The organism is Nocardia gipuzkoensis (assembly GCF_021183645.1).
GTDB lineage: Bacteria > Actinomycetota > Actinomycetes > Mycobacteriales > Mycobacteriaceae > Nocardia > Nocardia abscessus.
In genome coordinates, this window is sequence record NZ_CP089225.1 from 1092237 (window position 1) to 1149086 (window position 56850).

The 56850-nt window shown below is 68.0% G+C and carries 52 protein-coding genes and 4 tRNA genes (2 of these 56 running past the window's edge); 28 read left to right on the forward strand and 28 right to left on the reverse strand.

The features are described from left to right. The 6 genes from LTT66_RS05010 to LTT66_RS05030 form a co-directional block, all read right to left on the reverse strand. On the reverse strand, positions 1-706 hold the 5' portion of the coding sequence (locus tag LTT66_RS05010; protein ID WP_233064471.1) for an NAD-glutamate dehydrogenase. 4235 nt of this gene lie to the left of the window's left edge; the window shows 706 of its 4941 coding nt (coding positions 1-706); its start codon is at positions 704-706; its stop codon lies off the left edge, out of view. Positions 707-898: 192 nt separating this feature from the next. Beyond that, positions 899-1021, reverse strand: a complete 123-nt coding sequence (locus LTT66_RS37040) for a hypothetical protein (protein ID WP_267465347.1) — start codon at positions 1019-1021, stop codon at positions 899-901. A gap of 335 nt (positions 1022-1356) precedes the next feature. Further along, positions 1357-3033, reverse strand: coding sequence for an energy-dependent translational throttle protein EttA (gene ettA / locus LTT66_RS05015; protein WP_181723905.1), 1677 nt, complete (start codon positions 3031-3033; stop codon positions 1357-1359). 80 nt (positions 3034-3113) lie between these two features. Continuing rightward, positions 3114-3611, reverse strand: a complete 498-nt coding sequence (locus LTT66_RS05020; RefSeq protein WP_233064480.1) for a single-stranded DNA-binding protein — start codon at positions 3609-3611, stop codon at positions 3114-3116. A 161-nt stretch (positions 3612-3772) separates the two neighbouring features. Continuing rightward, on the reverse strand, positions 3773-4741 hold the full coding sequence (locus tag LTT66_RS05025; protein WP_233064482.1) for a serine/threonine dehydratase: 969 nt from the start codon (positions 4739-4741) through the stop codon (positions 3773-3775). After that, entirely contained in the window at positions 4738-6771 is a 2034-nt protein-coding gene (locus LTT66_RS05030; protein WP_233064484.1) for a cytochrome c oxidase assembly protein, read from the reverse strand. The genes LTT66_RS05025 and LTT66_RS05030 overlap by 4 nt, the downstream gene beginning before the upstream one ends. 202 nt (positions 6772-6973) lie before the next feature. On the opposite strand from LTT66_RS05030, the gene LTT66_RS05035 reads away from it, so the two are divergent. Then, positions 6974-7047 (forward strand) — tRNA-Arg (locus LTT66_RS05035). Positions 7048-7314: 267 nt separating this feature from the next. Here LTT66_RS05035 and ectB read toward each other — a convergent pair. Beyond that, positions 7315-8571, reverse strand: a complete 1257-nt coding sequence (ectB, locus tag LTT66_RS05040; protein WP_233064486.1) for a diaminobutyrate--2-oxoglutarate transaminase — start codon at positions 8569-8571, stop codon at positions 7315-7317. Between the two features lie 227 nt (positions 8572-8798). Between ectB and LTT66_RS05045 the strand changes: the two genes are divergently transcribed. From LTT66_RS05045 to LTT66_RS05055, 3 genes are read left to right on the forward strand one after another with little or no spacing between them, the layout of a single operon-like run. After that, positions 8799-9572 (forward strand): ABC transporter permease, encoded by a 774-nt coding sequence (locus LTT66_RS05045; RefSeq protein WP_233064488.1) that lies wholly within the window; start codon positions 8799-8801, stop codon positions 9570-9572. Further along, a complete protein-coding gene (locus LTT66_RS05050) occupies positions 9565-10392 on the forward strand; it encodes an ABC transporter permease (protein WP_233064491.1) in 828 nt (275 codons plus the stop codon). Before LTT66_RS05045 ends, LTT66_RS05050 begins: the two co-directional genes overlap by 8 nt. Next, the gene (locus LTT66_RS05055) at positions 10389-11375 is read left to right on the forward strand and encodes an ABC transporter ATP-binding protein (protein ID WP_181723899.1); all 987 of its coding nucleotides are present in this window, start codon (positions 10389-10391) and stop codon (positions 11373-11375) included. Before LTT66_RS05050 ends, LTT66_RS05055 begins: the two co-directional genes overlap by 4 nt. A gap of 37 nt (positions 11376-11412) precedes the next feature. On the opposite strand, the gene LTT66_RS05060 is transcribed toward LTT66_RS05055, so the two are convergent. Both LTT66_RS05060 and LTT66_RS05065 read right to left on the reverse strand, forming a co-directional pair. Further along, a complete protein-coding gene (locus LTT66_RS05060) occupies positions 11413-12084 on the reverse strand; it encodes a DUF4389 domain-containing protein (protein ID WP_233064499.1) in 672 nt (223 codons plus the stop codon). Positions 12085-12369: 285 nt separating this feature from the next. Next, a complete protein-coding gene (locus LTT66_RS05065; protein WP_233064508.1) occupies positions 12370-12648 on the reverse strand; it encodes a hypothetical protein in 279 nt (92 codons plus the stop codon). 430 nt (positions 12649-13078) lie between these two features. Here LTT66_RS05065 and LTT66_RS05070 point away from each other — a divergent pair, with 430 nt between their 5' ends. Continuing rightward, positions 13079-13609 carry a DUF4254 domain-containing protein gene (locus tag LTT66_RS05070; protein WP_233064517.1) on the forward strand — a complete coding sequence of 177 codons (531 nt, stop codon included), beginning with the start codon at positions 13079-13081 and terminating at the stop codon, positions 13607-13609. On the opposite strand, the gene LTT66_RS05075 is transcribed toward LTT66_RS05070, so the two are convergent. The 3 genes from LTT66_RS05075 to LTT66_RS05085 are packed head-to-tail and all read right to left on the reverse strand — an operon-like array spanning position 13610 to position 16216. After that, complete coding sequence (locus LTT66_RS05075) at positions 13610-13927, reverse strand: hypothetical protein (protein ID WP_233064526.1); 318 nt, start codon at positions 13925-13927, stop codon at positions 13610-13612. Continuing rightward, the gene (locus LTT66_RS05080) at positions 13928-15076 is read right to left on the reverse strand and encodes a fatty acid desaturase family protein (RefSeq protein ID WP_233064528.1); all 1149 of its coding nucleotides are present in this window, start codon (positions 15074-15076) and stop codon (positions 13928-13930) included. It abuts the gene before it with no gap. Positions 15077-15094: 18 nt separating this feature from the next. Next, on the reverse strand, positions 15095-16216 hold the full coding sequence (locus LTT66_RS05085) for a ferredoxin reductase (RefSeq protein ID WP_233064530.1): 1122 nt from the start codon (positions 16214-16216) through the stop codon (positions 15095-15097). Positions 16217-16387: 171 nt separating this feature from the next. Here LTT66_RS05085 and LTT66_RS05090 point away from each other — a divergent pair, with 171 nt between their 5' ends. Beyond that, positions 16388-17008 carry a TetR family transcriptional regulator gene (locus tag LTT66_RS05090; protein ID WP_228781671.1) on the forward strand — a complete coding sequence of 207 codons (621 nt, stop codon included), beginning with the start codon at positions 16388-16390 and terminating at the stop codon, positions 17006-17008. Positions 17009-17029: 21 nt separating this feature from the next. Here LTT66_RS05090 and LTT66_RS05095 read toward each other — a convergent pair whose 3' ends face one another. Then, the gene (locus LTT66_RS05095; protein WP_233064532.1) at positions 17030-18394 is read right to left on the reverse strand and encodes an MFS transporter; all 1365 of its coding nucleotides are present in this window, start codon (positions 18392-18394) and stop codon (positions 17030-17032) included. A gap of 119 nt (positions 18395-18513) precedes the next feature. On the opposite strand from LTT66_RS05095, the gene LTT66_RS05100 reads away from it, so the two are divergent. From LTT66_RS05100 to lysA, 4 genes are all read left to right on the forward strand, one after another. Further along, a complete protein-coding gene (locus tag LTT66_RS05100; RefSeq protein ID WP_195103944.1) occupies positions 18514-19071 on the forward strand; it encodes a PadR family transcriptional regulator in 558 nt (185 codons plus the stop codon). Positions 19072-19092: 21 nt separating this feature from the next. Continuing rightward, a complete protein-coding gene (locus tag LTT66_RS05105; protein WP_233064541.1) occupies positions 19093-21123 on the forward strand; it encodes an NADPH-dependent 2,4-dienoyl-CoA reductase in 2031 nt (676 codons plus the stop codon). Between the two features lie 62 nt (positions 21124-21185). Further along, positions 21186-21989, forward strand: coding sequence for a mycolate reductase (gene cmrA, locus LTT66_RS05110; RefSeq protein ID WP_181723888.1), 804 nt, complete (start codon positions 21186-21188; stop codon positions 21987-21989). A gap of 142 nt (positions 21990-22131) precedes the next feature. After that, a complete protein-coding gene (gene lysA, locus LTT66_RS05115; protein WP_233064543.1) occupies positions 22132-23469 on the forward strand; it encodes a diaminopimelate decarboxylase in 1338 nt (445 codons plus the stop codon). Between the two features lie 21 nt (positions 23470-23490). Here lysA and LTT66_RS05120 read toward each other — a convergent pair whose 3' ends face one another. Beyond that, a complete protein-coding gene (locus tag LTT66_RS05120) occupies positions 23491-25173 on the reverse strand; it encodes a helicase HerA-like domain-containing protein (RefSeq protein ID WP_233064546.1) in 1683 nt (560 codons plus the stop codon). 201 nt (positions 25174-25374) lie between these two features. Between LTT66_RS05120 and orn the strand changes: the two genes are divergently transcribed. The 3 genes from orn to LTT66_RS05135 all read left to right on the forward strand — a co-directional run bounded on the left by orn (position 25375) and on the right by LTT66_RS05135 (position 26592). Further along, entirely contained in the window at positions 25375-26013 is a 639-nt protein-coding gene (orn, locus tag LTT66_RS05125) for an oligoribonuclease (protein ID WP_408638822.1), read from the forward strand. 55 nt (positions 26014-26068) lie between these two features. Next, positions 26069-26144: transfer RNA gene (locus tag LTT66_RS05130), tRNA-His, on the forward strand. A gap of 196 nt (positions 26145-26340) precedes the next feature. Next, a complete protein-coding gene (locus tag LTT66_RS05135; RefSeq protein WP_195031552.1) occupies positions 26341-26592 on the forward strand; it encodes a hypothetical protein in 252 nt (83 codons plus the stop codon). 67 nt (positions 26593-26659) lie between these two features. Here LTT66_RS05135 and LTT66_RS05140 read toward each other — a convergent pair whose 3' ends face one another. Next, on the reverse strand, positions 26660-27892 hold the full coding sequence (locus LTT66_RS05140) for a L,D-transpeptidase (protein ID WP_195103932.1): 1233 nt from the start codon (positions 27890-27892) through the stop codon (positions 26660-26662). Positions 27893-28198: 306 nt separating this feature from the next. Between LTT66_RS05140 and LTT66_RS05145 the strand changes: the two genes are divergently transcribed. The 4 genes from LTT66_RS05145 to LTT66_RS05160 all read left to right on the forward strand — a co-directional run bounded on the left by LTT66_RS05145 (position 28199) and on the right by LTT66_RS05160 (position 30675). Further along, a tRNA-Lys gene (locus tag LTT66_RS05145) sits at positions 28199-28271 on the forward strand. Between the two features lie 709 nt (positions 28272-28980). After that, a complete protein-coding gene (locus LTT66_RS05150; RefSeq protein ID WP_233064550.1) occupies positions 28981-29601 on the forward strand; it encodes a transglycosylase SLT domain-containing protein in 621 nt (206 codons plus the stop codon). Positions 29602-29735: 134 nt separating this feature from the next. After that, a complete protein-coding gene (locus LTT66_RS05155; RefSeq protein WP_195065525.1) occupies positions 29736-30050 on the forward strand; it encodes a hypothetical protein in 315 nt (104 codons plus the stop codon). 94 nt (positions 30051-30144) lie between these two features. Beyond that, positions 30145-30675, forward strand: coding sequence for a DnaJ family domain-containing protein (locus LTT66_RS05160; RefSeq protein ID WP_233064552.1), 531 nt, complete (start codon positions 30145-30147; stop codon positions 30673-30675). A 31-nt stretch (positions 30676-30706) separates the two neighbouring features. Here the strand turns inward: LTT66_RS05160 and LTT66_RS05165 are convergent, their stop codons facing one another. Beyond that, a complete protein-coding gene (locus LTT66_RS05165) occupies positions 30707-31171 on the reverse strand; it encodes a MarR family winged helix-turn-helix transcriptional regulator (protein ID WP_233064554.1) in 465 nt (154 codons plus the stop codon). 58 nt (positions 31172-31229) lie between these two features. On the opposite strand from LTT66_RS05165, the gene LTT66_RS05170 reads away from it, so the two are divergent. Beyond that, the gene (locus tag LTT66_RS05170; protein ID WP_233064556.1) at positions 31230-32207 is read left to right on the forward strand and encodes a pirin family protein; all 978 of its coding nucleotides are present in this window, start codon (positions 31230-31232) and stop codon (positions 32205-32207) included. 135 nt (positions 32208-32342) lie between these two features. Then, positions 32343-32639 carry an excalibur calcium-binding domain-containing protein gene (locus LTT66_RS05175; protein ID WP_043688643.1) on the forward strand — a complete coding sequence of 99 codons (297 nt, stop codon included), beginning with the start codon at positions 32343-32345 and terminating at the stop codon, positions 32637-32639. A gap of 66 nt (positions 32640-32705) precedes the next feature. Here LTT66_RS05175 and LTT66_RS05180 read toward each other — a convergent pair whose 3' ends face one another. After that, positions 32706-32927, reverse strand: a complete 222-nt coding sequence (locus tag LTT66_RS05180; RefSeq protein ID WP_181719869.1) for a DUF3618 domain-containing protein — start codon at positions 32925-32927, stop codon at positions 32706-32708. 167 nt (positions 32928-33094) lie between these two features. Between LTT66_RS05180 and bcp the strand changes: the two genes are divergently transcribed. Further along, the gene (bcp, locus tag LTT66_RS05185) at positions 33095-33568 is read left to right on the forward strand and encodes a thioredoxin-dependent thiol peroxidase (protein WP_233064558.1); all 474 of its coding nucleotides are present in this window, start codon (positions 33095-33097) and stop codon (positions 33566-33568) included. 69 nt (positions 33569-33637) lie between these two features. Here bcp and LTT66_RS05190 read toward each other — a convergent pair whose 3' ends face one another. After that, entirely contained in the window at positions 33638-34861 is a 1224-nt protein-coding gene (locus LTT66_RS05190) for a hypothetical protein (RefSeq protein WP_233064561.1), read from the reverse strand. Positions 34862-35158: 297 nt separating this feature from the next. Here LTT66_RS05190 and LTT66_RS05195 point away from each other — a divergent pair, with 297 nt between their 5' ends. Continuing rightward, the gene (locus tag LTT66_RS05195; RefSeq protein WP_233069009.1) at positions 35159-35779 is read left to right on the forward strand and encodes a TetR/AcrR family transcriptional regulator; all 621 of its coding nucleotides are present in this window, start codon (positions 35159-35161) and stop codon (positions 35777-35779) included. Positions 35780-35816: 37 nt separating this feature from the next. On the opposite strand, the gene acpS is transcribed toward LTT66_RS05195, so the two are convergent. Then, positions 35817-36254 (reverse strand): holo-ACP synthase AcpS, encoded by a 438-nt coding sequence (acpS, locus tag LTT66_RS05200; protein ID WP_043721202.1) that lies wholly within the window; start codon positions 36252-36254, stop codon positions 35817-35819. Positions 36255-36330: 76 nt separating this feature from the next. After that, complete coding sequence (locus LTT66_RS05205; RefSeq protein ID WP_233064570.1) at positions 36331-45651, reverse strand: type I polyketide synthase; 9321 nt, start codon at positions 45649-45651, stop codon at positions 36331-36333. 386 nt (positions 45652-46037) lie between these two features. On the opposite strand from LTT66_RS05205, the gene LTT66_RS05210 reads away from it, so the two are divergent. The 4 genes from LTT66_RS05210 to LTT66_RS05225 all read left to right on the forward strand — a co-directional run bounded on the left by LTT66_RS05210 (position 46038) and on the right by LTT66_RS05225 (position 48301). Next, a tRNA-Leu gene (locus LTT66_RS05210) sits at positions 46038-46119 on the forward strand. Positions 46120-46362: 243 nt separating this feature from the next. Continuing rightward, on the forward strand, positions 46363-46722 hold the full coding sequence (locus LTT66_RS05215; protein ID WP_233064571.1) for a hypothetical protein: 360 nt from the start codon (positions 46363-46365) through the stop codon (positions 46720-46722). Beyond that, a complete protein-coding gene (locus tag LTT66_RS05220) occupies positions 46722-47024 on the forward strand; it encodes a hypothetical protein (RefSeq protein ID WP_233064573.1) in 303 nt (100 codons plus the stop codon). The genes LTT66_RS05215 and LTT66_RS05220 overlap by 1 nt, the downstream gene beginning before the upstream one ends. A gap of 218 nt (positions 47025-47242) precedes the next feature. Next, positions 47243-48301, forward strand: a complete 1059-nt coding sequence (locus LTT66_RS05225) for an IS110 family RNA-guided transposase (protein ID WP_233064575.1) — start codon at positions 47243-47245, stop codon at positions 48299-48301. A gap of 38 nt (positions 48302-48339) precedes the next feature. Here the strand turns inward: LTT66_RS05225 and LTT66_RS05230 are convergent, their stop codons facing one another. Both LTT66_RS05230 and LTT66_RS05235 read right to left on the reverse strand, forming a co-directional pair. Then, on the reverse strand, positions 48340-48576 hold the full coding sequence (locus LTT66_RS05230; RefSeq protein ID WP_233064577.1) for an IS3 family transposase: 237 nt from the start codon (positions 48574-48576) through the stop codon (positions 48340-48342). A 167-nt stretch (positions 48577-48743) separates the two neighbouring features. Continuing rightward, on the reverse strand, positions 48744-49790 hold the full coding sequence (locus LTT66_RS05235; RefSeq protein WP_233064579.1) for a GGDEF domain-containing protein: 1047 nt from the start codon (positions 49788-49790) through the stop codon (positions 48744-48746). A 127-nt stretch (positions 49791-49917) separates the two neighbouring features. Here LTT66_RS05235 and LTT66_RS37045 point away from each other — a divergent pair, with 127 nt between their 5' ends. Next, positions 49918-50049, forward strand: coding sequence for a hypothetical protein (locus tag LTT66_RS37045; RefSeq protein ID WP_269821996.1), 132 nt, complete (start codon positions 49918-49920; stop codon positions 50047-50049). 512 nt (positions 50050-50561) lie between these two features. On the opposite strand, the gene LTT66_RS05240 is transcribed toward LTT66_RS37045, so the two are convergent. The 6 genes from LTT66_RS05240 to LTT66_RS05265 form a co-directional block, all read right to left on the reverse strand. After that, entirely contained in the window at positions 50562-50915 is a 354-nt protein-coding gene (locus tag LTT66_RS05240) for a hypothetical protein (protein ID WP_233064582.1), read from the reverse strand. Beyond that, the gene (locus LTT66_RS05245) at positions 50912-52228 is read right to left on the reverse strand and encodes a hypothetical protein (protein WP_233064584.1); all 1317 of its coding nucleotides are present in this window, start codon (positions 52226-52228) and stop codon (positions 50912-50914) included. The genes LTT66_RS05240 and LTT66_RS05245 overlap by 4 nt, the downstream gene beginning before the upstream one ends. A gap of 1 nt (position 52229) precedes the next feature. Then, on the reverse strand, positions 52230-52532 hold the full coding sequence (locus LTT66_RS05250) for a WXG100 family type VII secretion target (protein ID WP_233064587.1): 303 nt from the start codon (positions 52530-52532) through the stop codon (positions 52230-52232). Continuing rightward, positions 52529-52867 (reverse strand): WXG100 family type VII secretion target, encoded by a 339-nt coding sequence (locus tag LTT66_RS05255; protein ID WP_233064589.1) that lies wholly within the window; start codon positions 52865-52867, stop codon positions 52529-52531. Before LTT66_RS05255 ends, LTT66_RS05250 begins: the two co-directional genes overlap by 4 nt. Before the next feature lie 843 nt (positions 52868-53710). Continuing rightward, positions 53711-53923 carry a hypothetical protein gene (locus LTT66_RS05260; protein WP_233064598.1) on the reverse strand — a complete coding sequence of 71 codons (213 nt, stop codon included), beginning with the start codon at positions 53921-53923 and terminating at the stop codon, positions 53711-53713. Between the two features lie 145 nt (positions 53924-54068). Then, positions 54069-54680 carry a TetR/AcrR family transcriptional regulator gene (locus LTT66_RS05265; protein WP_233064600.1) on the reverse strand — a complete coding sequence of 204 codons (612 nt, stop codon included), beginning with the start codon at positions 54678-54680 and terminating at the stop codon, positions 54069-54071. A 130-nt stretch (positions 54681-54810) separates the two neighbouring features. Here LTT66_RS05265 and LTT66_RS05270 point away from each other — a divergent pair, with 130 nt between their 5' ends. Beyond that, positions 54811-56040 carry an alpha/beta fold hydrolase gene (locus LTT66_RS05270; protein ID WP_233064609.1) on the forward strand — a complete coding sequence of 410 codons (1230 nt, stop codon included), beginning with the start codon at positions 54811-54813 and terminating at the stop codon, positions 56038-56040. 210 nt (positions 56041-56250) lie between these two features. After that, on the forward strand, positions 56251-56850 hold the 5' portion of the coding sequence (locus LTT66_RS05280) for an LLM class flavin-dependent oxidoreductase (protein ID WP_233064611.1). Its footprint extends 420 nt past the window's final position; the window shows 600 of its 1020 coding nt (coding positions 1-600); the start codon lies at positions 56251-56253; the stop codon falls past the right edge of the window.

A 56850-nucleotide genomic window follows, 5' to 3' on the forward strand; every position in this document is an offset into this window, starting at 1 on the left:
GCCGATAGCGCGCGTAACCGAGGAGGGTGAAGTTTCCCTTCGCCAGCCAGCGCAGCAGCTTGGCGGTGTCGGTCAGCTCGACCCGCTCGAAGGGCGCGGACCCGGATTGTGCGGCCAGATCCAGGTCGTCGGCCAGCTTGCCCTGCACGTCCTCGATGGCTTCGGTGTCGCCGATCACCTGACGGACGTCGTCCACCACATCCGGCACCGCGCTCTCGACCTTGGCCAGCAGCGCCGCGCTGGTCGACGGATGCAATTGCACGTGCATCCAGGATTCGCGCAGCCCGGCCGTGCCGGTGGCGTCCACCTCGTGCGCGGCGGCGTGCGTCAGGCGCCCGTCCTCGTCCCGCTCGACCTCGAAGATGGGATGGATGATCTCGCTGACGCTGACGCCGATCCGGCTCAGCGACGAGCTGATGGACTCGACCAGCAGGGGCATGTCGTCGGTGACGACCTGCAGCGCCGCACCGATCCCCGAGCCGTCATCCGGGTGATACACCCGCACCAGCGCACGGCCGGGGCGACGCGTGACGCCCAATTCCAGGTGCCTGCGGAAGATCTGGGTGATGCCGGTGATCGCACAGTCCACATCGCCCGCGTCGACGTGGCGGAAGTATGCCTCCTCGAGCGCAGCGAGTTCGCCGCGCAAGGTCTGCGGCAAACCCGCGGCCCACGCCGCGCTGGACAATTCGGACGAGACGGTCATTTTTCGCCAACTCCCTCGGATATCGGTTCCGTAACAAAGTGACGCCGGTCCGAGGGTAACTGTGCGCCGATAACGCGTGGGTGAATTCCCTTTCGATATCCGGGTGTTCACCACGACCGCGGAGTTCGCCGCTCGTGTGCCGAGATCGGACGGGATGACCTCGGGCACAGCACAGAATCGGACCCGCGAGCGTCAGGTGAGCGCTACAGGTCGTATCCGCGGCGGCAGCGGCGCCGCACCGGTACCTCGGGTCAGCTCGGCCACCGCATCGGCGGTCGAAGCCACCGATTGCTCGAACTGCGCCTGCGCATTCACGACTCCACCCTAGTGGGCTACGCGCGGGTAGGTGTCACTCCTGTTCCGCGTTCGGCGAGAAACCTCGCCGCCCCGCCTTGCCGAGGCGCTTCTCCTCGGTTTCGCGGTGGATTTCCGCCCTGATCTCCCCGTGGCCGATACATCAGCAAACGCCGGCAGTGGCTGAGACCCGCTCCGGCTCCGAGCGCTCCCTCGCACCGGCAGAGGGAGTCGCACACAACGAAATAATCTCGCCGGCACCGCGATGGACGCTCGGACGAACGCGACGTCCGGCCGATGCGGCGAGTAAGTCCCGGGCGGGTGCGGGCCGAACCGCGCACCCACCCGTCGTGAACTCAGCCGCGGGTCAGCTTGCGGTGCGTAACCCGATGCGGGCGGGCCGCTTCCGGGCCGAGCCGCTCGACCTTGTTGGCCTCGTACGCCTCGAAGTTGCCCTCGAACCAGAACCACTTGGCCTCGTTGTCCGAGTCGCCCTCCCACGCGAGGATGTGGGTGCAGGTGCGGTCGAGGAACCAGCGGTCGTGCGAGATGACGACGGCGCAGCCGGGGAACTTCTCGAGCGCGTTCTCCATCGAACCGAGGGTCTCCACGTCGAGGTCGTTGGTCGGCTCGTCGAGCAGGATCAGGTTGCCACCCTGCTTGAGGGTCATCGCCAGGTTCAGCCGGTTGCGCTCACCACCGGACAGCACGCCGGCCGGCTTCTGCTGATCCGGGCCCTTGAAGCCGAACGCGCTCACGTAGGCGCGCGAGGGCATTTCCTGCTGGCCGACCTGGATGTAGTCCAGACCGTCGGAGACCACCTGCCAGACCGTCTTCTTCGGGTCGATGCCCGCGCGGTTCTGGTCGACGTAGCTCAGCTTGACCGTATCGCCGACCTTCACCTCGCCACTGTCCGGCTGCTCGAGCCCCACGATGGTCTTGAACAGCGTGGTCTTACCGACGCCGTTCGGCCCGATCACGCCGACGATGCCGTTGCGCGGCAGGGTGAACGACAGGTCCTTGATCAGCTGGCGGTCGCCGAAGCCCTTGTCCAGGTGCTCGACCTCCACCACCACGTTGCCCAGGCGCGGGCCCGCGGGGATCTGGATCTCCTCGAAGTCCAGCTTCCGCATCTTCTCGGCCTCGGCGGCCATCTCCTCGTACCGGCCGAGCCGGGCCTTGTTCTTGGCCTGCCTGGCCTTGGCGCCGGAACGCACCCAGGCGAGTTCTTCCTTGAGCCGCTTCTGCAGCTTCTGGTCCTTCTTGCCCTGCACCTCGAGCCGCTCGGCCTTCTTCTCCAGGTAGGTGGAGTAGTTGCCCTCGTACGGGTAGGCGCGGCCGCGATCCAGCTCGAGAATCCATTGGGCGACGTTGTCCAGGAAGTACCGGTCGTGGGTGACCGCGAGCACGGCGCCCTGGTACTGCGCCAGGTGCTGCTCGAGCCAGTTCACGCTCTCGGCGTCGAGGTGGTTGGTCGGCTCGTCGAGCAGCAGCAGGTCGGGCTTGCTCAGCAGCAGCTTGCACAGCGCGACCCGGCGGCGCTCACCACCGGAGAGGGTGGTGACCGGCTCGTCCGGCGGCGGGCAGCGCAGCGCGTCCATCGCCTGCTCGAGCTGGGAGTCCAGGTCCCACGCGTCGGCGTGGTCCAGATCCTCCTGGAGCTTGCCCATCTCCTCCATGAGCTCGTCGGAGTAGTCGGTGGCCATCAGTTCGGCGATCTCGTTGAAGCGATCCAGCTTCACCTTGATCTCGCCCATGCCCTCTTCGACATTGCCGCGGACGGTTTTCTCCTCGTTGAGCGGAGGTTCCTGCTGCAGGATGCCGACCGTGGCGCCGGCGGCGATGAACGCGTCACCGTTGTTCGGCTGGTCCAGTCCGGCCATGATCTTCAGCACGCTGGATTTACCTGCGCCGTTCGGGCCGACGACGCCGATCTTGGCGCCGGGAAGGAAGTTCAAGGTGACATCGTCGAGCACGACTTTGTCGCCGTGCGCCTTGCGAACCTTCTTCATCTGGTAAATGAACTCAGCCATAAGTGTGAAGCCTATCGGTGCGAGAGATGAGGGGACGAAGCAGAGCTACCCTGCCGCCGGGACGGAAACCGGTCGTGCGATCACGCGTCGACGGGCTCGGGTGCGCTGCCGCGGGGCGGCGCCGAACCGGCGGCTGCGACATTCTCCCCCGGCGCGTCGCCGACCGGCACCCGACCTTCAGCGCTCGCGGCCCCGGAAGTATTCCGCGACGGCAGGTCGGACAACCGGGTCAGTTGCGCGGCGCAGCGCGACAGGTCCGGTCCGACCACGCTGGCCCGCATCTCCAGATCCCGTCGTTCGACGCCGTCCCTGCTCCGGTACTCATGGGAGCGCAGCTGACCGTAGGCGATGATCGGATCGCCGCGCCGCAGCGAGGCGTCGACACCCGCCACCAACCGGCGCCAGCAGCTGACGGTGAGATACAGCGTGCCGTTGTCCACCCACTGCCCCGACGCGTGATCCAGCCGGCGGGAATTGCTCGCCAGCCGGAAGGTGACCACCTGCTCGCCGTTGGCCAGGTCGCGCTTGACCGGATGGGTGGCGATCGTGCCGATCACGGTCGCATTGGCCTCGTACATGATTACGCCCCTTCACATTCGGATCCGGGTCTGCCCGGAATTTCCTCCCCCTCCAGGAGGCTCTTCCAGGGTGCGCCGGATTCGCGGGCGCCGAGCGATCCGATCCGGAAATGTGCACAACCCGCCGGAGTGTGAAGAGCGCGCGTTTCACGCCCGTGCGATCAGAACACCGCCACGTCGGTATTGGCGCCGCAGAGCACGATCACCGGCCGTTCGTCCGGCGCGGGAACGTAGGCGCCGCTGTGCACCGCGGCCAGCGCCGCGGCCCCGGCGAGTTCGACCAGGATGCGGAACTCGCGCCACAGATACTCGCGCGCCGCGCCGATCGCGTCGTCGGTGACCAGCAGCGACCGCACGCCGTGGCGGCGCGCGACGTCGAGGGCGATGTCGCCGATCCGCGTGGGGCCTAGGGTGTCCACGGTGATGCCGGAACCGAGGATGTCCACCGGCCCGTCCGCATCCAGCGCCGCCCGCAGGATCGCGGCACCCTCGGGCTCCACCCCGATCACCTGCTGACGGCGCCCCAGCGCGGCCGCGATCCCGGCCACCAGTCCGCCGCCGCCCACTGCCGCCAGCACCGGCGGCCGCCCGCGCACCTGCTCCTCGAGTTCCAGCCCGACCACACCCACACCGGCGACCACGGCGGGCAGGTCGTAGCCGTGCAGCAGCAACGCGCCGCGTTCGGCGGCCAACTCGGTGGCGTGCCGCAAAGCCTCGCCGTAGGTGGTGCCGTACCAGAGCACTTCGGCGCCGTGCGACCACATCGCGGCGACCTTGGTATGCGGCGCCGTCTCCGGGACGACGACCGTGCAGGCCTTGCCCAGCCGCGCCGCGGCCAGCGCGGCCGCGATACCCGCGTTGCCGGCGGAGGCGATCACCACATGATCGATGCCGCCGCCCGACTCCAGCAGCGCGTTCAGACTGCCACGCACCTTGAACGTCCCGCCGTGCTGGAGGTGCTCGAGCTTCATCGTCACCGGGACCGGGCCGGACGGGCTCGCCACGGAAGTGTGGAAGACCGGCGTCTTGCGGATCTGCCCGGCCAGCCGCTTGCGCGCGGAGCGCACGTCCGACCGTTCCACCCGCCCTACCGGCCTGTGTGGGGAGACCACGCTGGCGCGTTCACTCACTTACGCACTTCTCCATCTCGCTTGGCCAGTTCGGCGTACATCGCGTTGTATGCGGCGAGTGCGGCGTCGTTGTCGCGTTCGGCGGCTCGATCGGTGCGTTGCGCGAGCCGATGGTCGCTGCGGGACCATTGGATCAGCAAAGCCAGCATCACCACCACCAAGGGGACCTCACCGCTCGCCCAGGCGAGGCTGCCGCCGGTGCGTTGGTCGCCGAGCAGATCGCCGTTCCACCCGAGGCCGAGACCGCGGTAGAACCAGCCGCCGAGCACGGTGGTCATGCTCATCAGCGCGACGCCGAAGAAGGCGTGGAACGGCAGCGAGCCGAACACCATGGCCAGCTTGGTCAGCGGCTCCACCTGCCTCGGCTTGGGATCGATGCCGATCACCACCCAGTAGAACAGGTAGCCGCTGAGCAGGAAGTGCAGGTTCATCAGCAGGTGGGCCGCGTGCGAGTCGGCGTACGTGTCGAAGATGCCGCCCAGGTACAGCGCGTAGAACCCGGCGACGAAGATCGCCGAGGCGACGATCGGGTGGGTCAGGAAACGCGACACCGGGTTGTGCACCGCGGCGAGGAGCCATTCGCGCGGCCCCGGCACGCCACCGCGGCCCGCGGGCGGCAGCGCGCGCAGCGCCAGCGTCACCGCACCGCCCAGCGCGAACAGGATCGGCGCGAGCATCGACAGCGCCATGTGCGCCCCCATGTGCACGCTGAACATCGCGGGCGAGTACCTGCCGACTCCGGACGAGGTCGCGACCAGCAGCACCACGCAACCGGACAGCCACGCGAGCGTGCGCCCGACCGGCCACGCGTCACCCCGCGCTCGCAACCGCCGCACCCCGAGCAGGTACAGCACGGCCAGCACGAGCGACAGCGTTCCGAAGATCAGATCGAAGCGCCAGTCGAACAGCATCCGGGCGAGATTCGGCGGCCCGGCCAGCTCATAGCCCAGTTCCACTTCGACGGGGGTCGGGACGGAATCCGGGGGTGGCGGCGGCGTGCGGCCGAGCCCGACCGCCAGACCGATCGTCGCGGCGAAGATCAATACCTCGACGCCCGCGTACCTGACCAGCGCCGAGCGGTCGCGGGGATCGGCCGCGAGAGCGGGCAACGCGGCGCGGCGCTGCAGATAGCCGAACACGCCCAGCAGCGCCAACGCGGCGGCCTTGGCCAGCACCAGCCTGCCGTAGGTGCTGGTGAACAGCTCCTCCGGTGGCACGCGGACCCAGGAGTTGATCACGCCGCTGATCGCGATCACGGCGAACGCGACCGTGGCGGTCAGCGAGAAGCGCCGGGTGGCCACGTCGGTGTACGCCCCACCGCGCAGGGCGTGCGCGAGCACCGCGAAGAGGCCGCCGACCCACACGGCGGACGCGATCAGGTGCAGGATCAGGCTGTTGGTCGCCACATCGTGCGACCCGCCCGAGGACGAATGCCCGGTCAACGCCAGCGGCATCATGGTGACGATCGCGGCGCCGAGCAGAACCGGAGTCCAGCCCCAGCGCAACGCGAGCCGGCCACCCACGGCGACGATCAGGGCGAAGATCACGGTCGTGCGCCAGGCTCCGGCCAGCTCGATCTGACCGATCGCTCGCCACAGACCCTCCGGCCGCAGGACCTCGCCCACCGGTCGACCCGTGGTATCCGAGACCGTCAGGGGCACCAGCAGCGCCGCGCAGCATGCCCAGACCACGGCGAAGTTCGACGCCCGGCGCACCGCGCGGTACCCGCCCACGTCCAGCAGCCCGTTCGGCTGCGGCGGCACGAGGAAGGCCGCGAAAAGCAGGGAACCGACGGTCAGCGCCGCCGAAAGATCGGCGAGCGCCCGCACCGCGGGCAGGCCGTAGGTGGTCGGCGCGCCCGGATCGGGAATGCCGAGCAGACTCAGTGCCTGCGCCGCCGACAGGCCCACCACCAGCGCCGCCACCACAGCCGCGATCGCGCCCGCCAGCGCGGTGACCGTCGCGAACGTCGCCCCGGACCGGGTGGTCTCGGCTTCGGGAGCGACGGACGAGGTGGCGGCGGACGGCATACGACTGAGCGTAGTTCGGCGAGTATTCCGTGGCCCGGTCGGGTTTGTACCGATATTGTGGGCCGCGCACCACCACGGGCGCGTCACCTACTGTCTCGGGATGGCTGAAACGTTGCTAACGCTAAGAATCTGAGCACCTGGACGGTCGCTATAATCGACCCGCTGGACAGCACGGCCAATGTCGGCCATCGTGGAACCCGCTGCCTCCGTAGCTCAGTTGGATAGAGCAAGGGCCTTCTAATCCCTAGGTCGCAGGTTCGATTCCTGCCGGGGGCGCAGAACACTGGAGACCTGCAGCTATGCGGGTCTCCAGTGCTATTACCCACAGAGCGGGTCGCTCAAACACGAAGAATTTTTCGCCCCGGTGCATCGCCCTGCCGCGGCAGTGTCGGCGATCCAGCCGCGGCCACCCCGAGACTTGCGAGGCGGTTGCAGGACCAGGCAGTTCGGTCATTCCCGATGACCTCCCTTCCCGAGCAGCGGCGCGGGCGTCGTCGACGACACGCCGGTAAGCAGCGCTGCGCGCGACACGCCCATCGACGTTCAGCCGCAGACCGCCTCCATAGCTCCCGCCAGCAGCTGAATGCCGTGCTCGATTTCTTCGTCGGTGATCGTCAACGGCGGCATCAGCTTGATCACCTCGTCCGCCGAGCCCGAGGTCTCCACGAGCAAACCGCGGTCGAAAGCGGCCTGACCGACCTTCTCCGCCAACGACGCGTCCCCGAAAACAACACCGTGCACCAGGCCCCGCCCGCGCGTCGTGACGCCCGGGAACGCCACGGCCAGCTCACTCAGCGCCCGTGCGATCCGCTCCCCCTTGGCCAGAGTCGCGCGTTCTAGTGCGGAATCCGACCAAAAGTGTTCGAGCGCTACGCGCCCGGTGACGAAAGCCGCGTTGTTGCCACGGAAGGTGCCGTTGTGCTCGCCGGGCGCCCACTGATCGAGTTCCGGTCTGAACAGCACCAGCGCCATCGGCAGACCGTAGCCGCCGATCGACTTCGACAACGTCACGATGTCGGGCGTGACACCGGCGACTTCGAAGGAGAAGAACGGTCCGGTGCGGCCGCAGCCCATCTGCACGTCGTCGACGATCAGCAGGATGCCGCGGGCCGAACACAGCTCGGCCAGCCCACGCAGCCATTCCGCGCGGGCGACGTTGATGCCGCCTTCCCCCTGCACCGTCTCCACGATCACCGCGGCGGGCTTGTCCAACCCGGAGGACGGATCGTCGAGCGCCCGGCGCATCCACAGCAAGTCGTCGGCGATCCCGAGATATCCGTCGTAGGGCATCGGCATCGCATGCGCGAGCGGAACCCCGGCGCCGGACCGCTTGGCGGCGTTTCCGGTCACCGCCAGCGCACCCAGCGACATGCCGTGGAAAGCGTTGGTGAAGCTCAGCACGGTCTGCCGACCGGTGATTTTCCGCGCGAGTTTCAAAGCGGCCTCGACCGCGTTCGCTCCGGTCGGCCCCGGGAACTGGACTTTGTAGTCCAGTCCGCGCGGGCCGAAGACGGTGTCGCGCAGGGCTTCCAGCAACCGCCGTTTCGCGACGGTGGACATGTCCAGCCCGTGGGTGATGCCGTCTCCGGCTATGTAGTCGAGCAGCGCCCGTTTCAGCACCGGATTGTTGTGGCCGTAGTTGAGCGAGCCCGCCCCCGCGAAGAAGTCCAGGTACTCCTTGCCGGTCTCGTCCCGCAACCACGCTCCGCTGGCGGTATCGAAGACCGCGGGCCAGCAGCGACAGTACCCGCGCACATTCGATTCGAGTGCCTCGAAAACAGTCATCTCGGCGACGGTCATCGGCGATCCTTACTCGTCGTGCGCGAGCGCTCCAAAATCTGAAGTGACAGTGTTTCTAACACCGTAGACGGCTGGATGTGGCACTTTTCCGCAAACAACGCCGAAGCCTTCCCCGCGCTCAGCGCGGTCAGTAAAGTCAAATTCTTGTGCGCGGCAGACCGGAGGGGGGCGGACAGCGTGCCGTCGGGAAGCGATTTCGCAGCGCCGTCGCCCTCTACGCATCGCTCGTGGGCGCCGGATTCCGCAGGCAGTGGCAATACAAACTGGCCATGTTCGCGGGGCTGTTCACCAACTGCGTGTTCGGGTTCGTCCGCGCGGCCGTCCTGATGGCCGCGGTGGACGCCGCGGGCGACTTCGGCGGATACGACCAGGGCAGCATCGGCGCGTACGTGTGGCTCTCGCAGGGCCTGCTCGGCGCGATGCAGTTCATGGGACCGCTGGGACAGCTGGACGATCGGGTCAAGAACGGCGACATCGCGATCGATTTCCTGCGCCCGGTCGATATCCAGTGTGGTTATCTCGCCGACGATTTCGGGCGAGCGGCGTGCACCTTCCTGCCGCGCGGGGTGCCGAGCGTGCTGGTCGGCACACTCACCTTCGGCCTGGCGATGCCGGTCACGCCCGGCCCGTACCTGCTCGGCGTGGTGAGCGTGCTGCTGGCCGTGGTGGTTTCGTTCCTGTGCCGGTTCGTCATGGTGCTGATCGGATTCTGGGTCGTGGAGACCCGCGGCATCCGCCTGCTCTACTACACCTCGGGCACCTTCCTGGCCGGACTCTTCGTGCCGGTGCACATGTTCCCTTCGTGGCTGGGCGCGATCGCGGCCGCCACGCCTTTCCCCTCGATCCTGCAGTCTCCGGTCGACGTGCTCTCGGGGCGCGTCACCGGCGCACAGGCGCTCTCGGTCGTCGGCGTCCAGGTGTTCTGGGTGGTGGTGGCCGGAATCGCCGGGCGCGTACTGCTGGTCGCCGGGCGGCGCAGGCTGGAGGTACAGGGTGGTTGAGGTCGCGCCCCCGCGCGCCGGGTCGTGGTCGACGCCCTACGTGGCGGTATTGCGCTCCAGGATCCGAGCCCAGCGCAGTTACCGGTTGTCCTTCGCCACCGAGATTTTGAGCGCCTTCATAGTGGGCTTGGTCGAATTGGCCGAAGTGTGGCTGATCTTCCGCACCGCGCGCGTCCTCGGCGGGCTCGACCTGGACGCGGCCCTATTGCTGTTCGGGCTGAGTCACTCGAGTTTCGCCCTGTCCCAGGTGCTGTTCGGGCACCTCGACACGTTGCCGGTACTGATCAGGATGGGCCAGCTCGACGCCTATCACCTTCGGCCGCAACCACTCCTGCTGCAACTGATCACCAGCGACATCTCGCTGCGCAGGTTCGCCCGCGCTTCGGTCTCGATCGTCGCGCTCGGAGTCGGCCTGGCGCGCAACGATATCGAGTGGTCCTCGGTCACGGCCGCGCTGCTGACGCTCACGCTCGTCGGGGGCATCGCGCTGTTCGGTGGGATGTTCGTCTGCGCGGCCGGATTGCAGTTCTATCTGATCGACGGCTCCGAACTCACCAACAGCTTCACCTACGGTGGCTCGTTCGCGGCGACGCAACCGGCGTCGGTGTTCCCTGCCCCGATGCGGCTGCTGTTCGGGTTCGCCATCCCGGTGTCGTTCACGGCCTACCTCCCCACCCTCGCGCTGCTGGGACTACCCGGCCCGCCGCTGCTGCCCGCCTGGCTGGCCTGGCTGACGCCGGTCGCCGCACTGTGGGTCTGGCTGCTGGCGCTGGGTCTGTGGCGATCGGGCACACGGCACTACCAGGGAGGCGGCGGATGAGGACGGGGCGTCCGGAGGCGATCATCGACATGAACGAACTGACCAGGCAGTTCACCCTGTATCGCAAGGACGGCACCCGCTGGCGCAGGCGGCGGGAGACGCTCACCGCGGTCGACCGGATGACCGTCCGGATCGAGCGGGGCGCCGCCGTCGGCTACATCGGCGCCAACGGTGCGGGCAAGTCCACCACCATCAAGATGCTCACCGGCATCCTGGTGCCCACCTCCGGCGCCGTGCGCACCTGCGGTCTGGACCCGGTGCGGCAGCGCCGCGAACTGGCCGGACGGATCGGCGTGGTGTTCGGCCAACGCTCGCAGCTGTGGTGGGATCTGCCGCTGCGCGAATCGTTCGCGATCCTGGCCGCGATCCATCGGTTGGCGCCGGAGGCCGCACGCAAACGCGCACACGAGCTGATCGAGCAATTGGAAATGGCCGACACCCTCGACACACCGGTGCGGCAGCTGTCGCTGGGCCAGCGCATGCGCGCGGAAGTGGCCGCGGCACTGTTGCATTCACCCGAGCTGGTCATTCTCGACGAGCCCACGATCGGTCTCGACGTGCTGTCCAAACAGCGGCTGCGCGAGTTCCTCCGGGCCGAACGCGCCGAGCGCGGCACGACCCTGCTGCTCACCACGCACGACATGGGTGACATCGAACGGCTCTGCGGGCGAGTGCTCGTCGCCGACCACGGCCGCCTGGTGTACGACGGCTCGCTCACCGGCTTGGCGGCCACGGTCGGCGCGCGCCGGGTCCTGGTGGTCGACTTGGCCGAACCGGCGCCGGACCTCGACGATCTCCCCGCGGCTCAGCTGCTGGGCACCGAAGGCGACGGCATGCGGCAGCGGCTGGCCTTCGATCCGGAAGAGATCACCGCCGCGCAACTGCTGGCCGCCGTGTCGGACCGGGCCGAAGTCCGGGACCTGTCGATCGAAGAGCCGGAGATCGAGGACGTGGTCCGGCGGATATACGAGTCCGCCCGCTGAGGCGGCGGGCGGACTCGACGCGGTCGGCGCTACCGATTCAGTCGGACTCGCGGGCTCCCTGGTCGAGACGGAAGGGCGGGTACTCGTCCCGCATCAGGCCGGCGTAGGCCTGCACGCGGACGATCCAGCGATTGATGCCCATCACGAAGTCGTAGACGCCCTGCGGGTAGCGCGCCGTGAACAGCAACGCGATCAGCGCGACGATCAGCAGGATGCCCAGCAACGAGATCGAGGCACCCTCCCAGTCGTCACCGCCGCCGATCAAGAGGCCGCCGCTCACCGCCGCCCCGATGATGAGATAGTGCGGAATGGCCAGCAGCCACCACTTCACCAGCACCAGTCCGCGGTGCAGCGTTTCCGGATAGTCGATCTCCAGGTCGGCCGGGTAGTCCGCGTCCGGCCGCAGACTGAACGGCGGGTACTTGTCGGTGCCGAGCACCGAGAGCGCGTAGAAGCTCACCCGCCACCCCCAGCGCATGACGCCGACGTTGAAGTCGAACAGTCCGCGCGGGTACTTGCCGGTGATCAGGATCGCGAAGAAGGCGACGATCGTGAGGACCACGTACGCGATATGCAGGAAGAGCAACACGACGTAGTGCGGGATGGCCAGTAGCCACTTGACCAGCCACATCCATCGCGACAGCGTGGGGTCCAGATCGCCCCGGACGCGAATCGGGTCCAGCGGCACGACGGGCTTCTCGGGTTCCATGATCGACGCTCCTCACAATTGCTGTGATCCAAGCCACAGTGCCTTGATTATCGCGTATCCGTCCGATCGGGAACGGCACCATCTGATACCGACACGCCAACGAATAGGGGTGCACGGCGGCCGGTGGGGAAACAGAGCCCGACTCCCTTTGAGGAGCTGCCGATTCCGTGCGAGCCCTTGAGCGCGGCCGATCTCGGCGTGCCGCGGGCACGCGCGCGCCCGTGGCGCACAGCTCAACTGGAATATTTTGTGGGCCAATGGTTTCCGGCCCTACGGACGATCCGGTCAGGCAGGTCCGCTCGCCTGCGCCGAATAGAGGCTGACCTCGCCGTCCTCACTGAGGAAGGCGTTGACCAGCATGGTGCGGGTGGCCCGCAACTCCTCCTGATCCGGCGCGGCGGTGGTGATCGAGATCTGTGGGATGACCGCCCAGTTGACCACGTAGCGCTCCGGCGGGCCGTCGTCATCGGACAGCCGGGCCAGCCGGAAGACGGAGACCGTCTTGCGGACGATCAGGTTGCGCACGACCTCCGCGATTCGCTCGGGATCTTCCAGCGCGAACATAAAGCCGAATGTCAACTCCGGCGATGACACGTAGGCGGGCACGAACACCGAGGCTAGCGGATCGGGCGGCCACGCGCAGCGGTCGGATCGGATCGGTTGCCCATCGTGCGCTCGATAATTGGCGGATGCGCATGCCGCGGGCGCGGACCGGGTGACCGATCCGTAACGGAACATAACGATTTCCCGGCAGCTTTCGGATTCGTCCGGCAGAGTATTGCGCCGATTCCGCTACCGCGCTTTCCTGAAAGTGTCCCGATATCCCGGACCGTCTTCTCTCGCATCGTCGCGGATTTCCCGGTTTCTCTGCCGTGCTGGTGGACCGTGGGATGGCGTCCGGTTGCGGGACTGCGCCGGAGCCGAGGGGCGCCCCTCCCCGAAATCCCCCTCGGCCCTGGCGTACCCAGGATTCATCGTGTCGCAGAGGTATGCCATGCCCACCGAATACGCTCAGCGCAGTTTCGGAGCCGAGGAGCTGCCACCGCCCGCCGCCCTGTTTCGCGCGATTCGCGAACCCGGCGAGGACCAGCACCTGCACACCGTGCTGCACGCCGCCCGGAAACTCGTCGAGTGCCACGAGCGGCGGCAGCGGGCACTCGAGCGAGCGCACGAACCGGGGGCCTCCAGCACTCATGTCGCGGCGTGCAGCAGGCAAGTGGAGGACATCGACGGCTGCCGTGCCGAGTGGGTCGGCCGGATCGACGCCTGGGTCGCCGCGAACGTGCAGCACCGGGAGGGCGCCTCGCTGCACACCGAAACGCTCGGGGCGGTCATCGATCGAATTGCGGCGAAATGGGTTGCGGCTCGACACTCTTTGGACGACGAGGTCACGACTCAGCCGCATCCGATGCAGGCGGGCGGGGAAGCCCACCTGCAGTGGACCAGGCTGGCCGAGCTGATCGACGGCTATCAGGATCTGATCGCCGACGTCGTCGCACACCGACGCAGGCTGCCGGTGTGGTGATCAGCGCGGCTCGTCGACCCCCGGCTCCACGACTTCGGCGTCGAGGAACCCCTCCGTCTCTGCGACCGGCGGCTTCGTGACCGTTACTTCGGTCTCCGCACCGAGGTCGTGATCGAGATCCTGCTGCGCCGCCGCGTCCCGGCGAGCCGCGGCGGCCGCCTCGTTCATCTCGATCGCGTCGGTGATCCACTCACCGATCTCCCGGGTGACCTCGGCGACGGTGCCCGTGATGATGTTGGCGATATTGCCCACGTGCCGGGCGCCGGAGGACGTCAATTCCTGAATGAGATCCTTGTTGCTTTCGAATTTCCCGATCATTCACACGCCCGCTTCGCTCGCCTTCGGCTGACGCATCACGATAACACCGGGAGACGGCTCGCTCCGGACCCAGCGCGGCGGCAGGGCCAGCTTGAAGATTTTCTTCCATACCGAGCCGATCTGCTGTCCGAGCGAGCCGGTGTTGTACGGCAAACCGTACTTTTCACACAATGCGCGCACGGTCGGTGCAATCTCCGGATAACGGCTGGCGGGCAGGTCCGGAAACAGGTGGTGCTCGATCTGGTGCGACAAATTGCCGGACATGATGTGGAACAGTTTGCTTCCGGTGATGTTCGCCGAGCCGAGCATCTGCCGGATGTACCACTCGCCGCGGGTCTCGTCGGCGGTCTCCTCCTCGGTGAACGTTTGTACGCCGGCCGGGAAGTGACCGCAGAAGATGATGGCGAAGGCCCACACGTTGCGCACCAGGTTGGCGGTGACATTTCCCGCGAGGGTGTGGAAGAACAGCGGCCCGGTGAGCGCGGGGAACACCAGGTAGTCCTTGAGCACCTGCTTGCCGGCCTTGTTCCACTGGCCGAGGAGCAGCTGCTTGACCTCCGGCCACTTCTTCTTGCCCGCCAGGATGTTCTCCACCTCGAGGTCGTGGCCCATCACGCCCCACTCGAACAGCATCATGAGCACGAAGGCGTACAGCGGCTGCCCGAGGCGCAGCACGTTCCACTCCTGGGCCTCGTCCATGCGCAGGATGGAGTAGCCGATGTCGCGGTCCTTGTTGTGGATGTTGGTGTAGGTGTGATGCAGGTAGTTGTGCGAGTGCTTCCACTGGTCGGCCGGGCAGACCGTGTCCCACTCGAACACCCGGGAATTCAGGCCGGGCTCGCGCATCCAGTCGTACTGGCCGTGCATCACGTTGTGGCCGATCTCCATGTTGTCGAGGATCTTCGACACACTCAGCGCCGCCACCGCGGCCAGCCAGAACGGCGGAAGAAAACCGAGGTACATCAGGCCGCGCCCGGCGATCTCGAAGCCGCGCTGCGCCTTGATGATCGAGTACAGGTACTCCCGGTCGCGTTCGCCGAGATCGGCGACGATCGCGGCGCGCAGCTCGTCGAGTTCGCGGCCGAGTTCCTCGATCTGATCAGGGCTCAGGACCAGCGGTCCGTTGTCGGTTTCGGTCAGGATGGTCATGATTGGCTCCCTTTCGGGTCAGATGTCGACCTCGACGTCGCCGACCGGCGCAGTGATGCACAGCTGGATCGGCTGGTCGGGGTCACTGTCGGTCTCGCCGGTGCGCAGATTGCGCGTGCAGCCGGAGCGGCGTACCGCGGTGCAGGAGAAGCAGATCCCCATGCGGCAGCCGTACTCCGGACTGAGCCCGGCGGATTCGGCCTGTTCCAGCAGCGTGGCGCCGTCGTTGCGCGCGCTCACCCCGCTGGCCGAGAAGTTCACCGTGCCGTGCGCTTCCGCGGCGTCGGCCGGCGCGAGCGCGATCGTGAACTCCTCGGTGTGCAGCCGGTCCTCCAGCTGCTCGGCCTGATAAATCGTGCGCACCGCGTCCATCAGCGACTGCGGGCCGCAGACGTAGGTCTGCGCGTCGGCGAACCAGGGCGCGACGCGCTCCAGTTCGTCGTAGTCGAAGTACCCGCTGCCCTTCACAGGGGACAGGTCCACCCACGGCGCATCAGGGTCGACCCGCGGTGCCACGTCCTGGATGCGGTGCGGATACCGCAGCTCGATGCGAAAGTTGCGGTGCCGCCGTGCGATCGCGTCCAGTTCGGCTCGGTGCGGCAGCACTGCCGGCGACTTCGCGTAGTGCAGGAACACGACCTCCCCCGGATGGTCCTCCGCGGCCAGCGTGCGCAGCATGGACAGCACCGGCGTGATGCCGCTGCCCCCGCTGATCAGCAAGACGCGCTCCGGCCGCGGTTCGGGCAACCGGAACACGCCGTCGGCGGGCGTCAGATCGACCACCATGCCGGGAGCGGCGTGGCGGTAGAGGTACTGCGACACCAAGCCGTCCGGATGCGCCTTGACGGTCAACTGAATCCGACGATCCCGACCACCTTCCGCATTCACCGGCGAGTAACACCGCACGTGCCGGACACCATCGATCACCACGCCGATCTGGACATACTGTCCGGCGACATGGCCCTTCCAGTGCCGGGTCGGACGCAGGGTGAGCGTCACCGAACCCGGCGCCGAGCGGCGCACGTGAGTGATTTCGGCCCGCATGTCCCGCACCGTGAGGGTGGGGCGGACCAGTTCCAGATACCGGTCCAGCGGGTGGGGCGAGGTCAGGGTCTGCACCAGGTTGATGAGATCCACCATTCGTTCTCCGTGCCTCTTGTCGGGGCTGACGACGTGCGACCAATTTCAGTGCACGTCTGTACACTCAACTAGTGTGACGGATGACGGGGGCCCGGTGTCAACCGGCGAAACATGTGACTCGAACTACATCTAGGGATAGGGCGAATGGTGAACGGATGTATGCTCACCGGGATGAGTGAGCAGGCGGCTACCCGAGGCGAACGCAAGGAGCGGACCAGGCAGGCACTCCTGGACGGCACCCTCGCGCTGTCCGCCGACCGCGGATTCGCCGCGCTCAGCCTGCGTGAGATCGCCCGTTCGGCGGGCATCGTGCCGACCGCGTTCTACCGGCACTTCGCGTCGCTGGAGGACCTGGGCGCCACCCTGGTCGACGACGGCGTCACCGCGCTGCGGCTGGCCCTGCGCGAAGTCCGCCGCAACGCGGACGCCAGCCTGTCGGACACCGTGCGCTTCGTGTTCGCGCAGGTAGGCCCGAAGCGGGAGCTGTTCGGCTTCCTCACCAGGGAGCGCCACGGCGGGTCCGCGGCGCTGCGCACGGCCATCGCACGGGAGATCCAGCTGATCGTGCGGGAACTGGTCGCCGATCTGTCCCGGATCAGGGCCCTGGACTCCTGGACGCCGCGTGACCTGGAGATCGCCGCCGACCTGATGGTCACCACGGTGACCGACGGAATCGCCGCCTACGTGTCGGCCGCGCCGCGCGACGAGCAGGCGATCATCGATCGCACCGTCCAGCAGATGCGGTTGATCGCGCTCGGCATGGGCGGCTGGCGGCCGCCGAAACGCCGGTGATCCGGCCCTCGGGCCGCGATTTCACCCGGCGGATCGGGACCGCTCGGCGTCACCCTCGCTCGCCGTGATCCGATCCGGCGGACGTACCGGCAGCAGCACCGCGAGCCCCGCCGCGAGCACGACCAGCAGACCCGCGATGCCCGCGCGGTCCGCGCCGGTCAGCCAGACGAACAGACCGAACAGCGTCGGCGCGAGGAACGACACCGCGCGCCCGGTGGTCGTGTACAAGCCGAAGAGCTGGCCCTCGCGCCCCGGCGGCGCGAGACGGGCCAGGAACGAGCGCGCCGCCGCCTGGGCGGGACCGACGAAAACCGTGAGCAGCAAGCCGAAGATCCAGAACATCAGCGGACCGGACACCACGAGCAGCGCCAGCCCGCACACCAGCATGGCGGCCAGCGACCACACGATGACGATCTTCGGCCCCACCCGGTCGTCCAAGCGTCCCGCGACGATCGCGCCCAGCGCCGCGACGACATTGGCCGCGATGCCGAACAACAGCACGTCCGAGTCGGCAATGCCGTAGACGCGCACGGCGAGCACCGCCCCGAAGGTGAACACCCCGGCGAGACCGTCCCGGAACACGGCGCTGGCCACCAGGAAGCCGACCGTGCGCCGGTCGGTGCGCCACAGCTCGTTCAGGTCGCGCCACAGCACCCGGTACGAGCCGAGGAATCCGGCGCTCGCCGCACCGGGATCGGCGTCCGTGCGGGGCAGTTCCGGCACCGCGAACAGCACCGGCAGCGCGAAGGCGGCGAACCAGACGGCGGCCAGCACGGCGACCAGGCGGATGTTGATTCCGTCGTCGGTGGGCACCCCGAGCAGCCCGCGGTTGTCGCCCTCGCCGGCGATGAAGCCGAAGTAGCAGATCAGCAGCAGGAAGATGCCGCCGAAATAGCCCATCGCCCAGCCGAATCCGGAGACCCGGCCCACCGTGCGCGGGGTGGACACCTGCCGCAGCATCGCGTTGTACGGCACGTTCGCCAGTTCGAAGCAGGCCGACGCGAACGCCAGCAGCACCAGACCGAGCCACAGGTCGCGATAGTCGTCGTGCACGAAGAACATCAGCGTCATCGCCGCGACGGTGAACGCGGTCAGCACACCAAGGGAGCGTTTGCGTTTCGCCGAGGCGTCGAAGCGCTGGCCGCTGACCGGCGCGGTCAAGGCGACGATCAATCCCGCGATCCCCAGCGACCAGCCCAGCCAGGCGCTGGCGGAGACCCCGCCGGGCAGGTCGTCGCCGACCTTGTCGGTGAGGTACACCGAGAATACGAAGGTGAGGATCACGGCGTTGAATGCCGAAGATCCCCAGTCCCACAGCCCCCACGCCACCATTTGCCCGCGCCCGGCAGCCTGCCCGACCGTCGCCCGGGCATTCACCTCGGTCATGCGCGCAGCTTAATGCGCACGGACGTTCGAAGTCGGCCCTCAGCCACATCCGTGGCGGACCGCGCGAGTCGCTATGCACCGAGTTGCATAGTACCGAGTGTCACGGCTATTCTCGCCGCATGGCCCTGGAGCATGCGTTGCTGGTATCGCTCACCGAGCGCGCCGGATCGGGATACGAGCTGGCGCGGCGCTTCGACAAGTCCATCGGCTACTTCTGGAGCGCCACCCACCAGCAGATCTATCGCGTTCTCAAACGCATGGAGGAGTCCGGCTGGGTCGACGGCGAGTCGGTGACGCAGGAGGGCAGGCCCGACAAGAAGGTGTATTCGGTGAGCGCGGCGGGGCGCGGCGAACTCGCGCGCTGGATAGCCGAGCCGAGCGACTCGGGCACCCCGCGCAACGAACTCGCGGTGAAGATCCGTGCCGCCGCCTACGGCGACATCACCGCGCTGCGCGCCGAGGTGGCCCGCCACCGCGACCAGCACGCCCAGCGACTCGAGCTGTACCGGCACATCGAGAAACGTGACTTCCCCGCCCCGGACCGGCTCGGCGGGACGGCCCTGCACCAGTACCTCGTCCTGCGCGCGGGCATCCGCGTGGAGTCGGGGTTCGTCGAATGGTGCGACGAAGTACTGCACGCACTGCACCCGCGCGCGACAGCCCCGCACGCGGATTGACGGAGAAAGGCGACCTCACCGATGAGTTCCTTCCCCCATTTGTTCGAGCCGCTCGATCTCGGCTTCACCACCCTGCGCAACCGAGTGGTGATGGGATCGATGCATACCGGGCTGGAGGACCGCGCCTGGGACACCAACAAGCTGGCCGCCTACTTCGCCGAACGCGCACGCGGCGGTGCGGGCCTGATCATCACCGGCGGCTACGCGCCCAACCGTGCGGGCTGGCTGCTGCCCTTCGGCGCCAAGCTGACCAACAAAACCGAGGCCTACCGGCACCGCACGATCACCAAGGCGGTGCACGCGGAGGGCGGCAAGATCGCCATACAAATCCTGCACGCGGGCCGCTACTCCTATATGCCGGGCAGTGTGTCGGCGTCGTCGATCAAGGCGCCGATCAATCCGTTCCGGCCGCGCGAACTGTCGGCCAAAGGCATCGAGCGAACCATCGACGACTACGCCCGCTGCGCGAAGCTCGCCCAGTTCGCCGGGTACGACGGCTGCGAGATCATGGGCGGTGAAGGCTATTTCATCAACCAGTTCCTCGCACCGCGCACCAACAAGCGCACCGACGCGTGGGGCGGTTCGCCGCGCAACCGGCGCCGGATCGCGGTGGAGATTGTGCGCCGCACCCGCGCCGCGGTCGGCCCGGACTTCGTCATCGTATTCCGGCTGTCCATGGCCGAGCTGGTGGAGCAGGGGCAGAGCTTCGACGAGATCGTCGCGCTGGCACAGGAACTCGAAGCCGCCGGGACGAACATCCTGAACACCGATATCGGCTGGCACGAGGCGCGGGTGCCCACCATCGTGACCTCCGTGCCCCGCGCGGCCTTCGTCGAGTTCACCGCGAAGATCACCGCGCGGGTGAGCATTCCGGTGTGCGCGTCCAACCGGATCAACATGCCCGAGGTGGCCGAGGAGATCCTGACCCGGGGCGACGCGCAGCTCGTCTCGCTGGCCCGCCCCTTCCTGGCCGACCCGGAGTGGGTGAACAAGGCCGCACAGGACCGCGTCGACGAGATCAACACCTGCATCGCGTGCAATCAGGCCTGCCTGGACCATGCCTTCCAGCACAAGACCGTCTCCTGCCTGCTCAACCCGCGCGCCGGACACGAGACGGAACTGACGCTGCTGCCGACCCGCCGTACCAAGCGCATCGCCGTGGTCGGCGCCGGACCGGCCGGGCTCTCGGCGGCGGTGAACCTCGCCGAACGCGGCCACCGCGTCGAGTTGTTCGAGGCCGACGACAAGATCGGCGGCCAGTTCGACATCGCCCGCCGCATCCCGGGCAAGGAGGAGTTCAGCGAGTCGATCCGCTACTACAACCGGATGCTCGAGCTGACCGGCGTCACGGTGCACCTGAACAAACGGGTCGGCGCCGACGAACTGATCGCGGGGAACTACGACGAGGTGGTGCTCGCCACCGGCGTGCAGCCGCGCGTTCCCGACATTCCGGGTATCGACCACCCCATGGTGCTGTCGTACGCCGAACTGGTCCGGGAGGAGAAGCCGGTGGGCAAGCGCGTCGCCGTGATCGGCGCGGGCGGCATCGGCTACGACGTCAGCGAATTCCTCACGGTCGACGGGCATCCCACCCTCAAAGTGGACGAGTGGAAAGAGGAGTGGGGCGTCACCTCCGACGACGAGCAGGTCCCCGGACAGCTCGCGACGCCGCGGCCCGCCCCCGCCGCACGCGAAGTCGTCCTGCTGCAACGCAAAACCACCCCGTTCGGCAAGGACCTGGGCAAGACCACCGGTTGGGTCCACCGCGCCGCGCTGAAGGCCAAGGGCGTCGAGCAGATCGGCGGCGTGAACTACGAACGCATCGACGACAACGGCCTGCACATCAGCTTCGGCGAGAAACGGCAACGGCCCCAGCTCATCCCGGTCGACAACGTCGTCGTCTGCGCGGGGCAGGAGTCCGTGCGCGATCTGGAGGCCCCGCTGCGCGCCGCCGGTGTCCGCCCGCACGTGATCGGCGGCGCCGAACTCGCCGCCGAACTCGACGCCAAACGAGCCATCGACCAGGGCACCAGGCTGGCCGCACGGCTCTGACGGAGCACGGTGGCCGGGCTCGATGCCCGGCCACCGTCGCCGCATCGCCTAGGCTGCACCGGGTGAGCCTGCCCTCCCCCACCTCCGAGAACCGCGCGGTCGTCACCGGCGCCTCCTCCGGCATCGGCACCGCGCTCGCCGCCGAGCTCGCCGCTCGCGGCTACTCGCTGATCCTGGTCGCCCGCCGCGACGAACTGCTCACCGAGCTCGCGCAGCGGCTGACCCTCGCCCACGGCATCACCGCCGAGGTGCGCCCTGTCGACCTGGCCGACCGCGACCAGCGCGGCGCGCTGGTGGAGGAACTGTCCGCCCGCGACATCGCCATCCTGTGCAACAACGCGGGCATCGCGACCTTCGGCGCCGTCGCCGAACTCGACCCGGCCTACGAGCGCGCGCAAATGGAGCTCAATGCCGTCGCCGTGCACGATCTGACCCTGGCCGTGCTGCCCGGCATGCTCGCGCGTGGCGGCGGCGGCATCCTGATCAGCGGCTCGGCCGCGGGCAATATGCCGATTCCGAACAATGCCACCTACGCAGCGAGCAAGGCGTTCGCCAACACCTTCTCCGAATCGCTGCGCGGCGAACTGAAGGGCTCCGGCGTGCACGTCACCCTGCTGGCGCCCGGCCCCGTGCGCACCGAGATCCCGGACCCCGCCGAGGCGTCCATCGTCGACCGGATGGTGCCCGACTTCATGTGGGTCTCCTCCGAATACACCGCCAAGGTGTCCATCGACGCGCTCGCGCGCAACAAGATGCGCGTGGTTCCCGGCCTGATCAGCAAGGGGATGAGTGTGGCGGGCCAGTACGGACCGCGAGCGGTCACCGCACCCATCGCCGGCGCGTTCTACAAGAAGCTCGGCAACTGAGCGACCGGCGTCAGCGAGCTGTCAAGAAGCAACGCCGAGTGGTCAAGGATCCGCAAACGACCAGCCCACCGGCCCCGCACCCGGCGTAGTCCTGGCATCGGCCCCGCAATCCGAGAAAGCGGGGACGACCCAGGAGAACACCGTGACGCTGCTCGACATTCTCCCGTCCTTGGGATCACCTTCGCGCCTGGATTCCGCGATCTGGCCCCGGGACACGCACTACGACGGCGACGGCGGGATCACTGTCGGCGGCGTCACGCTGGCCGACATCGCCGATCAGTACGGGACGCCCACCTACGTCCTGGACGAGCAGGAAGTGCGGTCCCGCTGCCGCGCTTACCGCAAGACCTTCCCTGAGGCCGAGATCATCTACGCGGGCAAGGCGCTGACGACCCGTGCCGTTCTGGAATGGGTGACCCAGGAAGGGCTTTCGGTCGACGTATGCTCCGGCGGCGAACTGGCCGTCGCACTCGCGGCCGGCGTCGACCCCGCGCGCCTCGTCCTGCACGGCAACGGAAAGTCGTTCGACGAGCTGACGACCGCCGTCCGCAGCGGTGTCGGCCGGATCGTCATCGACTCGCTCACCGAGATCACCCTGCTCTCCGCCCTGGCCACGACACCGCAGCGGGTGCTACTGCGGCTGTCCCCCGGGATCGATGTGCACGGTCACCCCGCGGTGCGCACCGGTGTGCACGACCAGAAGTTCGGCTTCCCGCTCGGCAGCGATTCGGCCGCTGAGGCGATCGAAAGGGTGCTGCGCCAGCCGAATCTGACGCTCGTCGGCTTCCACTGTCATCTGGGTTCGCAGATCTGCGACCCGGACCACTACGGCGAAGCGGTGCGTCGCATGGTCGGCGCGATGGCTGAGGTACGGCAGGATTACGGCGTCGTACTGACCCAACTGGATCTGGGCGGCGGCCACGCGGTGGCCTATCGCGGCGGCGACGCCGAACTGAACCTCGCCGAACTCGGCGACATCCTGGAGGACGCCCTCGATGCCGCCTGCGCCCGCCACCACTTTCCGCGCCCGGCCATCGCCCTGGAACCCGGCCGCGCCATCGTCGCCCGGGCCGGTGTGACGCTGTACCGGGTGCTCTCGATCAAGCACGTCGAAGGCGGGCGCACCTACGTCACCGTGGATGGCGGAATGAGCGACAACCCGCGCGTCGCGCTCTACGGCGCCCGCTACGACGTCGTGGTCGCCAACCGGCACCCGTGCGGTCCGCAGATGACCGCCACCGTGGCCGGTCGCTTCTGCGAGGCGGGTGACGTCCTCGCCACCGACGTGCGACTGCCCGCCGACCTGCGGCCCGGCGAGGTGCTCGCGGTGCCGTGCACCGGCGCCTACCACCACAGCCTTGCTTCGTCCTACAACAGCGTGGGGCGGCCGCCGATCATCGCCGTCCGCCAGGGCCGCGCCCGCCAACTGGTACGCAGGGAGACCACCGCGGACCTGCTGGCCCGCGACGTCGGATGCTGACCGGCCTGCGCGCCCGGCCGCTCAGCGGCGCCTGGTGCCGAACAAGCTGCGGGTGATCTGGCGGCCGGCCGCGGTGGCGGCCGAGCGCAGGAAGCCGCGCACCGCGGGGTTGTTCATGATCCGTTCGGCGGCGGACTCCTCGTCCGTGCGGGTGGCGGCGCGCCCGGGAACGGGAGTGGCCTGCGGCTCCCGCGCCGCCGCGGCCATCCTCGCGGCGAGCATCTCGTAGGCCGACTCCCGGTCGATGGCCCGGCCGTACTTCGAGGCCAGCGGGCTGGACAGGGCCCGCGAGGTGATCGCGTCCGCGCCGATGGTGTCCATCAGCGATCGGGGCGGCCGCAGTCTGGTCCAGGCCACCGGCGTCGGCGCGCCCTGCTCGGAGAGCACCGTCACGATCGCCTCGCCGATGCCGAGCGAGGTCAGCGCTTGCTCCAGGTCGTAGACGGCGGTCCTGGGATAGGTGCGGACGGTCTTCGCCAACGCCTTCTGGTCGTCCGGGGTGAAGGCGCGCAGCGCGTGCTGGATGCGCGCGCCGAGCTGGGAGAGCACCTGATTCGGGATATCGGTGGGCAGCTGGGTGCAGAAGAACACGCCGACGCCCTTGGACCGGATCAACTTGACGGTCTGCTCCACCTGCTCCAGGAAAGCCTTCGAGGCGTCGGAGAAAAGGAGATGGGCCTCGTCGAAGATGAAGACCAGTTCGGGCTTGTCCGCGTCGCCGATCTCGGGAAGCGTCTGGAACAGGTCGGCGAGCACCCACATCAGGAAGGTGGAGAACATCACCGGCCGCGCCGCCTGCGCGCCCAGCTCGAAGAGGGTGATCACGCCCTTTCCGTCCACGATCCGCACCAGGTCGGCCGGGTCGAGTTCGGGCTCGCCGAAGAACGTGTCGCCGCCGTCGGCCTCCAGATTCACCAGCGCGCGCAGGATCACTCCCGCGGTGGCCGCGGAGACGCCGCCGATGCCTTTGAGGTCCTCCTTGCCCTCGGAGCTGGTGAGATGCGTGATCACCGCGCGCAAGTCCTTCAGGTCCAGCAGCGCGAGACCGTTGCGGTCGGCCCAGTGGAAGATCAAGCCGAGGGTGGATTCCTGCGTCTCGTTCAGCCCGAGCACCTTGCTCAGCAGCACCGGGCCGAAGGAGGTGATCGTCGCGCGGATCGGCAGCCCGGTGCCGGTGGCGCCCAGCGCGACGAACTCGGTCGGGAAGCCGGTCGGCGCCCAGTCATCGGCGCCGGTCTGCGCGGCGCGTGTCGTGAGTTCTTCACTCTGCCGCCCCGGCTCGGCCAAGCCGGACAGGTCGCCTTTGATGTCGGCGAGCACCACCGGAACCCCGGCGCTCGACAGCTGCTCCGCGATGCCCTGCAAGGTTTTGGTCTTGCCCGTGCCGGTCGCCCCGGAGACCAAGCCGTGCCGGTTGATCATCCGCGTCGGTATGCGCACGCGGGCGGTGGGGTCCACCGTGCCGTCGACCACGACGGCTCCCAGCTCCAGCGCACTGCCCCCGAAGGCGTAGCCCGCGGCGATCTCCTGCGCGGCGGGGAGGTCTTTCGCCTCGGCGACCGGCTCGGCTCGCGCCGCTTTCGCGGTCTGCTCGGCGAGTTCGCGTTCCGCGGCCTCCGCCGCCGCGGCCGCCTCCGCCGCGATCCGCGCCGCCTCGTCGGCGGCCTTGCGCGCCGCGGCCGCCTTCTCCTGCGGGGTACTCATCGCGCGTCCTCCGTCCTGGTTCGACTCGAACTGCGTCACGCAGTGTTTGCTGTCGCACCGAAAACGCCGAGTGCCGATCTGGGAGCACTGTATCCCCGCGGTTCGGATCCGGGGCCGCATCAGTAGCCTTGCGGTTGCCGTGCCGCATGGCGAGCCCCGGACCTCGGCCCGGCTAATGTTGCACGAGTGTCCGACAAATACATGGTGTGGATGGATTGCGAGATGACCGGCTTGCGCTTGGACAGCGACAAGCTGATCGAGGTGGCCGCGCTCGTGACCGACAGTGATCTGAACATCCTCGGCGAGGGCGTGGACATCGTCATCCACGCCGACGACGACGCGCTGGCCGCGATGCCCGCGGTGGTCGCCGAGATGCACGCGCGCTCCGGGCTGACCGACGAGGTCCGCGCCTCCACGGTCACCCTCGAAGAGGCCGAGCAGCGCGTGCTGGACTACATCCGCCAATACATCCCCACCCCGCGCACCGTGCCGCTGGCCGGTAACTCCATCGCCACCGACCGCGGTTTCATCGCCAGGGACATGCCCCTGCTGGACGCGCACCTGCACTATCGGATGGTCGACGTGAGCTCGATCAAGGAGCTGTGCCGCCGCTGGTACCCGCGCATCTACTTCGGTCAGCCGGAGAAGGGGCTGAGCCACCGCGCGCTGGCCGACATCCAGGAGTCCATCCGGGAGCTGGAGTACTACCGGCGAACCGCGTTCGTGGCGCCGCCCGGGCCCTCCACCACCGAGATCGCCGCCGTCGCCGCCGAGGTCGCCGAGATCGCGGAAGTGCGGACCGAATCGGCCCAGGTCAACGGCTCGCCAGAAACCGATTAGGGCGTAGGCGGGTTGACACGCTAATATCTAGCCCGCCGGTTTTTCACCGGCGATGGTGAGCGTAGTTCAGTTGGTAGAGCACCAGGTTGTGATCCTGGCTGTCGCGGGTTCGAGTCCCGTCGCTCACCCCAAGGGCCCGGGCGGCTTCGAGATATCGGAGCCGCCCGGGCCTTTTCCATTGCGTCCGAAGTTCTTTCCCGGCCGGACGTCGCTCAAGATGTGAAACGAATACGCTCCAGAACCTCGCGCGCGTCCGTAGACTGCGGTGCACGTGGGACGGCGTCGCTGGGGCGCACTCCCGGTTCGACCAGAAAGACACACCTCGTGATGCGTTCTGCGGTTATCGCAGCCTTCGTAGGCGCCACCCTGCTCACCGGATCCAGCGGAACCGCGATGGCGGGCATCGGGCTTCCCCCGTTACCCGATTCCGGCTCGGCGTCGAGCGGATCGGCGGGCGGCCTGGCCACCACCGGCTCCGCGGGCAGCGGTTCGGCGGGCGGCAAGCTGCTGTGCGCCGCAACCGGCAGCGCGATCGCGATCCTGGGCAACGCCCACCTGGGCTGCGACATGCTGCCCTGACCACCTTCCGAAACGCCGAACGGGCCACCGGATTCGCTCCGGTGGCCCGTTCGGCGTTCGTTGCCGCTCAGCGATTGTCGTCGGCGTTGCCCGCTTTCCAGACCGGCCAGGGGATGTTCCAGTCACCCAAGCCGTCCACGCCGGAGAGGGTGCCGCCCACGGTGTTCTTCACGATCGTGATGTCACCGCGCTTGGCGTTCTGGAAGACCCACTGCGCGTTCGCCGGGCTGAGGTTCAGGCAGCCGTGACTGGTGTTGCTGTACCCCTGCGCACCCACCGACCACGGCGCCGAGTGGAAGAAGATGCCGCTGTAGGACAGTCGCGTCGCGAAGTCCACCGGCGTCTTGTACCCGTCCGGCGAGTTGACCGCCACGCCGTAGGTGGAGGAATCCATGATGATCTTCTCGTGCCGGTCGGCGACGATGTAGATGCCGTTGTCGGTCGGCGTGCTGTCCTTGCCCATCGAGGTCGGCATGGTCCGGATCACCTGACCGTTCTGCTCGACGGTCACCTGCTTGGTGTCGTCGTCGGCGGTGAAGATCACCGCGTCGCCGATGGTGAAGAAGGAATGGATGTTGTCCTGGCCGTACAGACCGTTGCCGAGATCACGTCCATAGACGTTCACGTCGATCGTGACCTTCGTCCCCGGCGCCCAGAAATGCTCCGGCCGCCAGCGCACCTCGCGATTGTTCACCCAGTAGAAGGCGCCCTCCACCGGCGGCTCGGTGGTGATCTTGATCGCTTCCTGCGCGGCCTTGCGGTCGGGGATGTTCTCGTCGAACTGGACGGCCACCGGCTGGCCGATACCGACGATCTCACCCTCTCCCGGGACCAGGTAGGGCTTGGTCTGGTTACCGGGCGAGCTCGTGGTGAAGCTGAGCGTCGCGGAGTTCGCGCCGCCGAGCCCGATCGCGTCCGCCTTCAACTGATAGGTCTTGCCGTAGCCGAGCACCTCGGTGGTCTCCCACGACCTTCCGTCGGCGGCGAGCTTGCCGTTCACGGTCTTGCCCTGCGGGCTGACCAAGCTCACGTTCGTGAACTTGCCGTCCTCCACCTTGAACGTCATCGGAACGCCCGGCGAGACGCCGACCTCGCCGTCCTTCACCGGCGACATCAGCTTGGGCTTGATCAATTCGGTGATGGGGTTGCGGTCGATGGCCGCCTGCGCCGCCTCGGTGGCGTCGGACGCCGAGCATCCCGTCAACGCCAGCGCGGCGACGGCGACAACGATCACCGGTCCCGCGATAGTGCGCATCGACCACCGTCTGGCCGACTTCCGCCGACCCTGACCACCACTCATTTTCAACCCCGTTTCAAAGTCTCGGTGCTCCAGGACACACCGATGGCTTCGGATGCCGACCGCCACGCCGCTCACCCCGCCGTGTACGCGGGCGGTCGAGACCACAACCGGACATTCTGCCAGTGCGTCACGTCCAGGCCAATGTGAACACCACGTCCGTCACTGCAGCGTTACCACCTGTAGATCAACTCGGCGACCCCCGGTGTTACCGGCGCGGGAGCACATCACGTCGGCGCCGGTCAGGACGCGATTTCACTTCTACGGCCCCCGCCTGTTAAGGTTTGTCCCGCACCGGAACACGGGCAAGCGCCATTAGCTCAATTGGCAGAGCAGCTGACTCTTAATCAGCGGGTTCGGGGTTCGAGTCCCTGATGGCGCACAACACAGAAACCGTGCCCTTGCCAGTCATCAGCTGGCAAGGGCACGGTTTTTCTCTCTCCGCACTCCCGGAATTCCGTGACATCACCGTGACCTGGACTTTTTCCCAGATGCACCACGGGTCTCAATTCGGACAGCGATACGCCCCTTCAGCCGCCAAAATCCAGTCCAGCGTGCGAAAAATTCTGTGATCTACCACACAAGATGTTTAGCAGCAAACTCCCAGCTTGGATAACGATTCGGCAACCGCATCCTGGACTTTCCAAGATCGGCAGCACCTTCCGTTAAAGATTCGTTCACCCTTCGTTAACCAAGCGTGACCATTCTGCAATCAGGTCACAAAGCGACCTGAAGTTTGGTCAGCCCGAGGAGTTGTAGACACCGATTCGGTAACGATCACACGGCCAAGCAAGCCGGCCACGTGATCAGCGGAGCGGAATCCGCCAACGGACCCGCAATCCCATACTTCCGCCCGTCTCGTCGCATCGAGGATGCGAGTCCCGCGCGACACCGCGGCCGAGCCCACCGAGGGCGATCCGGCGCCGCACGCACGAAACGTCGCGTTCCGGGGACCTGAATGTCCCCCACAACAAAACCACACAACAGCACATGGCCGTTTCGGCGAACGCTACCAGCGTACGCGCCGCAGGATCCGTGCTGCCCTACCGCGGCCGGATCGAGTATGTCCCCGAACAAGGAACCGATTCGCAATGCCTGACAGACGCCTTTCCACCCTTCGCCGCCCCTCGCTTCGCGAGACCATCACCGTCGCCGTCGCGGCCGCGGGTGTCGTTGCCGTGGCCGCCTGCTCCGCGGCGTCCGTTGCCGACGACAGCGTCCCGTCTCGCATCGCCATGGTGGCAGAGCAGCAGCCCGCGGCCGCGCCCGCTCCGGTCGCCGCACCGGCCGCGGAGGCGATCCCCGCGCCGCTGCCCGCCCCTGCCCCGGCGCCCGCTCCGGCGCCCGAGCCCGTTCCGGCACCGATGCCCGCCCCGGCCCCGCCGGTCTACGAGAACAACCTGGACGGCTGGATCCGCCAGGCGCTCGACATCATGCGGGCGAACAACATCCCCGGCACCTACGAGGGCATCTACCGCAACATCATGCGTGAGTCGACCGGCAACCCCCAGGCCATCAACCTGTGGGACTCCAATGCCGCCATGGGCATCCCGTCCAAGGGCCTGCTGCAGGTGATCGACCCCACCTTCGCCGCCTACCACGTCGCGGGCACGCCCTTCGACGTCTGGGATCCGGTCGCGAACATCGTCGCCGCCTGCAACTACGCCGCGCACCGCTACGGCTCGATGGACAACGTCAACAGCGCGTACTGAGTCCATCTCGCTTCGCAGCCTCCTCATCCGCCGATGGGGAGGCTGCGGCGTCTTCCGGCCCATGCGCGGGCAACCGACGGACGACGTCCGACTGCGTCCACTATCGTGATGCACCTGCGACCCGTGGACAGGCAATGACCGACTACGCACACAGCGACACGGCGGCCAAGAGCCGCGCCGAGAAAGCGCGACGGCTGGCGAGCTACCTCTGGCAGCGCGGCATCACCGGAGCCGAGGTGCTCGCGATGCCCGCGCCGGTACGGCGCAAGCTGGCCAGGGCCGCCGAAACGAATCCGCCGAGCACCGACGAGACCTGGACGACGGTGGCGCAGCTGCTGACGGAGAAGGACAGCTGGGCCGCCCGCCATCCGGAGCATCCCGCGGCCCGGCGTGAACACACCGACGAGAAGCTGCTCTGGGTGAAGCCGCCGATCACGCCCTGGAACTGAGCTTCTGGCGAAATATGCTGCAGCACAACATTTCCCATGCCTACTACAGGCTTCCGTAGACTGGTCTCATGCACCCGCCGACACTGCCGTCGCGATGACCGAGCGCAAGCCGCCGAAGGAGACCTTCGAATCGTGGATCGATAAGCAGATCCGCGAGGCGGCCGAGCGCGGCGATTTCGAAAACCTGTCCGGCGCCGGTGAACCGATTCCCGGGGCCGGCTCGGCTTACGACGAGGACTGGTGGCTGCGCGGGTATCTGCGCCGCGAGGGAGTCAGCGGCGATGCCCTGTTACCGCCGTCGCTCGTACTGCGGCGCGATATCGAGCACCTCCCCGAGGCCGTGCGTGACTCGACCACCGAACGGCAGGTGCGCGCCACGGTGAGCGAACTCAACCAGCGCATCGTGGACTGGCTGCGGATGCCCGAAGGGCCGTACGTCCCGATCGCCCCCGTGAACGCGGACGAGATCGTCGCGCAATGGCGCGATGAGCGCGAGGCGGCACGGCCGCTGCGTGCCCACCCGCCCGGGGAAACCACCCCGCCTTCGCGGGCACCGTCCGACGAGCGCACAGCACGGCCGTCCCGCCGGTGGTGGCGCCGATGGTGGGGGCGCGCAACAGATTAGCGCCGTCCCCCGCGGGAACGAGCGCCGCCGATCAAGCGCCGAGTTCGGTCACCTGCTCCACTTCGGCGACCACCTTGTCCGCCAGCGCGCGCAGGACCCGCGCCTCGCCCGCCGTCATCGGCTCCACGAAGACGCGACGGACCAGATCGACGTGGTTCGGCGCGGCCCGCTCCAGGGCGACCCGCCCGTCCGGCGTGAGCTGGACGATGATGCCGCGGGCATCCTCCTCCGCGGGCCTGCGCTCGACCAGTCCACGGGCGTCCATCCTGGCCAGATGCTTGGACAACCGGCTCTTCTCCCAGCACACCTCGGCAGCCAGCTCCTTGGCGCGCAGACAACCGTTCGGGGCCGCGGACAACGCCACCATCAGCTCGTAGTCCGCCAGGGACAGGCCGTCCTCGGCCAGCCCAGCGGAAATCGCCCCATCCAAACGCTGGCGCAGCCGCACATAGGCCTGCCAGGTCGCCTGCTCGTCGTCATTCAGCCACCGGACCATGGGAATGAAGTGTAGTCACGGTTGGTTGACATGGACACCAACTCTCCAGGAGGTTCCGATGCCCGCCGTCACCGTTCCCGACATCATGGTCCTGCCGCGGCTGGCCCGCCCCGACGTCACGCTGCGCGCACGGCCGGTCCGGAGCGTGGTCACCGCCCACAAACAGCGCGAGGGCGCGGGATTCGAGGTGCGCAGGCCGTTCCCGAGCATGGACCTGCGCACGGCCGACCCCTTCATCCTGCTCGACCAGATGGGCCCGGTCGCCTATGAACCACACGAGGCGAAGGGCGCGCCCTGGCATCCGCACCGCGGCTTCGAGACCGTCACCTACATGCTCGACGGCACCATGGTGCACCACGACTCGCAGGGTGGAGGGGGCGTCATCGGCGAGGGCGACACCCAGTGGATGACCGCGGGCTCCGGCATCCTGCACGACGAGGTCCCCCCGGAGGCGATGGTCGCCTCGGGCGGCTGGTTCCACGGCATCCAGCTCTGGGTCAACCTGCCGCGCGCACTGAAGTTCGCGACACCGCGCTACCAGGATCTGCGCGCCCGCGAACTGACCCTGCTGAGTTCGCACGACGGCGGCGCGTTGATCCGGCTCATCGCCGGGGAGGTCGGCGGCTTCACCGGTCCCGGTTCGACCTACACCCCGATCGCCTACGCGCACGCGTCGATCACACCCGGTGGAATTCTCGAAACCCCGTGGCCGCAAGAGTTCACGGCGATGGCGTACGTGCTGTCCGGCAGCGGGACGGTCGGCGCGGAGCGCAGACCGCTCAGCGAAGGGCAGCTGGCGGTCTTCGGCAGCGGAGACGCGATCACCGTGACAGCCGATGCGCGCCAAGACAATCGGACCGAAGCGCTCGAGGTGTTGCTGCTCGGCGGACGACCGATCCGGGAACCCGTGGTGCAGTACGGGCCGTTCGTGATGAACACCCGCGCGGAGATCATCGAAGCGATGGCGGACTACCAGGCCGGACGCATGGGAAACATCCCGGCGGAGCACATCGGCGGCGGTGCGACGACCGCCTGAACGGCGTCGCGGGCGCAATCCCCTAATGCCCTAGTTCCGTCCCCCCGAGGTTGACAAGAGAGCGGCCCGTCACAACAGTGGATGCGGCGTCCGGTCGGACGCCCCATCCACCGCAGCAACCACATAGAGGAATACATGAACGTTCGCCGGCTCTCCGTCAGCGCGGCCGTCGCGGGACTGACCTTTCTCGCGGCTCCCGCCGCCCTAGCCGCCCCCCCGTCCGGTTCCGCCGGAACCGGCTCATCGGCAGTCGACACCGGCTCCGCCGCGACCGGCTCGGCCGGTCTGTCGCAGACCGGTTCGGCCGGTGGCGCCTTCGCCAACTGCGACGACGCTCGCAACGCCGGACGGGCGCCGCTGTTCCGCGGGGAACCGGGCTTCGGCCCGCACTTGGATCCCGACGGTGACGGCTTCGCCTGCCCGACGGTCTGAACCGAAGGTGGAAAAAACGACGACACCCGGTGGGCAGCGCCCACCGGGTGTCGTCGTTTTTCCAGCTCAGCGGAAGATCTTGAGCAGCACCAGCCCGACGAACAGGGCGGCGGCGCCGATCAGGCTGTACTTCACCTTCGGCTCGTTCAGCTTCGCGACCACGATGTGCTTGGTGTCGTCCGCGATGCGATGCGGGTCCGCGCGTACCGCGAGTTCGTCGAGCGTGCTCGCCAGCCGAGTGCGGGCGGCCTCGATCTCCTGCTCGATCCGCTCGGTATCCCTTGCCACGTTCCACCCTCCTGTTGTCGATTGCCGCACCTGGGGCACGAAGCACGCCGCATGCTCGGCCGTTCGTGGAGCACCCAGGGGCTCGCGGACGAGTCTATCCGCCCCCGCGCCGCGTTATCCGGCCGCGCGAGGATCTCCGGTCGCGACGTTCGGATACCGTGCTGGAGGTGACCACCACCCAACGACTCGCCCCCGGCGACACCGCCCCTGACTTCACGCTGCCCGACGCCGACGGCAAGAACGTCTCGCTGTCGGACTACCGCGGACGCAAGGTGATCGTGTACTTCTACCCCGCCGCGAGCACCCCCGGTTGCACCAAGCAAGCCTGCGACTTCCGCGACAACCTGGCCGACCTGGACGGCGCGGGCATCGACGTCGTCGGCATCTCGCCGGACAAGCCCGCCAAGCTGGCCAAGTTCCGGGACGCCGAGCAGTTGACCTTCCCGCTGCTGTCGGATCCCGACCGCGCCGTGCTCACCGCGTGGGGCGCGTACGGCGAGAAGACGATGTACGGCAAGACCGTCGTCGGCGTCATCCGTTCGACCTTCCTGGTGGACGAAGCGGGCAAGGTCGCCGTCGCGCAGTACAACGTCCGCGCCACCGGCCACGTCGCCAAGTTGCGCCGCGACCTGTCGGTGTAATCCGCGGGCAGCGAAAAGCCCGGCGCCGCAGTGGCGCCGGGCCGAGTTCGGGAGCCCCGCTCGGGTGGCTCAGCTCTGCCACACCTGCTGGGCGGCCCATTGCGCCATCAAGCGGAGGTGTTCGTCCCACCAATCCGCGGCTTCCGGGGTGAACGCGGCGGGCGGCGGGGCCTCGCCGGGGAAGAGCAGCGCGCCGTTGGGCGCGCCCACCTTGCTTTCGGCCGGGATCCCGGTGCCCGGCACAAGCGGCGCGGTCTCGCTCGTCTCCGCCTCGTTCGCGGCCTCGACCGGCACCAGCGGGAGCGGACGATTGCGCGCGGCGGCGCCCCAGCGTTGCTCCGGGAACTGCGCTCCGGTCGTGCCGGAGTCTTGTGGTCCGTCGAACGAACCGTGTGCCCCGGCGCCCCCGGCCTGGACCGGCTCTCCCGGATGGACCGCACCGGCGCTCTCGATGCGGCCGTCCGCCAGAACGACGGTCGGCCTGGGCGACGAGGAATCGTTGAGCAGGTAGCTCCCGCCGACGACCATTCCGCTGGCCAGCACACCGGCCGCGGCGAACACCGCGACTCCGCCGCGCGCCCGGTACGGCTCGCTCACCGGCTCGACGTAACCGTCCTGCTCGAGTCGCGCGCTCAACGCCGCACCCGCGGCGGACGCGAAAGCGCCCACCGTGCACGGGATCACCGGCGCCCCGAAGGCTTCCAACGCCTTCAGCACCGCAGGCCCGGCGCCCGCCGAGCCGATCAGCGCCACCGCGTGCGGCCGCGCGGCGGCCGCCTCCAGCTGATCCCATGCCGCCGCCACGCCCAGGCTGAGCGAGCGCGGCGTGGCCCGCCCCGCCTGCCCCACCGCGGCGAGCACCCGGCGGCGGCCGCGATCGACCAGGGTGAACGCCTGGTAGCCGGGCACCACCTCGCAGATCAGCAGGTTGTCGTAGGCGTCCAGCCACGTCATCATGCTCGCCGCGCTCAGATGGGCGGACTTCGCCGAGACCATCGAGGCGCTGTGCCACGGACCGGTCGCCAACCGGGTCACGATGGCGCGCCGCTCGGCGGCGTCCCGGTAGGCGACCGCCACGCCGCCGATCTCCCGGTCCGAGCCGAGGCCTGCGGCCAGGGCGTCCAGCGCGGTCTCGATCGCCGCGGCCACCTCCGCCTTACCGTCACCGTCCGTTCGTTCCACCCGACGCAGCAGCACGCGATCGGCCAGCTTCTTGCCGTCCGCGAGCGCCACCGCGTGCACGGCGCCGCGTTCGGTGGAAACGCCGAGAGTCACCACAGATTCAGCTACCACTGATCACGCCTTCCCTCTGCGCATTGACCGAGCTCATGGATTTGCCGAAAGCCATGAGCCCCATGGATTCCCCTGCTCGGAACACACGTCGCGATGCACGCGCGCTCGGTAAGTGTTCGGCACCACATCGGTTACGGATGGGTAGCGGAAATCCAGCCGCCTGGACTCGAACGGCGGACGCGCGTATCGCAGGCGTGCCCCTACCGTTAGCCTGGATGCGTGGAAGTACGCGCGGAGGCCAGGTCGAAGCACCGTCTGGACCCTGCGTTGGAGCTGCAGGACGACCCACAGGAGCTCATGCCGCGACGCCGGCCGACGCAGGAACGCAGCAAACGAAAGTTCGACGCCTTACTCCAGGCGTCCAGGGAACTGCTCGTCGAGGTCGGGTTCGAGTCGTTCACCTGTGAGGAGGTGGCGGCCAGGGCCGAGGTGCCGATCGGCACGCTGTATCAGTTCTTCGCCAACAAGTACGTCATCGTCTGTGAGCTGAATCGTCAAGACCTGGTTGCCGTTTCCCAGGAGCTGGCCGACTTCCACGGCGAGATCCCGTCGCTGGACTGGTTGCGGCACATGAACCAGTTCGTCGACCACCTGGCCAACCTCTGGATGACCGACCCGTCCCGGCGGGAAGTGTGGCTGGCCATGCAGTCCACCCCGTCCACCCGGGCCACCGGCGCGATCCACGAGAAGCAGTTCGCCGAGGTCGTGTCGCAGATGCTGCGGCCGCTCACCCCGCGCACCCCGCGGGTACGGCGCACCATGATGGCAGAAGTGCTGGTGCACGTGGTCTATTCGATGCTCAATTTCTCGGTGCAGGACGAGCAGAGCAGCGTCGAAGCCGTCGCCGAACTCAAGCGGCTGATGGTCGCCTACCTGCTCGTCGCGGAGAAGGAATCGCGCACCGGCAGCGAACGATAGCGGGTGGTCCCGGCGGGAACCGGGACCACCGCGCGGCTCAGCCCGCGCTGTCGCGGCCTTCGATGAGGTCGGCCAGCTCGCCCGGGTCCTCGAGCACCACCATCGCGGCGGCCGTGTCGCCGTCGTGTGTCAGCGACAGGTGAACCCGGACCCGGGGCAGGAACTCGGCGGCCAGGCCGTGCAGCTTGATGCTCGGCCTGCCCCACGCGTCGTTGACCACCTCGATCAGCGGATAGGGGTTGTCCCCGATCTGCGGGCGGCGGGCGAACCGCGACGATGCCCAGGCTTTGAGCACCGCCTCCTTCGCCGCCCACCGCGCCGCGTAGCTGCGCGCCGGATCGGTTCCCTTGCTCTGGCAGTAGCGCCGCTCACCCGCGGTGAAGCTTTCCCGGAGCATGGTGGTTCCGGCGCGTTCGAGCTGTTCGGCGAACTCGGAGATGGTCACCAAGTCCAAGCCGATACCGAGGATCGTCATAGGCGGGCAGCCTACGACCTACTCGGCGAGCCCGGGCGCGAACCCGGCGCGACGGGTTGCCCCGCCGCGCTACCGGTTACGCGCATCCCGGGCCGTTCGCCCGGTACGCGCCGTCCTGCGCCAGGCGCGCCTCTTGCGAGAGCAGCATCTCGGCCTCCAGCTGCCGGGCTCGGCCGGACGGTGTGCCTTCCCCGCCGAGCCTGCGGTCGGCCGGACGCTCGTACAGCGGCGCGCCGCCGCACATGGCCTCCACAAACCGCTGGCGGCCGCTCAGCTGACGCTCCTGCGCCCTGCGCTGGTACTCGTCGCGCCGCCCCGGCTCGATGGCCTGGATGAACGCCTGCGGGTGCACGATCGCCAGCAGACCGTTCACATGGCCGAAGCCGAGCGAGGTGACCAGACCGGCCTTCAGCGGAAGCCGATCGCCCAGGTGCAGCGCTTCACGCAGCCACACCAGGTGCGGGTACGGCCGCATCTTCTCGTCGACGCAGTCCAGGCTGCGGTTGGGCGGGATGACGCCCTGCTCCAGCACCTGGCACAAGCCGATGAGCTGGAAAGCCGCCGCGCCGCCCTTCGCGTGCCCGGTGAGGGTCTTCTGCGACACCACGAACAGCGGAGCGCCGTCCGAGCGTCCGATGGCCGTGGCGAGGCGCTCGTGCAGCTCGGACTCGTTCGGGTCGTTGGCGGCCGTGGAGGTGTCGTGCTTGGACACCACCGCGATCTCGTCCGGGGTCACGCCGAGCTTGCGCAATTCGACCGCCAGCCTGGATTCGGTCCCGCCGCGACCGGCACCCAGCGCGCCCAGGCCCGGAGCCGGGATGGAGGTGTGCACGCCGTCCGCGAAGGACTGGGCGTAGGCCACAACGCCCAGCACCGGCAGGCCCATCTCCAGCGCGACGCTGCCGCGCGCCAGGAGCACCGTTCCACCGCCCTGCGATTCGATGAACCCGCCGCGGCGGCGGTCGTTGGCGCGGGAGAAGTACCGGTCGCTGATGCCCTTGGCGCTCATGGCCGCGGAATCCGCGGTGGCCGACATGTCACCGAAGCCGACGATGCCTTCGATGCCGAGATCGTCGTAACCGCCTGCCACGACCAGGTCGGCCTTGCCGAGGCGGATCTTGTCGACGCCCTCCTCGACCGACACCGCGGCGGTGGCGCAGGCCGCCACCGGGTGCACCATCGCGCCGTAGCTGCCGACGTAGGACTGCACCACGTGCGCCAGCGCCACGTTCGGCAGCGCCTCCTGCAGGATGTCGTTCGGGCGCGACTCACCGAGCAGGTTGTCGATGTACAGCGAGCGCATCGAGGACATGCCGCCCATGCCGGTGCCCTGCGTGTTGGCGACCAGCGAGGGGTGCACCCAGCTCATCAGTTCCGCGGGACTGAAGCCGGAGCCGATGAACGCGTCCACCGTGCACACGATGTTCCACAGCGCGACCCGGTCCACCGAGGCGGCCATATCGGGCGAGATGCCCCAGATGGTGGGGTCCCAGCCGGTCGGGATCTGGCCACCGACGGTGCGCGACAGCTTCGCCCGGCGCGGCACGCGGATCTCGGTGCCCGCCTTGCGCGTCACGGTCCAGTCGCCGGAATCGGCGACCGGCGTGATGACCGTGTGCTCCGGATCGGCGGCGTGGAAGGCGCGGGCCTCGGCCTCGCCGCCCACCGTGAACGACAGATCCTGGTCGAGGAAGACCGAGGTCATCAGGGGCGCCGAGTTGTCGGTCATGGCGCCGTCGTCTTCGTAGCGGCGCACACCGCAGCGGGCGACCACCGCGTCGTGGTAGCGCTCGGCCAGCTCGTGCTCCGGTACGTAGTCGCCGGAGTCGGTGTCGTACCAGCCCGGCTTCGGGTCGTTCTCCCAGGCCACCATGCCGGTGGTCCAGGCCAGCTCCAGCACGCCCGCCGCCGACAGCTCGTCGGAGACCTCCATCTCGAAGCGGGTGCGCGCCGAGCCGTACGGCCCGAGCTCGCCCGCGCCGACGATGACCACCATGTCGGCCGGATCCGCGGTCACCTCGCCCCACTCGGGCACCGGAAGCGCGGAGGTCACCGTCGGCGGCGCGGGCAGCGCTGCGATCGTGCGCCCGGCGTCGGCGTCGGCGTCGGTCTGCGCCTCCGCCTGCTCCGCGGCCTGCTTGGCCAGCTCGGGCAGGTCCAGCTTGGCCCTGGCCAATCCGCCGGTCAGGTCGATCTGCTGCGGGCCGCTCGCGGTCACCTGACGCGCCCGCGACGTGCACCACTTGAGCAGCTCGGCGGCCATCTCGGCGGTGGACCAGGTCTGCACGCCCGCCTTCTCGACCGCCTCGACCATCGGGTCGTTGTGGCCCATCAGGCCGGTGCCGCGCACCCAGCCGATCAGCGCGTGCACCAGGGTGACCCGGGTCGACCACGACTTCTCGGCCCGCCACTTGGCGACCACCGCGTCCAGCGCCGCCTTCGACTCGCCGTAGGCGCCGTCGCCGCCGAACATGCCGCGGTTGGGCGAACCCGGAAGCACCACATGCAGTTTCGCGTCGACGTCGTGATCGGCGCCCAGCTTGGACAGTCCACCGATCAGCCGCTCGACCGACCAGAGCAGCACTCGCATTTCCATTTCGGCGCGAGCGCCCGCGTCGGCGAGGTCACCGGCCACCCGCGGCGCCGCGAACGGCAGCAGCAACGTCGGCGTCATCGCGTCCTTGATCTTGATCTTCGCACCGCCCGCGCTGTCCACCTGCTCGGTGCCGATCCAGTCGATCAACGCGTCGACGTCCTGGTAGGACGCCATGTTGGCGGGCACGACCCACAGGGCCGCGCCGTGGCGGGCGTTGTCCCGGTACAGCTTCCGGTAGAAGGCGAGGCGTTCGTCGTTCAGCGCCGAGGTGGTCACCACCACCGTGGCGCCGCCGCTGAGCAGGATGCCGGTCGCCGCCGCGGCGATGGATCCCTTGCTGGCGCCGGTGATCACCGCGATGTCGGAGGACCACAGGCCGGGCTCTTCGGCGCTCAGCGCCGCCTCGGCGATGCGCTCGTACAGCCCGGCGAGCACCGAACGGGCCTCGTGCATCGCCCGCTGCCGCCACCAGTTCGCCTGCGCGGCAACGGCTTCGCCGGCCCCGAGGAAACCGGTGACCGGTCCGTTCGCGCTGCCCGCGTCGTCGGCCAGCCACAGCCGGGCCAGATCCTCGCGCGCCGTGGCCCACCGGTCGTCCAGCAGCACCGCCTTGCGCGCGTCGAACGCGGGCGCGACCAGACGCGGCCAGTCCGAACCCAGTTCGGCCGACACCAGATCGACCAGGGAGTCCTCGGACGCCTCCGGCGCGGAGACCCGCTCGGACAGGCCGAGCTGTTCGAGCACGACGCGCGCGGCCGTGGCCAGCACGCCGTCGCGTCCGGTGATCTGCTCGGTGAACTCACCCAGCGCGGCGGCGTCGACGGTCGCACCGCCACCGCCGCCCGCCGAGGGCAGCGATACCGCGACACCGCGGCGGGCCGCGACGGCCTGCACGGCGGCGTCGATGGCCGCGTCCACCGAGGCGGCGTCGCCCAGCGCGCCGGAGACCAGCCCGCCCAGGTCACCGCCCCGCACGCTGGTGCCTTCCCTGGTGCCCAGCGACACCTCGGCCGTCACGTGGCTGGCCCAGCCGTCGCCGAGTTCCCAGACCTTCTTCACCCGATCGGTGATGGCGGCGGGGCGCTTGCCGGACGGGCCGAAGACTTTGCGCAGATGATCGCCGATGGCGTCGGTGAGCACGGTGCCGAAGGGACGGTAGGTGCGGGCCAGCCGCTCCACCGTCGCGGACAGCGCGCCCATGTCGGCGTCGGCCGCGCCGTCGATCGCGCCGAGCGACAGCTCGGAGCCGAGATCGACCAGCAGTTGGTTGCGCCGGGAGGACACACCGTCGCAGAGGCCCTCGATGGTGTCCACCGGACCGATCTGGTCCAGCCGCAGCTTGGTCCACAGCGCGATCAGCACGCGGGTGGCGTCGGCGGCGGTGAACGCGATGTCATCCGGACGCGGGCCGCCCGAGCTGGGGGCGGGCGCGGCGACCGGGGCGGCCGCTGCCGCTGCCGCAGGCGCGGTGGCGGGCGACTCCTCCATGGGCTCGTCGACCGGCGCGGGATCGGTGTCGGTCGCGTAGACGATCGCCGCCTCGCGCTCGATGTTGACCACCTCGACCGTAGCGCCGCGGAACGCGGGCAGCTTCAGCGTCTGGGAGGCCAGGTTGGCCACCGTCGGCGTCGCGCCGAGACCGATCTCGACGAACCGCTCGATGCCGAGGCCGCCGTGCATGGGGTCGGTGAACAGCAGGTCCTGCGTCTCGATCCAGCGCACCGGGCTGGCGAACTGCCAGGCGAGCAACTCGATCAGCACCACGCGGCACAGCTCGGTCGGGCGGGCCGCCCAGCTGTCGAAGTCGGCCAGCACCTCCGCGAGCGGTTCGGACGGCACCAGGTCCGCGATCTCCTGGACGAACGCCCGCTCGAGCGAGAACAGCCTCGGCACCAGGTTCGGGATGTAGCGGCCGACCAGCACCTCCGGGCGCAGGTCCACCGGCAGCAGCTGTTCGAGCTTCTGCCGGAACTCCGGCACGCCCTTGCGCAGCACCGTCGAGTGGAACGGCACGTCGATGCCGGGGACCAGGATGAACGCCCGCTTGCCGCCGAATTCGGCACGGCGACGGTCGATCTCCTGCTCCAGCGCGTCCAGCCCGGCCACCGTGCCCGCGATCGCGTACTGCGAACCGCGCAGGTTCAGGTTGACCACCTCGAGGAACTCCCCGACCCGGTCACCGATCTCCTTGACGAAGTCGACGACCTCGCCGTCGGGCAGTCCGATCTGCGAGGGCCGGATCGCGGCCATCCGATAGTCGCTGCGCCCCTGCGAGTCACGCGGCACCAGCTCGTGCATCGCGGAACCGCGCTGGAACACGACCTCGAGCACCGCCTCCAGCGGAAGCACTCCGGCGACGGCGGCGAGCGCGTTGTACTCGCCCACCGAGTGGCCCGCGAGCAGCGCGTCCTCGACGAACGCGCCGGCCTCGCGCAGTTCCGCCACCTGGGCGACACCGAGGGTCGCCATGGCGACCTGGGTGAACTGGGTCAGGTGCAGCACGCCGTCGGGGTGCCGGTGCTCGACGCCCCGCGCCTTCAGGTAGGTCGGGTTGTCGCGCACCACGGCCAGGATGGAGAAGCCGAGCGCGGCACGGGTGTGCTTGTCCGCGCGCTCCCAGATCTCCTTGGCCGCCTTCGACCGGGAGCGGGCGTCCAGCCCCATCCCCTTGCGCTGGATGCCCTGTCCGGGGAAGGCGTACACCGTCTTCGGCGCCGCGGTGCGACCGGTCGCGGTCATCACCAGTTCGCCTTCGGTGCGGCAGGAGACCTCGACGATCTCGCTGCCCGCGTCCACCGCGACGCGCTCGACGCGCACATCGATCGCCGCGCCGGGGCGGACCATGCCGAGGAAGCGGGTGGTCCACGCGGTCACCCTCCGCGCGGGCACCGAGCCTGCCGGATCGACCGCCGACACGACGTGCTGCGCGGCGGCCGACAACCACATGCCGTGCACGATCGGGCTGCCGAGCCCGGCGAGCTTCGCGGCGGAATCGCTGGTGTGGATGGGGTTGTGGTCACCGGAGACGGCGGCGAAGGCGTGCATGCTGCGCGGAGCCACGATCGTGACATCGCGACGACGCCTGCGCGGAGTGTCGGTGGCCGCGTCGGACACCGTGCCCCCGGCGCGTGGCGGATCGGTGAGTTCGCCGGTGCCGGTGCGCCCGCGGATCGCGAACCGCTCGGTGAGCGTGGCCAGCACCGGCATCGACATCCCGGTCTCGGGCTTGTCCAGCATGGCGGTGATCCGCACGTGCACCTCGACGACACGGCCGAGGTCGGTGTCGAGGGTCTCCCCGGCCTCCGCGCGCACCGCGAGCACGCTGGTCTCGGCGGGCAGGTCGGCGGCGAGGTGCACCTGATGGTCGAGGTGGACCAGGTCGAGCATGCCCTCGATGACGCTCTCGCCCTTGGCGGTGCGGGTCGCGCCGAGCACCGCAAACACGGCGGGCCAGCAGGCGCCGACCAGTACGTCGGGCACGGTCCGGCCGAGCGTGCTCAGCGAGGCGGGCAGGCCGGAACCGGTGACGCCGGCGTGATCGGCGATCAGGTCCGGCGTCCAGGCCAGGTTCACGTGCGCGACCTTGCCCTTGACCTCCGGAAGATCCTGGCCCGCGGCAACGGCGAGCAGCGCGGCCATGGCCTCGTGCGCGTCGGCCTCGGTGACGACCGGGGCGCCGCCGTTGTGGACCGAGGCCGGCACGGTGATCCGGATGCGCACCGCGTTGCCCGCCAGCAGCGGAACGGTCAACTCCAGGTAGGCGTGCTCCGGCTCGGGGCCGGTGGTCTCGACCAGCGTCGCGCCGCTGGGCGGATGCACCGCGCCCGTGCCGTCGACGACCCATTCGGACAGATCGCCGAGCCGGTGCACCGGGCTGATCGTGGTGCGGCCTGCCCACTGGACGTCCGGCGCGGCGAGGACGGCGTCGATCGGGCCGCTGGTGACGCCCGCCGTGCGGCGCGCGTCCACCGCTGCGGGCACCGCGCCCGCGCGCACCAGCGAGTACGCCGTGTCCTGTTCGAAGCGGTCGAGCAGCTCGCCGACCGGCTCGTCGACCCGCGTGATACCGGCGACCGAGACGGTGCCGGGAATGACGCACACCTGATCGGCCGAGTAGCGCGGATCGTGCGCCTGCCACAGCGAGTCCGAGCGCCACCAGCGGCGCACGTCGGCGTCCACGACCGGCACGAAGTTCACCGGCTTGCCCGGGGTCTTGCACAGCGCCACGAAGAACGGCACATCCGCCGGATGCAGCAGGGTCTGCTCCGCCGCGGGGTAGGCGTCCTTCAGGGTGCACAGCGCGGCGACCGGGTCATCGAAGTCCTCGTCGCTCGCGAACAGCGTGGGGATCTCGCCGCGGTCGGCCGGATGCAGCCGGGATTCGGTGCGGCGCATCATCTCCGCGAACCGGTCGCGCCAGGTGATGTCCAGCCACACCGAGCTGGTGGCCTCGGCGATCGCGTCGCCCAGGTCGCTGCCGCAGTCGAAGTCCTTGCGCCGGTCCAGGCCGACCGCGAGCTCGACGTAGCGCTCCAGCCAGTCCTGGTAGGTCATGGTGACCAGGTCGCCGAAGTACGGCTTCGCGGTGGCGTTCAGCGCCGCGATGATCTCCTCGCGGCGCGCCGCGACCGCGTCGGCGTCGCCCGCGACCTCGTCCAGCAGACGGCCGGTGCGCGAGGCGGCGTTGTCGATCTCGTGGATGTCGGCGCCCAATTGGCTACGGCCCGAGGCCATCCCGCCGGACGCGGTGCCCGCGCCGACCCAGTCGGGGGTGCCGGGAGTGTCCACCAGCAGTTGCTTGACCTCCGGCGCGGTGGTGGCTTCCAGCGTGGCCATGGCCGCCGTGCCGACCAGTACACCGTCCAGGGGCATCACGGGGTAGCCGTGCTGGACCGCCCACTGTCCGGTGAGGTACTCCGTCGCCCTTTCGGGGGTTCCGATGCCACCGCCGACGCACACCACCACGTTGGCGCGGCTGCGCAGCTCGGCGTAGGTGGCCAGCAGCAGATCGTCCAGGTCCTCCCAGGAGTGGTGCCCACCGGCCTTGCCGCCCTCGATGTGCATGATCACCGGGTAGTCCGGCACCTCGTCGGCGATCCGCAGCACGGCCCGGATCTGGGCGACCGTGCCCGGCTTGAACGCGACGTGCGAGATGCCGACCTCGGTGAGTTCCTGGATCAGCGCGACGGCTTCCTCCAGCTCCGGAATGCCCGCGGTCACGATGACGCCGTCGAACGGGGCGCCCGCCGAGCGCGCCCGCTGCACCAGCCGCTTACCGCCGAGCTGCAACTTCCACAGGTAGGGGTCGAGGAACAACGAGTTGAACTGCACCGAGCGCCCCGGGTGCAGCAGCTTCTTCAGCTCGGCCACCCGGTCGGCGAAGATCTGCTCGGTCACCTGGCCACCGCCGGCCAGCTCGGCCCAGTGGCCCGCGTTGGCCGCGGCCGCGACGATCTTCGCGTCGACCGTCGTGGGCGTCATGCCCGCGAGCAGGATCGGCGAACGCCCGGTCAGCTTGGTGAAGGCGGTCTCGACCACGATGCGCCCGTTGGGCAACCGCACCGGCTGCGGCGCGAACGCCGACCACGGGGTCGCGGGCTCCGGCGCGGCGCCTGGGGTGAGCAGGCTGCGCTGGCCCGCACGGGTGGCGGCCGCGACCATGCCCAGACCGGTGCCCTTCAATGTGCCCGCGGTGACGCGAGACAGCAGATCACCCGGGCCGAGGTCCAGAATCCATTGCGCGCCTGCGGATATCACACCCTCGACGACGTCCACCCAGTCGATCGGGTCGACCAGGATCTCCCGGGCCAGCCGGCCCGCCAGCTCGGCGTCCAAGCCGCACTGGGTGGCCCAGCTGCTCACCAGGTCGACGGTGTCGGCCAGCGCGGGGTGATGGAACGCGACGTCGACCGCCACGTCCTCGAAGACCGGAGCGAACACCGAGCCACCACGCGTTTTGGCGTCGCGCTCACGCGCCTGCTCGTCGTGGATCTCGGCACACCGCTGGTGCACCCGCTCCAGCTGCGCGGGCGGTCCGGACAGCACCGCGCGGCGCCGCCCGTTGCGGATCGAGATCACCACGGAGGCGGCCGGATCGACTCCCGCGCACACCTCGGCCACCACGGCACGCAGCTGCTCGGGGTCGACGTTCGACACCGCGGCCATCGGCGAGCGATCACCCACCGGCATCAGCCCGCGCCGCCGTGCCACCAAACCCGCTGCCGCGCCGATCATCTGGGCCACCGCGAGCAACTCCGCGTCACGAGCGCCACCGGCTTCGACCGCGGCGGCCGCCAGCAGACCCTGCGAGTGTCCGACGATCGCGACCGGCGCGTGCTCGGCCGGATCAAGACCCTGCAAACGCAGCGCCCGCACGGCCGCCACCTGGGTCAGCAGCACACCGGGCATGGACACCGCGGCCGAGCGCAGTACATGCTCGGAAGGGGCCGCGGATGCCTCGCCCTCGTCGGTGTCGGCCAGCTCGTTCTCGAGCATCCAGCCGATCGGGTCGAAGCCGACCGGACGGACCACCAGCAACTGTGCCGCAACCGGCTCGAGCAACGCGGCCGCCTCGTTGACCAGCGCGGTCAGCTCCGGCTCCAGCGCGCTGTCGCGCCCGATCTCCTCCAGCTCACTCAGCCACTGCGCACCCTGCCCGCCGAAGGCGAGCGCGTACGGCGCGCCGGCGAGCAGACGATCCAACAGCGGCGACCGCGCCCCGCCCGACGCGGCCTTCCCGGCGGCGGCTACCACCTTCGTGCTCTGTCCGGACTCGGTCTTGGTGCTCTCGTTGATCGTCAAGACGCTTCGACTTCCTTCTCCATGCGACATGCCTCGGCGACACGCCGGTCCCTACCGGTTCACGAGTGATCGCGGGTGATCGGCCTGATACCGGCGAGGATGGCACAAAATCATGAGGAAATCCTCACGTTTACCCCAGGGCGACGCCATTACTTAGGAGTATTCGAGTACGTACGTACCAGAACAGTGATGAACATGACTCCGCCTCATGTTTGAACGCGCTGGTCCATCGGGTTACCAACGCGTACGAAACATGAGCGCCCCTCACGTTGCGGTTGTCCAAATCGTTATAATCCCAGGTAAGGTTACTGACGAGTACGCCACACCCTCCCAATGCTTCGCGATGGGCGAAACGCCCGGTAGAGTTTGGACGGTCGTACCATCAAGCGCGAGTGGCGAAATTGGCAGACGCGCCAGATTTAGGTTCTGGTGTCCACGGACGTAGGGGTTCAAGTCCCCTCTCGCGCACAGATTCGCAACAGATCTGCGGTTCTCACGTGCCGTGTGTGCGAGTGCACTTGAACACACGGAGGATGACCAGTGAATCGTTGCTCTGACCTGCGCCGATCTGTGGCGTATCTGCCGGATTCCGCCGTCGCGGCGACCTCGAAAAGGTTTGCTGGCGGGGGTGATTGCCGGTGATCGCGCCCGTCGTCCCACCGCAGTCGCCGTTGCAGGAACTCATCCACGGCCCGCTCTCTGCGCCCCCGGTTGTGCGCGTCGCGGACCGGAACATCGTCTACGGCATGTGCACCGTTCGGCGAGGCAGGCCGTGTCCTGGACAAGCACGCCTTCACCGCACTGGGCTGGCGCCCGGATACGCGTCTGGAACTGGCCTGTCTCGACTCGGGCGTGCTGTCGGCCCGGCCGACCGTGGACGGACCGGTCGCTATGACCGCAGGCGGGTTCTTCCGCATCCCGTACCGGCTCCGGCGGCGGGTGAGCCTGTTCATCGGCGACCGAGCACTGCTGATCGGGCACCGCGTAAGTCAGCGATTGCTGATCCACCCGCCCGCCGCGCTCGACGAGTTGTGCGCGCCCAGCCTGAACCAGGCCCAGGCGGTGCAGTGATGACGACCCTCACCCACCCTGCACCGAACGCGGAGACAGTCGCCGCCGCGCGACTGTTGTTGACCCGGATGGGAATCTCTCCTGCCGATCTCGTCACCACCGGCGAGGCGGTGCCGACTTTCGGCGAGGTCATTCCGAAGGTGCGGGCGCGGCTCTCACCGGGCACGCTGCGCACCTACAACACTCATCTGCAACGCCTGCTCGACACCTGGAGCGATCGCCGCCTCGACGAACCGACCAAGACCGACCTCGACGTGAGGTTCCGACTTATATCTCCGGTAGCGGTTTCGTGGTCGGGGTAGCTGCCCGTAGCGTGCCGCGGCGGGTCGGGTGGTTTGACTCCTGAGGTTCCTGTCGCCGAATGATTCTCGGCTGACTCTGCGGGGGTATGTCGCGCCACCCGGCCTGCGTTCGCGGCGTGACCGAAGAGAGGCATGACCACAAGTACGGGCAAAGGTACTGGAAGTCGGATTGTCCGCCGCGGATCCCCACCCGGACAGCAGAGAGGGACCCGTTACCCATGGTCGTCATCGGTGTCGATCCGCACAAGAGCACTCACACCGCCACCGCGGTGGACCCGAGCACAAACATCGATCTCGGTTCGGTCCGGATAGAGGCCACCTTGGCCGAATACCGGCGACTGATCGCGTGGGCCAGGCGGTGGCCGCAACGGCGGTGGGCGGTGGAGAACGCCGACGGGCTCGGACGCCATCTGGCCCGATGGCTGATCGCACGTGGTGAAACGGTGCTGGATATGCCAACCACCGCGACGGCGCGGGTGCGGGAGCTGTCCCGCGGCGGCCGACGCAAGAACGACCGGATCGATGCTGCCGCAGCGGCCTGCGTCGCCGCACTCCAAGGTGAAGGCCGCCCGGTCGTGCCCGACGAGCACTCCGATGCGCTGCGGATGCTGGACGAGAGACGAAACAACCTCTCCACCAGCAGGACCCGCACAGTCAACCAGCTGCATGCACTGCTGAGGGAACTACTGGCCGGCGGAGCCCCGACCGGCCTGAGCGCGAACACCGCCGCCGCTGCGCTGCGGGGGTTGCGGGCACAAACGCTGTCCGATCGGGTTCGCGTTAGTCTGTGCAAGGATCTCATCGCTGACATTCGACGCCTCGACCGGCAGCTGACCACCAACCAGTCCGACATCGATCAGGTGCTCGACGAGCACGGCACTCGGTTACGGACAATCGACGGTATCGGTCCGGTGCTGGCGGCTCGGCTCATCGGCCGCACCGGCCTGGCGACCCGGTTCGCGACCGCAGCCGCGTATGCCACCTACAACGGAACCGCGCCCGTTGAGATCGCCAGCGCCGACCATCGGCGCCACCGGCTCAGCCGCTACGGCGACCGGCAGCTCAACGCTGCGCTCCACACCATCGCCATGGTCCAGGTCCGAATGCCGGGCAGCGCTGGACGCGCCTACTACGACCGCAAGGTCGCCGCTGGATCGTCCCACCGTGCCGCCATGCGCTGCCTGAAACGACACCTGTCCAACACCATCTGGCGAATCATGATCGCCGACGACGCTCACAGACGTCGACATCCTGCCGACTGTTCCTCTGCAGCTTGACAAAATAGAGAGGCACCCCCGCATTGCTGGAGGGCGGATTACCAGCTTTCGGCTGGAACAGGGTGATGGTAGCTGGCTTCGAACTCGTCGGGTGATCTCCAGCCGAGCTTCTTCTGAATGCGTTGGGTGTTGTACCAGCCGTCGATGTAGGAGAACAGGGCGTTCTCGGCCTCGTCGCGGGTCCGCCACGACCGGCGGTAGACCAGTTCGGTCGTCAGCGTGGAGAAGAAGTTCTCCGTCAGCGCGTTATCGTAGGAATCCCCGACCGATCCCATCGGTCACGCCGCGAACGCAGGCCGGGTGGCGCGACATACCCCCGCAGAGTCAGCCGAGAATCATTCGGCGACAGGAACCTCAGGAGTCAAACCACCCGACCCGCCGCGGCACGCTACGGGCAGCTACCCCGACCACGAAACCGCTACCGGAGATATAAGTCGGAACCTCAATCCGACAAGTACTTGGCTATCTGGCCGAGGCGGCGCTCCCATCGCTGTCTCTCAGTCCCGGATAGGCGCGGCAAGGCCCGGGGAGCGAAAGTCACGTCCGTACCGAGCCGCTTGGCCTCCTTGACGCCCAAGATCGCCCGCAGAATCACTGTGGGCACGTCGTCGTACCATCTCCCGTCCGAGCGAGCCGACCTGATCGCCGCTGAGACCGCGACACTGACGAACAGGCCCGGAGAAATCGTTGACCAATCGTGCCTTCGGATCAGCTGTGCCACCTTTACCGCATGCGACTCTGCCTCCAGACCCGCGAATCCTGTCTGGGCCACGACGAATTGATCGCCTCGCAGTCGGCACACCGATCCGCCTCTGTCCTCGTAGTAGCGGCGGATCAGGTCACCGCACTCGTCCAGGACGAGGTCTCCTACCTGGTCTCCGTACACGGCATTGATCGCCAGTAGGCCGTCGACATCCACATAGGTCACTGCCTGCACGCGATATTCCGGTGTCTGCAGTATCGCCTGCACGTACAAGGCACATTCGACCTCGTCGAGTAGAGGAACCCGACTGGGACCTCCCACCATGCGCCGCAGCAGTCCGCCGCTGGGTCGATCTGGGCCATTGTGCGGCAGCGCCTCGGGCCTTCCTTGGGTGGCTTTTCGCTGCTGACGGCGTTCCTGTCGAGCGCGCAGCCGCAACTGCTCCCACCGCCGCAGATCGGTGGGTTGCCGACCGGAGTTCTTCAGTGCCTGGTCCTGCAGATATTTGATCAAGACCTTGAACTTCCGGCTGTCGGAGGGCACTGACCGTCCAGTGAACCAATCGCTAAGCGTCTGGGGTGTGAACAAGACCGGCGGAAACTGTTGCCGGCCATAGCGGATGATGCGCCCGTTGTCGCTGAGCTCCGCCTTGGCCTTGAGTTCCTTCAATGCAGCCGTGAAGGCCGCCTGCGCTCTGAGTTCCTTTGACCCCCTCGCCTCGTTCTGCTGTCTAACCATCCGATGCGGATCCGCGCCGGATACCTGTTCTGGCCCCAAGATTGACACCGTGAACAGCGTAATCGGCCTATTTTCCGATCTTGGGGGGCGTCCGGAATGTCGCTGGAACCATGCACTGGATGGCTCAGTAGTGGCCAGGTCACCACACCGGTGCCGATTCGTTGAAGGAGGAAACATGTCCCACCGCAAAGCCATCCACACCCTGCGAGCGCTGGCCAGGCTCGCCGGCTATGCCCTGCTCCGCAGCACGGCCGCCGCGCTCGGCCTACTGATCGTGCAGATCAGCCACCGGTGGCTGGATATGTGACCGGTCCACGCTATGACGATCATCCTGGTGGAGCTGTCATGCACTTCTACCAGGATGACCTCATGCGAGCATCCACCGCGGAGTCGTCCCTCATCCAAGCACTAGACCGCGGCCACCGAGCGGGTTACCGAGGCGTAGCGAGGATGCGGTCGATGCGGTCACGTTCTCGGAAGGCGGCGTCCATCGGCCCGACACGCGCAGTTCCGAAGCCCACTCGCTCGACGACTGGATGCCAGTGAACACCTGTGCGGAGCTGGTTGGCAGAATCGTGGCTACCGCTCCTGGCGTGCGGGTGCTGGCGACCAGCCGGGGAATGCTCGGGGGCAGAGCGCAGGCCATGCCGGGTCGCACCGCTACGCTACCTGTGGCACAGACACAGCAGATACTGTGAGCGCAGCGTGCAGGACTCCACCACAGCGCGATCTTGACCTGGTGTCCGGCCTCGGTGGAGTCAAATTGGAAGTCACCTGGTTCGGCGCGTCCGCGGTCACCGTGGACGGCCGGCAAATGGCTCAGCCTGCGCCTGCACCAGGTGGGGCGAACATTGCGATGTCGTCCAAAGCGTCGTCAGCCCGGCCAGCGGTCTTTGGATCATCCAGAAGGCGCTGGAGGGCGGGCACGACACGGTCGCGGTCGATGCTGCGATGGATACGAGCGATGTGCCCCAAGGCGGTGGACGCGCTGTTACGTACGTCGTCGTCTGGACTGTCGGTGAGGGCCAAGGCCCGCTCGGTCACCCATGCTGCATCTGGATCATGGAGCGCCAATCGGAGAATGGTTTCGGCCACCACCTGGCCCTCACCTGATTCGAGCAACGCGATGGCTTCATTGCGCTCGATCGGATCCAGCCGTTGATAGGTACTCATAGCGGCTTGCCCTTCCTGTTCACCACACCGGCTTTCACCAGAGCATTCTGCATCTCTTGGGTGAGTTCCTCCCACTTCCTCTGATGACCGTGATAGATGCCGGAGTCGTTGTGGGTCTCATCGAAGACATCGAACTCACCGGTCTCGGGGTCGTAGCCCACTCTACGGCTGGAGGTTTCCTTGATCTGGACCGACCTTTCAAGGGTTTCCTGAGGATGCGTGGGCTCAGGTGCAGCGTTCCCCCGCTGCTGCGGGCCATGCTTCGGCGACGGCTCGAACTTGAGCGGCGGTGTCGCCTCGTCGTCGACATAGACCTTCAAGGCGATGATGGCGCCGAGTTTGGTCAGAGTGTCGCCAATCGAGGGAATCTTGTCGAAGCTGGTCACTACGGCGGCAGCGCCGGTGCCTGCTGCCGCGGCGGCGAGAACCTGCCAGATCTTGATACCGTCGTAGACGGATTTGATGGTTCTGACCGTGTTTCCGACCACCACGACGACTCCCCCGGCGGCCGCGACATCACTGAGGCATGCGGTGAACAACGACGCCGCGATACCCGTAATGACGATGGCTCCGGCCGCCCACAAGGCATTGGTGACGGCTTTTTGGATGCCGTTACGGAGATCTTCGGTTCCGGTGTGGTACTCCCCGACCGGCGCGGCGATGTTCATCGATGCAGCGGCAAGATGGTCCGCGCCCGCACCGAGGGTGCTCAGATGCCCGAGCAGTGGATCCAAGTTCTTCTTGTCGGTGATGTTGTCGAACAGACCTGTGATGGTCTTGATGCGTTCCGGGGCTTTGGTTACGGCATCGTGCTGTGCGAAGGCTTTCCATCTGCTCGAGGCAGTTGCGAGTTTGTCTTTGTCCCCGTTGGGGAGTTTTCCGAACTCCTCTTTGACCTTCTCGAGCAGTTCGTCGTAGAACTCCTTGCTTCCACCGTCCTGGCCGATTCCATCACCGTTGGCGCCGACAGATGTCGGAAACGACACCTTGTACTCGGATAGCGCGTTGACGCGCGGTCGGGTCGGGGTGCCGCCGTTAGCTTTGCCGTAGTTGTAGCCAGTGGCGTAGAGCACGTAACCGAAGTTGGTCAGAGCGTCCGCGAGGTTGGTGCAGGTTTGCAGGGTTTCCTGCGCGTGGCGGTCATAGGTCCTGCCCCACTGCTCGCAGCCAGGGGCGTCGCCAGCCATGCCCTCGCATTCGCCTTTGAGGGCATCGTGTAGGGGTGTGTCTGCAATTCGGAGGTCGGCGGCGAGTTCATGGCATTTGCTGGCAGCGTCGTAGTAGATCTGCCAGTCAGTGGACAGATCCCCCACCTCATCCCCCTGTCAGCATCTTGTAGTTGAGGTCGATGGCATGGGAGTAGCGTTCATGCGCCTCGCGGGCCGCATCGGTGATATCGCGGATGCCGTCAACGAAATCGCGTGCGCCCGCAGCCCATTCGCGATGGGCTTGGGCATACGCCTGCGCCGCAGCACTCTCCCAGCCGGTTCCCGTAAGCCCCGCGACTTTGTCATCGATCCCGTCGAGCCGTTCGCTGATGAACCCCGACAGCCCGGACAACCGGGCCACGATCTCATCGAGATGAGCCAAGTTGACCGAAAACTGAGAGCTGCTCATGGCAGATCCAAACTCGACGTCTGCAGCGTCGACGCAATGCGTTCGTCGTGCGATTGATACGTATCGGCAGTTACGCCGAGCTTCCCAGCCATCCCCGACAGCGCAGCAATGATTTGAATGCCGCCGTCACGAATGTCCGACCAGCCATCGCCGAACTCCGCCGCCAAATCTCCGGTCCAACCACCGTTGACCAGCGCATCTACATCCTTCGCCGCCGAATCCAGTGCCGCCTGCAGCGCCTCGGCCAGCTCATAGACATACGTGCCGACTTCACGAACCTTGTCCGGCACGACCGAGAGATCTTGGCCGGAGAGTGGTATCCCCCCATCGCCCATGCAGATGGATGCTACCGCCCCTGGTGACGAGTGTCGATCCTGGAACACAGGAACCATTCCCCAACTGCGCTAACACATCACACAGTGAACGCTTGTCGTTGATCCGGGATACGCAAACTGTGGAGTGCCAGCCGCCTGCCGTCACTTCGAACGTATTGTCCCGCCATACCTTCTCGGGGCGATCGCCAAACGCCGCGCCCACCCGCGCCACAGTGTTGGACCCGTCCGCTGCGCATCCGGCACGGCTCTAGGCATTCGGCATCAGCAATCAGCTAGCCGATTCGAAACTTGTTCCAGTACTCCGCATCCGATACAGGCAAGACCACATCGTGCTTGACTGCTACCGACCAGCGACCTAGATTGGGGACCACTCTCATACACGTTCGCACCACTACTGTTGCGCCTCCGTACTCGAGTCCCCTCTCGCGCACCGATTCCCGTCAGAGGTGACACTTTTTCGTGCCGCGTGTTGGAGTGCACTCTCACACACGGAGACCACCCGCGGAAACGCGCTCCGACCTGGACCGATTGCTGGCACATCTGCCACATCGCGACAGTTGTGACCTCCCTGAAAAGTTTGCTGGCACCACTACCAGGAGGGGTGGTCGGCCGTGATCGCGCCGGTCATCCCGCTGCGGTCGCCGTTGCAGGAACTTGTTGACGGACCGCTGGTCACGAACCGCGCGGTCCGTCCCGCCGATGACGATCTCGCCTATGGACTCTGCTCTGCGGGGAGGGAGGCCGGATCCTCGACAAGATCACGTTCACCGCGCTGGGCTGGCATTTGACGGAACCCGGGTGCCGGGTACGAAACGACTCGTGTCAGGTCATCGCCCTCGCTGTTCAGGTAGAGCGCGGTGGCGATCGCGAAATCGCGACGAAAACCGTGGCAACGAGCGCCAGGCGGGCGAGCGCCTCGGTGCGGGCCACGCTGTTGACCGCCATGCTGCACACTGCGATGACGATCGCGACGCTGGTGAGGATGCCCCATTTTCCACCGGCTTTCGGGTTGGGCACTGATGCTTGCGCCCAGAGATCGACCCAGAAGGTCGGCACGTGGACGCAACCGAAGGCGTTCGCGTAAATCACACCGTCCGCCCGCGTCGCTCACCCGCCGAGAACTACCCGCGAATCATCCTTTACGCACGTACACCGCATTCAGGGTGCACCGCGGATACCGATGGGCGCTGACCGCTCTCGGTCAACGCCGCGCCGGTTCGATGTCGAGTGCGCGTTGGATTTGGCTTGCCCACCAGCGCAGGTGAGCGGTTGAGTTTTGTGCTGCGGCGCCGGTGAGGCCGGCGCTGCGACGGAAGTCGCTGCCGTAGAGGGGCTCGGTTGCCATCGCCTGGTGCAGGGCCGCGACCGCGAGTCGTGTCTCGTCGAGGGAACTTCCGGGGGGCCGACTCCGGTGGAGGGCGTCGACGACCGGGTCGAGCATGCCGGCGCCTCGGTCGCGCCATCCCGCCGCGTGCAGCGCCACCGCTAGTTCGCCGTAGCCGCGCCGGTACACGGTCTCGAGAGACTCGACGAGGTCGAGGAGATCGGTGCCGTGCTCCAGCCATGTGGCGATGACGTCTTGGAGCGCGGCTCGAAGCCGGCGTCCACCGTGACGGAGGAGCTCGGCGAGCAGCTTCTCGCGATTGCCGAAGTGATGCGTGACGCCGGCGTCGGTCATGCCGACCCGCGCGGCCACCGCGCGCACCTGTACAGCGGCGACGCCTCCCTCGGTCAGCAGCGAAGCCGCGGCATCGAGGATCAACCGGCGGGCTTCGTCCGGCGATCTGCGCGTTCTCGGGTTGGTCACCACCATACATTACCTTGACTCGCCAAGGTTTCACTGCGTACCTTTACCTCGACAGCTCAAGGTAGACCGGAGAGGGCATGTCGATGTTCGAAAGCACGGAGCTGAGAGGGAAATTCGGCACGGAGGTGGATCGGCGATGACAGACATGAGCCTCACGCTGAGCGACGTCACACTTCGAGCCACGGTGACCGGCAAGGGCCCCACGGTCCTGCTGCTTCACGCGGGCGAAGAGCGTCGCGACGTCTGGGCACCGGTCGCGGAGGGGATGACCGAGTGCGGACTGCGGACGGTGGCCTTCGATCTGCGCGGGCACGGCGAGAGCACCGGGCGGGCAACCACTTTGCGGGCGATCGCCGACGACGTGATCGAGATGGTGGTTCGCGAACCGGCGCCGATCGTCGTGGTGGGCGCCTCCCTCGGCGGGTTCGCCGCCGTCGCCGCCCTGGCGGAGCCGTCCGTCGCGCAGCACGCCGCCGGCCTCGTGCTCGTGGACGTCGTTCCTGATGTGGATGCGGATCGGGCCCGCCGCTGGCTCGATGACCACGGGCTCCTCGCGCGCAACACCGAACTCGCCGACGACATTCTCGCGTCCCGCTCCGAACTCCACGCGATCGTCGCGGCATCGGACCTGCCCATCCTGCTCGTGCGGGGAGGATCACGGTCTCCGCTCGGCGACGCCGACGTGGACCGGCTGTGCATGGCCAACCGACGCGTCACCGTTACCCGCATACCGGACGCCGGGCATCTCGTCGCTCGCGACGCCCCGGCGGAACTCGCGCGCATCGTCTCAGCGCACGCGACCAAGTGGCTCGGTACCGACGACGTCGTCCGATGCGCGTTCGAGCTGCAGCGCACGCTCGGCGCCGAACAGATCAATCACCCAGGCGGGACCCTGTTCGAGCACCTCCGCCGGGTGCACGCCCTCACGGTCGAATGGAACGCCGCGCCACGAACCCGGCTGGCGTCGATCTGTCACGCGTCATACGGCACCGACGGACTCCGGCACGCCCTGCTGCCGACCACGGATCGCCGACGGCTGCACCACGTCATCGGCCCTGACGCGGCGGCCCTGGTGTACCTCTACGGCGCATGCGATCGCTCGCGCACCTACCGTGAGCTCGGCCGACGACCCTTGCCCGTGACCGACAGATTCACCGGCGGCTCGAAGACGATCGAAGGATCCGAACTCCGTGATTTCGTCATCCTGACCATCGCCAACGAGCTCGACGTCGCCCGCCACGCCCAGCTGCCACCGTCGATTCGCAGCGAGATCCGTGAGCTCATCGCCGCGCTGGCCACGTACGCGCCGGACGAGGCGGCGGTAGCTCTCGCCGATGAAGCGCTCGCTCGAGCGAATGCCGGGTGAGTGTGCCCCCGCGCCTCGTGTCCCAGCGCGGCCCGTGGCGCACCGTCGATCACGTGGAATTCGTCACCGCCGAAGGGTCGACCGGTTCAACCGTCGCCGCCTCTACCCGTACTGCGGCGACGTCCCACCAGCGGAAATGGAGGCCGCCTACTACGCTCGACAACCAGCTCGGCAACCCACTGGGCCGGCGCGGGGTCACGGCGCGGAAAGGTGCTCGGCACGATGAATTCTTCTCGCGAGGTGCGCATCTCGGTTCTGGATACCGCACCTATCCCGCAGGGATCGAACGCGCGCATGGCGCTGCGTAACAGCGTTGAACTGGCACAGTTCGTCGACGAACTCGGCTACTACCGGTACTGGGTTCCCGAGCATCACGGGATGTCAGGGGTGGCCAGCGCAGCACCAGCAGTTGTTGCCGAACGCGTGGCCTCGGTGACACGGCGGATACGAGTCGGAGCAGGCGGGGTGATGCTGCCCAACCACGCACCTCTCGTGATCGCCGAGCAGTTCGGCACTTTGGAGGCTTTCCACCCGGGGCGTATCGACCTCGGACTCGGACGTGCCCTCGGCGGACCGCGTGAAATCGCTGACCGCGTGCGCAGCGAGCACGACCGCACAGCCGAATCGTTCGGAGATCAGATCCGAGAACTGCTGGCGCTATTCGACACGGAGCACGCCGACGGCCGAGCGGCGGCTGTGCCTGCTGTAGGCAACAGGCCCGAGATTTGGCTGCTCGGCAGCAGCGACCATACCGCCCGGATCGCTGGAAGCCTCGGGCTCCCTTTCGCCGCCGCGCACCATCTGAAGCCG

Excerpts from the sequence above, each read along its gene's own strand:
- ettA (WP_181723905.1), bottom strand. The coding sequence starts at position 3,033 with ATGGCTGAGTTCATTTACCAGATGAAGAAGGTTCGCAAGGCGCACGGC.
- LTT66_RS05020 (WP_233064480.1), bottom strand. The coding sequence starts at position 3,611 with ATGTACGAGGCCAATGCGACCGTGATCGGCACGATCGCCACCCATCCG.
- LTT66_RS05030 (WP_233064484.1), bottom strand. The coding sequence starts at position 6,771 with ATGCCGTCCGCCGCCACCTCGTCCGTCGCTCCCGAAGCCGAGACCACC.
- ectB (WP_233064486.1), bottom strand. The coding sequence starts at position 8,571 with ATGACCGTCGCCGAGATGACTGTTTTCGAGGCACTCGAATCGAATGTG.
- LTT66_RS05055 (WP_181723899.1), top strand. The coding sequence starts at position 10,389 with ATGAGGACGGGGCGTCCGGAGGCGATCATCGACATGAACGAACTGACC.
- LTT66_RS05060 (WP_233064499.1), bottom strand. The coding sequence starts at position 12,084 with ATGGAACCCGAGAAGCCCGTCGTGCCGCTGGACCCGATTCGCGTCCGG.
- LTT66_RS05065 (WP_233064508.1), bottom strand. The coding sequence starts at position 12,648 with ATGTTCGCGCTGGAAGATCCCGAGCGAATCGCGGAGGTCGTGCGCAAC.
- LTT66_RS05070 (WP_233064517.1), top strand. The coding sequence starts at position 13,079 with ATGCCCACCGAATACGCTCAGCGCAGTTTCGGAGCCGAGGAGCTGCCA.
- LTT66_RS05075 (WP_233064526.1), bottom strand. The coding sequence starts at position 13,927 with ATGATCGGGAAATTCGAAAGCAACAAGGATCTCATTCAGGAATTGACG.
- LTT66_RS05080 (WP_233064528.1), bottom strand. The coding sequence starts at position 15,076 with ATGACCATCCTGACCGAAACCGACAACGGACCGCTGGTCCTGAGCCCT.
- LTT66_RS05085 (WP_233064530.1), bottom strand. The coding sequence starts at position 16,216 with ATGGTGGATCTCATCAACCTGGTGCAGACCCTGACCTCGCCCCACCCG.
- LTT66_RS05090 (WP_228781671.1), top strand. The coding sequence starts at position 16,388 with ATGAGTGAGCAGGCGGCTACCCGAGGCGAACGCAAGGAGCGGACCAGG.
- LTT66_RS05095 (WP_233064532.1), bottom strand. The coding sequence starts at position 18,394 with ATGACCGAGGTGAATGCCCGGGCGACGGTCGGGCAGGCTGCCGGGCGC.
- LTT66_RS05100 (WP_195103944.1), top strand. The coding sequence starts at position 18,514 with ATGGCCCTGGAGCATGCGTTGCTGGTATCGCTCACCGAGCGCGCCGGA.
- LTT66_RS05105 (WP_233064541.1), top strand. The coding sequence starts at position 19,093 with ATGAGTTCCTTCCCCCATTTGTTCGAGCCGCTCGATCTCGGCTTCACC.
- LTT66_RS05120 (WP_233064546.1), bottom strand. The coding sequence starts at position 25,173 with ATGAGTACCCCGCAGGAGAAGGCGGCCGCGGCGCGCAAGGCCGCCGAC.
- orn (WP_408638822.1), top strand. The coding sequence starts at position 25,375 with ATGGTGTGGATGGATTGCGAGATGACCGGCTTGCGCTTGGACAGCGAC.
- LTT66_RS05135 (WP_195031552.1), top strand. The coding sequence starts at position 26,341 with ATGCGTTCTGCGGTTATCGCAGCCTTCGTAGGCGCCACCCTGCTCACC.
- LTT66_RS05140 (WP_195103932.1), bottom strand. The coding sequence starts at position 27,892 with ATGAGTGGTGGTCAGGGTCGGCGGAAGTCGGCCAGACGGTGGTCGATG.
- LTT66_RS05150 (WP_233064550.1), top strand. The coding sequence starts at position 28,981 with ATGCCTGACAGACGCCTTTCCACCCTTCGCCGCCCCTCGCTTCGCGAG.
- LTT66_RS05155 (WP_195065525.1), top strand. The coding sequence starts at position 29,736 with ATGACCGACTACGCACACAGCGACACGGCGGCCAAGAGCCGCGCCGAG.
- LTT66_RS05160 (WP_233064552.1), top strand. The coding sequence starts at position 30,145 with ATGACCGAGCGCAAGCCGCCGAAGGAGACCTTCGAATCGTGGATCGAT.
- LTT66_RS05165 (WP_233064554.1), bottom strand. The coding sequence starts at position 31,171 with ATGGTCCGGTGGCTGAATGACGACGAGCAGGCGACCTGGCAGGCCTAT.
- LTT66_RS05170 (WP_233064556.1), top strand. The coding sequence starts at position 31,230 with ATGCCCGCCGTCACCGTTCCCGACATCATGGTCCTGCCGCGGCTGGCC.
- LTT66_RS05175 (WP_043688643.1), top strand. The coding sequence starts at position 32,343 with ATGAACGTTCGCCGGCTCTCCGTCAGCGCGGCCGTCGCGGGACTGACC.
- LTT66_RS05195 (WP_233069009.1), top strand. The coding sequence starts at position 35,159 with ATGCCGCGACGCCGGCCGACGCAGGAACGCAGCAAACGAAAGTTCGAC.
- acpS (WP_043721202.1), bottom strand. The coding sequence starts at position 36,254 with ATGACGATCCTCGGTATCGGCTTGGACTTGGTGACCATCTCCGAGTTC.
- LTT66_RS05220 (WP_233064573.1), top strand. The coding sequence starts at position 46,722 with ATGACGACCCTCACCCACCCTGCACCGAACGCGGAGACAGTCGCCGCC.
- LTT66_RS05225 (WP_233064575.1), top strand. The coding sequence starts at position 47,243 with ATGGTCGTCATCGGTGTCGATCCGCACAAGAGCACTCACACCGCCACC.
- LTT66_RS05230 (WP_233064577.1), bottom strand. The coding sequence starts at position 48,576 with ATGGGATCGGTCGGGGATTCCTACGATAACGCGCTGACGGAGAACTTC.
- LTT66_RS37045 (WP_269821996.1), top strand. The coding sequence starts at position 49,918 with ATGTCCCACCGCAAAGCCATCCACACCCTGCGAGCGCTGGCCAGGCTC.
- LTT66_RS05240 (WP_233064582.1), bottom strand. The coding sequence starts at position 50,915 with ATGAGTACCTATCAACGGCTGGATCCGATCGAGCGCAATGAAGCCATC.
- LTT66_RS05250 (WP_233064587.1), bottom strand. The coding sequence starts at position 52,532 with ATGAGCAGCTCTCAGTTTTCGGTCAACTTGGCTCATCTCGATGAGATC.
- LTT66_RS05255 (WP_233064589.1), bottom strand. The coding sequence starts at position 52,867 with ATGGGCGATGGGGGGATACCACTCTCCGGCCAAGATCTCTCGGTCGTG.
- LTT66_RS05265 (WP_233064600.1), bottom strand. The coding sequence starts at position 54,680 with ATGGTGGTGACCAACCCGAGAACGCGCAGATCGCCGGACGAAGCCCGC.
- LTT66_RS05270 (WP_233064609.1), top strand. The coding sequence starts at position 54,811 with ATGACAGACATGAGCCTCACGCTGAGCGACGTCACACTTCGAGCCACG.